General features: G+C 66.8%; 60 protein-coding genes and 1 tRNA gene (1 of these 61 only partly in view). 29 read left to right on the top strand and 32 right to left on the bottom strand.

Translation table 11 applies throughout. From position 1 onward, the window contains the following. Positions 1 to 1,835 carry the 3' portion of a hypothetical protein gene (locus GV161_RS00305; protein WP_152012376.1) on the top strand. It extends 214 nt beyond the left edge of the window, so the window shows 1,835 of its 2,049 coding nt (coding positions 215-2,049); its start codon lies beyond the left edge, outside the window; it ends in the stop codon at positions 1,833 to 1,835. Here the strand turns inward: GV161_RS00305 and GV161_RS00300 are convergent. The 3 genes from GV161_RS00300 to carA form a co-directional block, all read right to left on the bottom strand. Further along, the gene (locus tag GV161_RS00300) at positions 1,823 to 2,662 is read right to left on the bottom strand and encodes a prephenate dehydrogenase (RefSeq protein WP_152012377.1); all 840 of its coding nucleotides are present in this window, start codon (positions 2,660 to 2,662) and stop codon (positions 1,823 to 1,825) included. The genes GV161_RS00305 and GV161_RS00300 overlap by 13 nt on opposite strands. Before the next feature lie 189 nt (positions 2,663 to 2,851). Continuing rightward, the gene (locus GV161_RS00295) at positions 2,852 to 3,178 is read right to left on the bottom strand and encodes an NIPSNAP family protein (RefSeq protein WP_152012378.1); all 327 of its coding nucleotides are present in this window, start codon (positions 3,176 to 3,178) and stop codon (positions 2,852 to 2,854) included. A gap of 14 nt (positions 3,179 to 3,192) precedes the next feature. Then, on the bottom strand, positions 3,193 to 4,413 hold the full coding sequence (gene carA, locus GV161_RS00290) for a glutamine-hydrolyzing carbamoyl-phosphate synthase small subunit (RefSeq protein ID WP_152012379.1): 1,221 nt from the start codon (positions 4,411 to 4,413) through the stop codon (positions 3,193 to 3,195). Positions 4,414 to 4,546: 133 nt separating this feature from the next. Between carA and GV161_RS00285 the strand changes: the two genes are divergently transcribed. Both GV161_RS00285 and GV161_RS00280 read left to right on the top strand, forming a co-directional pair. Beyond that, the gene (locus GV161_RS00285; RefSeq protein ID WP_152012380.1) at positions 4,547 to 5,008 is read left to right on the top strand and encodes a GatB/YqeY domain-containing protein; all 462 of its coding nucleotides are present in this window, start codon (positions 4,547 to 4,549) and stop codon (positions 5,006 to 5,008) included. Between the two features lie 58 nt (positions 5,009 to 5,066). Continuing rightward, positions 5,067 to 5,564, top strand: a complete 498-nt coding sequence (locus tag GV161_RS00280; protein ID WP_152012381.1) for a hypothetical protein — start codon at positions 5,067 to 5,069, stop codon at positions 5,562 to 5,564. A 66-nt stretch (positions 5,565 to 5,630) separates the two neighbouring features. Here GV161_RS00280 and GV161_RS00275 read toward each other — a convergent pair whose 3' ends face one another. The 4 genes from GV161_RS00275 to GV161_RS00260 all read right to left on the bottom strand — a co-directional run bounded on the left by GV161_RS00275 (position 5,631) and on the right by GV161_RS00260 (position 7,711). Continuing rightward, complete coding sequence (locus GV161_RS00275) at positions 5,631 to 6,047, bottom strand: NIPSNAP family protein (RefSeq protein ID WP_244623900.1); 417 nt, start codon at positions 6,045 to 6,047, stop codon at positions 5,631 to 5,633. Between the two features lie 76 nt (positions 6,048 to 6,123). Further along, entirely contained in the window at positions 6,124 to 7,050 is a 927-nt protein-coding gene (locus GV161_RS00270) for a LysR substrate-binding domain-containing protein (protein ID WP_152012382.1), read from the bottom strand. Beyond that, the gene (locus GV161_RS00265) at positions 7,050 to 7,436 is read right to left on the bottom strand and encodes a type II toxin-antitoxin system VapC family toxin (RefSeq protein WP_348521254.1); all 387 of its coding nucleotides are present in this window, start codon (positions 7,434 to 7,436) and stop codon (positions 7,050 to 7,052) included. The genes GV161_RS00270 and GV161_RS00265 overlap by 1 nt, the downstream gene beginning before the upstream one ends. Beyond that, positions 7,433 to 7,711, bottom strand: coding sequence for a type II toxin-antitoxin system VapB family antitoxin (locus tag GV161_RS00260; protein ID WP_152012383.1), 279 nt, complete (start codon positions 7,709 to 7,711; stop codon positions 7,433 to 7,435). Before GV161_RS00260 ends, GV161_RS00265 begins: the two co-directional genes overlap by 4 nt. 123 nt (positions 7,712 to 7,834) lie before the next feature. Here GV161_RS00260 and dnaG point away from each other — a divergent pair, with 123 nt between their 5' ends. Next, positions 7,835 to 9,730, top strand: a complete 1,896-nt coding sequence (gene dnaG, locus GV161_RS00255) for a DNA primase (RefSeq protein WP_152012384.1) — start codon at positions 7,835 to 7,837, stop codon at positions 9,728 to 9,730. 190 nt (positions 9,731 to 9,920) lie between these two features. Further along, the gene (gene rpoD, locus GV161_RS00250; RefSeq protein WP_152012385.1) at positions 9,921 to 11,933 is read left to right on the top strand and encodes an RNA polymerase sigma factor RpoD; all 2,013 of its coding nucleotides are present in this window, start codon (positions 9,921 to 9,923) and stop codon (positions 11,931 to 11,933) included. 35 nt (positions 11,934 to 11,968) lie between these two features. Here rpoD and gcvA read toward each other — a convergent pair whose 3' ends face one another. After that, complete coding sequence (gcvA, locus tag GV161_RS00245; RefSeq protein ID WP_152012386.1) at positions 11,969 to 12,892, bottom strand: transcriptional regulator GcvA; 924 nt, start codon at positions 12,890 to 12,892, stop codon at positions 11,969 to 11,971. Between the two features lie 212 nt (positions 12,893 to 13,104). On the opposite strand from gcvA, the gene GV161_RS00240 reads away from it, so the two are divergent. After that, a complete protein-coding gene (locus GV161_RS00240) occupies positions 13,105 to 14,292 on the top strand; it encodes an aminotransferase class V-fold PLP-dependent enzyme (protein WP_152012387.1) in 1,188 nt (395 codons plus the stop codon). Positions 14,293 to 14,307: 15 nt separating this feature from the next. Here GV161_RS00240 and GV161_RS00235 read toward each other — a convergent pair whose 3' ends face one another. Further along, positions 14,308 to 14,553, bottom strand: coding sequence for a DUF2798 domain-containing protein (locus tag GV161_RS00235; RefSeq protein ID WP_152012388.1), 246 nt, complete (start codon positions 14,551 to 14,553; stop codon positions 14,308 to 14,310). Positions 14,554 to 14,778: 225 nt separating this feature from the next. On the opposite strand from GV161_RS00235, the gene GV161_RS00230 reads away from it, so the two are divergent. From GV161_RS00230 to GV161_RS00220, 3 genes are all read left to right on the top strand, one after another. Further along, a complete protein-coding gene (locus GV161_RS00230; protein ID WP_152012389.1) occupies positions 14,779 to 15,054 on the top strand; it encodes a hypothetical protein in 276 nt (91 codons plus the stop codon). 64 nt (positions 15,055 to 15,118) lie between these two features. Continuing rightward, positions 15,119 to 15,730 (top strand): LysE family translocator, encoded by a 612-nt coding sequence (locus GV161_RS00225; protein ID WP_152012390.1) that lies wholly within the window; start codon positions 15,119 to 15,121, stop codon positions 15,728 to 15,730. Then, on the top strand, positions 15,730 to 16,155 hold the full coding sequence (locus GV161_RS00220; protein WP_152012391.1) for a secondary thiamine-phosphate synthase enzyme YjbQ: 426 nt from the start codon (positions 15,730 to 15,732) through the stop codon (positions 16,153 to 16,155). The genes GV161_RS00225 and GV161_RS00220 overlap by 1 nt, the downstream gene beginning before the upstream one ends. Positions 16,156 to 16,159: 4 nt before the next feature. Here GV161_RS00220 and GV161_RS00215 read toward each other — a convergent pair whose 3' ends face one another. From GV161_RS00215 to GV161_RS00205, 3 genes are all read right to left on the bottom strand, one after another. Beyond that, a complete protein-coding gene (locus GV161_RS00215; RefSeq protein WP_159650081.1) occupies positions 16,160 to 16,729 on the bottom strand; it encodes a TetR/AcrR family transcriptional regulator in 570 nt (189 codons plus the stop codon). After that, the gene (locus tag GV161_RS00210; RefSeq protein ID WP_152012393.1) at positions 16,720 to 17,091 is read right to left on the bottom strand and encodes a hypothetical protein; all 372 of its coding nucleotides are present in this window, start codon (positions 17,089 to 17,091) and stop codon (positions 16,720 to 16,722) included. The genes GV161_RS00215 and GV161_RS00210 overlap by 10 nt, the downstream gene beginning before the upstream one ends. A gap of 142 nt (positions 17,092 to 17,233) precedes the next feature. Beyond that, a complete protein-coding gene (locus GV161_RS00205; RefSeq protein WP_152012394.1) occupies positions 17,234 to 17,548 on the bottom strand; it encodes a hypothetical protein in 315 nt (104 codons plus the stop codon). 227 nt (positions 17,549 to 17,775) lie between these two features. Here GV161_RS00205 and GV161_RS00200 point away from each other — a divergent pair, with 227 nt between their 5' ends. Together GV161_RS00200 and GV161_RS00195 are read left to right on the top strand one after the other, a co-directional pair. Further along, entirely contained in the window at positions 17,776 to 18,063 is a 288-nt protein-coding gene (locus GV161_RS00200) for an HlyU family transcriptional regulator (protein ID WP_152012395.1), read from the top strand. A gap of 272 nt (positions 18,064 to 18,335) precedes the next feature. Next, the gene (locus GV161_RS00195) at positions 18,336 to 19,550 is read left to right on the top strand and encodes an EAL domain-containing protein (protein WP_152012396.1); all 1,215 of its coding nucleotides are present in this window, start codon (positions 18,336 to 18,338) and stop codon (positions 19,548 to 19,550) included. 5 nt (positions 19,551 to 19,555) lie between these two features. On the opposite strand, the gene GV161_RS00190 is transcribed toward GV161_RS00195, so the two are convergent. Continuing rightward, positions 19,556 to 20,572 carry a 2-dehydropantoate 2-reductase gene (locus GV161_RS00190; RefSeq protein ID WP_152012397.1) on the bottom strand — a complete coding sequence of 339 codons (1,017 nt, stop codon included), beginning with the start codon at positions 20,570 to 20,572 and terminating at the stop codon, positions 19,556 to 19,558. Between the two features lie 245 nt (positions 20,573 to 20,817). Between GV161_RS00190 and GV161_RS00185 the strand changes: the two genes are divergently transcribed. Then, complete coding sequence (locus GV161_RS00185; protein ID WP_152012398.1) at positions 20,818 to 22,041, top strand: MFS transporter; 1,224 nt, start codon at positions 20,818 to 20,820, stop codon at positions 22,039 to 22,041. 363 nt (positions 22,042 to 22,404) lie between these two features. On the opposite strand, the gene GV161_RS00180 is transcribed toward GV161_RS00185, so the two are convergent. Next, positions 22,405 to 22,824, bottom strand: a complete 420-nt coding sequence (locus GV161_RS00180; RefSeq protein ID WP_152012399.1) for a VOC family protein — start codon at positions 22,822 to 22,824, stop codon at positions 22,405 to 22,407. Between the two features lie 80 nt (positions 22,825 to 22,904). On the opposite strand from GV161_RS00180, the gene GV161_RS00175 reads away from it, so the two are divergent. The 4 genes from GV161_RS00175 (at position 22,905) to mbfA (ending at position 27,551) form a co-directional block, all read left to right on the top strand. Beyond that, positions 22,905 to 23,267, top strand: a complete 363-nt coding sequence (locus GV161_RS00175) for a hypothetical protein (protein WP_152012400.1) — start codon at positions 22,905 to 22,907, stop codon at positions 23,265 to 23,267. Then, a complete protein-coding gene (locus tag GV161_RS00170) occupies positions 23,260 to 23,664 on the top strand; it encodes an acyl-CoA thioesterase (protein WP_152012401.1) in 405 nt (134 codons plus the stop codon). The genes GV161_RS00175 and GV161_RS00170 overlap by 8 nt, the downstream gene beginning before the upstream one ends. Before the next feature lie 359 nt (positions 23,665 to 24,023). Then, the gene (locus GV161_RS00165; protein WP_152012402.1) at positions 24,024 to 26,426 is read left to right on the top strand and encodes a methyl-accepting chemotaxis protein; all 2,403 of its coding nucleotides are present in this window, start codon (positions 24,024 to 24,026) and stop codon (positions 26,424 to 26,426) included. Between the two features lie 132 nt (positions 26,427 to 26,558). Next, complete coding sequence (gene mbfA, locus GV161_RS00160) at positions 26,559 to 27,551, top strand: iron exporter MbfA (protein WP_152012403.1); 993 nt, start codon at positions 26,559 to 26,561, stop codon at positions 27,549 to 27,551. A 20-nt stretch (positions 27,552 to 27,571) separates the two neighbouring features. Here the strand turns inward: mbfA and GV161_RS00155 are convergent. From GV161_RS00155 to GV161_RS00125, 7 genes are all read right to left on the bottom strand, one after another. Next, positions 27,572 to 27,647, bottom strand: a tRNA-Ile gene (locus GV161_RS00155). A gap of 123 nt (positions 27,648 to 27,770) precedes the next feature. Beyond that, the gene (locus tag GV161_RS00150; protein ID WP_152012508.1) at positions 27,771 to 28,145 is read right to left on the bottom strand and encodes a helix-turn-helix domain-containing protein; all 375 of its coding nucleotides are present in this window, start codon (positions 28,143 to 28,145) and stop codon (positions 27,771 to 27,773) included. A gap of 5 nt (positions 28,146 to 28,150) precedes the next feature. Beyond that, positions 28,151 to 28,447, bottom strand: coding sequence for a type II toxin-antitoxin system HigB family toxin (locus GV161_RS00145; RefSeq protein WP_152012404.1), 297 nt, complete (start codon positions 28,445 to 28,447; stop codon positions 28,151 to 28,153). A gap of 91 nt (positions 28,448 to 28,538) precedes the next feature. Beyond that, entirely contained in the window at positions 28,539 to 28,817 is a 279-nt protein-coding gene (locus tag GV161_RS00140; RefSeq protein ID WP_152012405.1) for a GNAT family N-acetyltransferase, read from the bottom strand. 136 nt (positions 28,818 to 28,953) lie between these two features. Then, positions 28,954 to 29,553, bottom strand: coding sequence for an NAD(P)H:quinone oxidoreductase (wrbA, locus tag GV161_RS00135; RefSeq protein ID WP_152012406.1), 600 nt, complete (start codon positions 29,551 to 29,553; stop codon positions 28,954 to 28,956). Positions 29,554 to 29,651: 98 nt separating this feature from the next. Further along, a complete protein-coding gene (gene ycaC / locus GV161_RS00130) occupies positions 29,652 to 30,278 on the bottom strand; it encodes an isochorismate family cysteine hydrolase YcaC (RefSeq protein WP_152012407.1) in 627 nt (208 codons plus the stop codon). Positions 30,279 to 30,339: 61 nt separating this feature from the next. Beyond that, a complete protein-coding gene (locus GV161_RS00125) occupies positions 30,340 to 31,221 on the bottom strand; it encodes a pirin family protein (RefSeq protein ID WP_152012408.1) in 882 nt (293 codons plus the stop codon). Between the two features lie 124 nt (positions 31,222 to 31,345). Here GV161_RS00125 and GV161_RS00120 point away from each other — a divergent pair, with 124 nt between their 5' ends. Next, positions 31,346 to 32,257 (top strand): LysR family transcriptional regulator, encoded by a 912-nt coding sequence (locus GV161_RS00120; protein WP_152012409.1) that lies wholly within the window; start codon positions 31,346 to 31,348, stop codon positions 32,255 to 32,257. Positions 32,258 to 32,317: 60 nt separating this feature from the next. Here the strand turns inward: GV161_RS00120 and GV161_RS00115 are convergent, their stop codons facing one another. From GV161_RS00115 to GV161_RS00100, 4 genes are all read right to left on the bottom strand, one after another. Beyond that, on the bottom strand, positions 32,318 to 32,764 hold the full coding sequence (locus tag GV161_RS00115) for a hypothetical protein (RefSeq protein ID WP_152012410.1): 447 nt from the start codon (positions 32,762 to 32,764) through the stop codon (positions 32,318 to 32,320). Between the two features lie 189 nt (positions 32,765 to 32,953). Then, positions 32,954 to 33,973: an amino acid ABC transporter substrate-binding protein gene (locus tag GV161_RS00110; protein ID WP_152012411.1), complete on the bottom strand. Its 1,020-nt coding sequence runs from the start codon at positions 33,971 to 33,973 to the stop codon at positions 32,954 to 32,956. 91 nt (positions 33,974 to 34,064) lie between these two features. Further along, entirely contained in the window at positions 34,065 to 35,249 is a 1,185-nt protein-coding gene (gene metC, locus GV161_RS00105; protein ID WP_152012412.1) for a cystathionine beta-lyase, read from the bottom strand. A 101-nt stretch (positions 35,250 to 35,350) separates the two neighbouring features. Further along, positions 35,351 to 36,226: a LysR substrate-binding domain-containing protein gene (locus tag GV161_RS00100; RefSeq protein ID WP_152012413.1), complete on the bottom strand. Its 876-nt coding sequence runs from the start codon at positions 36,224 to 36,226 to the stop codon at positions 35,351 to 35,353. 378 nt (positions 36,227 to 36,604) lie between these two features. Here GV161_RS00100 and GV161_RS00095 point away from each other — a divergent pair, with 378 nt between their 5' ends. From GV161_RS00095 to GV161_RS00040, 12 genes are all read left to right on the top strand, one after another. Further along, positions 36,605 to 38,059 (top strand): methyl-accepting chemotaxis protein, encoded by a 1,455-nt coding sequence (locus tag GV161_RS00095; RefSeq protein ID WP_152012414.1) that lies wholly within the window; start codon positions 36,605 to 36,607, stop codon positions 38,057 to 38,059. 69 nt (positions 38,060 to 38,128) lie between these two features. After that, positions 38,129 to 38,596 (top strand): response regulator, encoded by a 468-nt coding sequence (locus tag GV161_RS00090; protein ID WP_152012415.1) that lies wholly within the window; start codon positions 38,129 to 38,131, stop codon positions 38,594 to 38,596. Further along, positions 38,596 to 38,994, top strand: a complete 399-nt coding sequence (locus tag GV161_RS00085) for an STAS domain-containing protein (RefSeq protein ID WP_152012416.1) — start codon at positions 38,596 to 38,598, stop codon at positions 38,992 to 38,994. Before GV161_RS00090 ends, GV161_RS00085 begins: the two co-directional genes overlap by 1 nt. A gap of 7 nt (positions 38,995 to 39,001) precedes the next feature. Continuing rightward, positions 39,002 to 39,361: a response regulator gene (locus GV161_RS00080; protein ID WP_152012417.1), complete on the top strand. Its 360-nt coding sequence runs from the start codon at positions 39,002 to 39,004 to the stop codon at positions 39,359 to 39,361. An 8-nt stretch (positions 39,362 to 39,369) separates the two neighbouring features. Further along, positions 39,370 to 41,679, top strand: coding sequence for a chemotaxis protein CheA (locus GV161_RS00075; RefSeq protein WP_152012418.1), 2,310 nt, complete (start codon positions 39,370 to 39,372; stop codon positions 41,677 to 41,679). Positions 41,680 to 41,682: 3 nt separating this feature from the next. Then, positions 41,683 to 42,186: a chemotaxis protein CheW gene (locus GV161_RS00070; RefSeq protein WP_057190852.1), complete on the top strand. Its 504-nt coding sequence runs from the start codon at positions 41,683 to 41,685 to the stop codon at positions 42,184 to 42,186. 79 nt (positions 42,187 to 42,265) lie between these two features. Continuing rightward, positions 42,266 to 44,188: a methyl-accepting chemotaxis protein gene (locus GV161_RS00065; protein ID WP_152012419.1), complete on the top strand. Its 1,923-nt coding sequence runs from the start codon at positions 42,266 to 42,268 to the stop codon at positions 44,186 to 44,188. A gap of 21 nt (positions 44,189 to 44,209) precedes the next feature. Then, positions 44,210 to 45,061, top strand: a complete 852-nt coding sequence (locus tag GV161_RS00060; protein ID WP_244623901.1) for a protein-glutamate O-methyltransferase CheR — start codon at positions 44,210 to 44,212, stop codon at positions 45,059 to 45,061. Beyond that, on the top strand, positions 45,058 to 45,651 hold the full coding sequence (locus GV161_RS00055; RefSeq protein WP_152012420.1) for a chemoreceptor glutamine deamidase CheD: 594 nt from the start codon (positions 45,058 to 45,060) through the stop codon (positions 45,649 to 45,651). The genes GV161_RS00060 and GV161_RS00055 overlap by 4 nt, the downstream gene beginning before the upstream one ends. Beyond that, positions 45,651 to 46,766: a chemotaxis-specific protein-glutamate methyltransferase CheB gene (gene cheB, locus GV161_RS00050; RefSeq protein WP_152012421.1), complete on the top strand. Its 1,116-nt coding sequence runs from the start codon at positions 45,651 to 45,653 to the stop codon at positions 46,764 to 46,766. Before GV161_RS00055 ends, cheB begins: the two co-directional genes overlap by 1 nt. A 113-nt stretch (positions 46,767 to 46,879) precedes the next feature. After that, a complete protein-coding gene (locus GV161_RS00045) occupies positions 46,880 to 47,266 on the top strand; it encodes a response regulator (protein ID WP_057190857.1) in 387 nt (128 codons plus the stop codon). A gap of 131 nt (positions 47,267 to 47,397) precedes the next feature. Beyond that, positions 47,398 to 47,955 carry a glutathione peroxidase gene (locus tag GV161_RS00040; RefSeq protein ID WP_152012422.1) on the top strand — a complete coding sequence of 186 codons (558 nt, stop codon included), beginning with the start codon at positions 47,398 to 47,400 and terminating at the stop codon, positions 47,953 to 47,955. A 165-nt stretch (positions 47,956 to 48,120) separates the two neighbouring features. Here the strand turns inward: GV161_RS00040 and GV161_RS00035 are convergent, their stop codons facing one another. The 7 genes from GV161_RS00035 to GV161_RS00005 form a co-directional block, all read right to left on the bottom strand. Continuing rightward, a complete protein-coding gene (locus tag GV161_RS00035) occupies positions 48,121 to 48,384 on the bottom strand; it encodes a hypothetical protein (RefSeq protein WP_152012423.1) in 264 nt (87 codons plus the stop codon). A gap of 121 nt (positions 48,385 to 48,505) precedes the next feature. Then, positions 48,506 to 49,921 carry a mannose-1-phosphate guanylyltransferase/mannose-6-phosphate isomerase gene (locus GV161_RS00030; RefSeq protein WP_152012424.1) on the bottom strand — a complete coding sequence of 472 codons (1,416 nt, stop codon included), beginning with the start codon at positions 49,919 to 49,921 and terminating at the stop codon, positions 48,506 to 48,508. A gap of 104 nt (positions 49,922 to 50,025) precedes the next feature. Continuing rightward, positions 50,026 to 50,571 (bottom strand): molybdopterin adenylyltransferase, encoded by a 546-nt coding sequence (mog, locus tag GV161_RS00025; protein WP_152012425.1) that lies wholly within the window; start codon positions 50,569 to 50,571, stop codon positions 50,026 to 50,028. Positions 50,572 to 50,740: 169 nt separating this feature from the next. Continuing rightward, positions 50,741 to 51,748, bottom strand: a complete 1,008-nt coding sequence (locus GV161_RS00020) for an NAD-dependent epimerase (RefSeq protein WP_152012426.1) — start codon at positions 51,746 to 51,748, stop codon at positions 50,741 to 50,743. Positions 51,749 to 51,810: 62 nt separating this feature from the next. Further along, entirely contained in the window at positions 51,811 to 52,938 is a 1,128-nt protein-coding gene (locus GV161_RS00015) for a GNAT family N-acetyltransferase (RefSeq protein ID WP_152012427.1), read from the bottom strand. Then, positions 52,935 to 53,213 (bottom strand): EscU/YscU/HrcU family type III secretion system export apparatus switch protein, encoded by a 279-nt coding sequence (locus tag GV161_RS00010; protein ID WP_152012428.1) that lies wholly within the window; start codon positions 53,211 to 53,213, stop codon positions 52,935 to 52,937. Before GV161_RS00010 ends, GV161_RS00015 begins: the two co-directional genes overlap by 4 nt. Continuing rightward, a partial coding sequence (locus tag GV161_RS00005) for a flagellar hook-length control protein FliK (protein ID WP_201304691.1) occupies positions 53,210 to 53,766 on the bottom strand: 557 nt, incomplete at its 5' end. The genes GV161_RS00010 and GV161_RS00005, both read right to left, overlap by 4 nt.

Here is a 53,766-nt window from a genome sequence, read left to right as displayed (position 1 = left end):
CGTTCTTTGACGGGGTGACCTGGGGTAGCGACCAGAAAATCAGTGATCTTTCAAGAGAGGTCGACCCTAAGACAGACCAGGCGCCGACTCTGGTCGTCTACAATGACCTTCTGTACATGTTCTATGTCGGAGCCGGAAGCACGACCATCTACGGCTCCTGGTTCGACGGCTGGCAGTGGCATGGCGATATCCCGATCGGCACGAAGTCCGGCAGCACGGTGAAGTCGGACCAGCCTCCCACGGCCGTTGTCTTCAACAATAAGCTCTACCTGATCTACAAGGGCGCCGGTGTCGTGAAACTCTACGCAGCCTGGTTCGACGGCGGCGATTGGGACGGCGACAAACCGATCAGCGAATTGCCGGGCGGGATCGACCCCTGGTCGGATCGAGGGCCTGCCGCGGCTGTCTTCAACGACAGGCTCGTCCTGATCTACAAGGGCGCCCAGAAGGACGGTCTCTTCATCTCCTGGCTCGACGGGAGCACCTGGTCGGGCGACCAGAAGCTTTCCGACCAGGCCGGGCATCTTGATGCCCGCACCGATAATGCTCCCAATCTTCTGGTCTTCGACAACAAGCTCTGGCTGGCCTATCGCGGGCGCGGCAACCCTGCGATCTTCATATCCTGGTTCGACGGCAGCAGCTGGTCGGGCGACGTGTCGATCGCGAGCCGGTCCGGCATGATCAATCCCGAATCCAGCTTCGGCCCGGGTCTGAGTCTGATGCCGTTCCCGGATCCGGTCGTGACGACCGGCTACCGGGTCCAGCAGACCATGGACATGCACACCAAGCCGATGCCCGCCCCAGCAGGAGGAGGCGCGGTCAAGGGTGGGATGGTGGCCAAGGTCGGCCCCGGGGCAGTGGCGGCCGTCCCCGCCAGAAGCGGCGGCGATCAGCCTTCGCCGATCCTCGACCCCTTGATCTGCGACATCAGCCTGATGGGGACGCATGACAGCGCGGCGATCAACACCTGGCTGCCGACGACGGCCTATGCCTGCCACAACATGTCGATCACGCAGCAGCTCGAGGCCGGTGTTCGCGTTCTCGATGTCAGGCTGAAGGTGCAGAAATCGGACTCGACCTTCACATTCGTGACCTGCCACGGGCCACACAGCGGCGGCACCCCGATCAACGAGTATCAGTCCTTCGTGTCACTGCTGGACGAGTGCCGTGCTTTCCTGTCCTCGCGGACCTGGGAGTTTCTGGTGATGTCGTTGAAGATCGACGACTGGAACAGCGTCGATCCGGGTCGATACGGAGCTGCCGTCTATGACGCGCTGCGTGCAGTGCTGCAGGCCTATCCTGTGATCGTCAACAAGTCCGATATCCCTCATCTCAGCGAGGCGATGGGGAAGATCTACCTGATCAATCGCATCAATGAGGACCTTTCCCTCGGCGTGCCGATGAACTTCGGCGATAATCGGGACGGGTTTTGGCTGGAGCCAACCGACAAGCGCCAGTTTCGTGTCTACATTCAGGATCGCTACAAGGGCTTGCCGCTGATCGATCCGTGGAGCACGAAGTTCCAGCTCTTCATCGACGCGGTGAAGCAGCCGCGCCAGCGCGGCGAAATGCTGATCAATTTCGGGAGCTCGACCTATCTGGGCGTCGGCAAGCTCAACATCCAGGGCAGGCTGCTGGAATATCTCGGCGTGCTCGCGAACCGGCCTACATCGTTCGGCTGGTCACTGTTCGATTACATCAACGTGACCTATCCGACCAACGCCTATCCCGCTCTCACCGTCACCCAGATGGTCAACGCCGCGACGTCCAACTACCGGGACTTTCCAAGCGCCTACTTCATGCGCGGGAACGGTCGAGACTGCTACGACGGATAGGGCAGCCCGCCAGCCAGTTCCGTGACAGGTGCCGACGGCCGAGCCGCCGATGGTTCTTCTGTCCTCGCGAGAGATTGCCGGGCCCCGTCCAGATGCGCCCGCATCTCCTCGGCGAGCGCGAAGAAGCGATCGCGCACCGGCCGCGCATGCGGGTTGGCCTGCTCGATGGCAAGGAAGACCGCCGGGCTGTCATGGCGCACCATTTCGGTCGCGCGCATCAGCAGGTCGAAGCTCGCCGTGGTCATGCGGCGCGGCAGCGGCTCCATCCGGACCAGGATCTTGGCGATCAGATGGGTCAGGCCCTGGACCATTGCCGCTTCGCGATCGTGAGCTTCCGGCGTGGTCATGATGACCTTGAGGCGCAGCACTTGGCGCAGGAAGGCGGCGATGCGCCAGGCACTGCGGCCTCGGATCGGGCAGATCGCGATCTTGAGGCCGGCAATGCCGTCGCGCCCGCTCTGCGGCCCGAAGAGCGGATGCGTGCCGACGATCTCGACGTCCTCGGGCAGCTCGGCAAGCATGGTCATGGCCGGGCCGATCTTGACCGAGCCGACATCGACGACGATCGCGCCGGCGCGCAGATGCGGGCGCAAGGTCGCGATCGCCTCGGAGAGGGCGGCGACGGGTACGGCGAGGATGATGATGTCGCAGGCGGCGATCTCGGCCGGATCGGCGGCGATGATGCCGCCGGCGGCTGCATCGGCCGGCAGCGCCGGATCGAAGGCGAGCAGGCGGCAATGCGGCTTGAGGTGACGGGCGACCAGGCGGCCGAAGGCGCCAAAGCCCATCAGGCCGACGGAAGGATTGGTGGTGTTCGGGATAAGCATCGCGTTGTCCTTGGGGAGGGCCGCGATGCCGGGTGACTGCCTGAATTCAACCGCCAGCGCGGCGGTTGAGCATGGGAGTGCGACCGCCTTCTATGAGGACGGCGCGTAATAGTTGCGGGCGAGCAGGCAGGCAAAGGTCATGGCGCGCATAAAGCGCGGGCGCGTCGCCCTGTCAATCACAGCGGCCAACTACAGCGGCGGGGAATAGTCGGTCGGCAGCAGCACGCGGTCCTCGATCGCGCCGACGAGGTCGCCGTGCTCGATGACGCTGATGCGCCTGATCTCGATCCATTCGGCGTCGGCCATGAAGCTCGCCCAGCGCGCCGCCTTGGTCTCGAGGTCGGGCCAGGCGAGGAGATAGGCGAACTCGGTACGATCAGCGCTGCGCGTCTCCCACATCGACAGGATGCGGAAGCCGTGGCGAGCCATGATCCGGCTGGCATGATCACGGAAGCGGGCGTGGAATGCCGCCTTGTTGCGCTCGAAGATCTCATTGATGCGCAACTGGTGGATCATGGCACCCTCCGTGATCAGGCGGCCTTCTTCGCCTTCTCCGCCTCCATCAGCTCGACGAAGCGAGTGAAGAGGTAGTGGCTGTCCTGCGGCCCCGGCGAAGCCTCCGGATGGTGCTGGACACTGAAGGCCGGCCGGTCGTTCAGGGCAATGCCGCAGTTCGAGCCGTCGAAGAGCGAAACATGGGTCTCGGTCGCGTTGGCCGGCAGCGTCGCCGGGTCGACGGCGAAGCCGTGGTTCATCGAAACGATCTCGACCTTGCCGGTGGTCTTGTCCTGGACCGGATGATTGGCGCCGTGATGGCCCTGCTTCATCTTCATGGTCTGGCCACCGATGGCCAGCGCCATCATCTGGTGGCCGAGGCAGATGCCGAAGGTCGGGATCTTGCGGTCGAGCAGTTCCCTGATCACCGGCACGGCGTATTCGCCGGTCGCGGCCGGGTCGCCCGGGCCGTTCGACAGGAAGACGCCATCGGGATTGAGGGCGAGGATATCCTTGGCCGAGGCTGTCGAGGGCACGACCTCGACCTCGCAGCCGGCCTTGGCCAGCAGGCGCAGGATGTTGCGCTTGACGCCGTAGTCGATCGCGACAACGCGGTGCGCCGCGCTCTCGCGCTTGCCGTAGCCGCGCGGCCACTGCCAGGGCGTCTCCTCCCAGTCATAGCGCTGGGTCGCGGCGACGAGCGGTACGAGGTCGAGCCCGGCCATGTCGGGCAGGGCCGCGGCCTCCTTCTTCAGGGCCTCGATGTCGAAATTGCCGGCCGGATCATGGGCGATGACGGCGTTGGGCATGCCGTTCTCGCGGATCAGCGCGGTCAGGGCGCGGGTATCGACGCCGCAGATGCCGACGATGTTGCGGGCCTTGAGCCAGGCGTCGAGATGCTTCGCCGAGCGCCAGTTCGAGGGCTGCGTCACCTCGGCATGCAGCACGATGCCGCGCACGCCGGAGGAGGCGGCGGCATTGACCGTCTCGGTGTCCTCTTCGTTGACGCCGACATTGCCGATATGCGGGAAGGTGAAGGTGATGATCTGCCCGGCATAGGACGGGTCGGTCAGGATTTCCTGATAGCCGGTCATCGCCGTGTTGAAGCAGACCTCGCCGGGAGCCTGCGCGGTCGCGCCGAGGCCGAAGCCTTCGAGCACCGTGCCGTCGGCCAGCACCAGCACGGCAGTCGCGCGCGGCTCGACCCAGCCCTCTTGCCAGCCCTGGGTGGCGGGGTTTCCTTCGTGAGCGGTCATGTCTATGTCTCGTCCAGGCCGCTGGAAGCTGCGGCAAGCGTGAAGGCTGCGCGAAACGGCGCTGCCGGTCTGGAGCGCGAGCCTTAATCAGGCGGCCGCGCCCCGTCAATGAATGAAGAAGGTTCGTAACATCATGTCCACTCTGCGCGAGCAGTTCACTGCCGACCTCAAGACCGCGATGAAGGCCGGCGAGAAGGGCAAGGTCGCCGCCATCCGCCTGGTCCAGGCCGCGCTGAAGGACAAGGACATCGAGGCACGCGGGGCCGGCAAGGGCGAGGCCACGGCCGACGAGATCCTCGCCTTGCTGCAGAAGATGATCAAGCAGCGCCAGGAATCGATCGCGATCTACGACGCCAATGGCCGCCCCGAGCTCGCCGACGGCGAGCGCGCCGAGGTCGCGGTGATCTCCTCCTATCTGCCCAAGCAGATGAGCGACGAGGAGATCAGGGGAGCGATCGAGGAGGTCATCGCCGAGACCGGCGCATCCGCCGTCAAGGACATGGGCAAGGTCATCGGCGCGCTGCGCGCCGCCTATGCCGGCCAGATGGACTTCGCCAAGGTCTCCCCTATGGTGAAGCAGTTGCTGGGCGGCTGATCCGCGGGCGGCATTTTCGCCAGATCGACGGGCAGCCTTTCGGCAAAGGAGGCTTCCGATGTCGAAACGGTCGATCGTTGTCGTCGCGCTCGGTCTCGCCTTGCAAGGCCCGGCTGCGCTTGCTCAATCAGAGGGCTGGGGCACCGGCTACCAGATGGGCACCTCCTATGCCGGGGTGAGCGGCGCCGACGGGACGCGGCTCACCTTCTATTGCGGCGATGCGGCGGCGGCCCGGGCCAATCCGGCGATTGCGAGCGGCCCCTATCTGATGGCCGTCCTGCCCAAGACGCAGCTCAAGGACGCCTTGCCGTCGGCGGTCGAGATCGTGGCTGACGGCAAGGTGACGCGCGTGCCGGTCACGGCCCAGGCGGGTATCGACGAGGTCGAGCTGACCTGGAAACCCGACGGCAGTTTCGGCGCCGCGCAGATGAAGCCGGTTGTGGCAGCCTTACGCGATGCGAAGCGGATCGAATTGCGGGCCGGCGACGCCGCCGTCCTGCTGCCGACCGAAGGTGTGGCGAAGGCCCTGGCGGACGATCCGCTGCAGTGCCCTTAGATCACCGCGCGTCCAATCGGACGCGATAAAGGTGATCGATCTTCGATGCTGTGGGGCGCTGGCTGCTCAAGGCGAATAGCTCGTGCGCTGCATCACCCGCTCCTCGATCCCGCCGACCAGGCGGCCGTGCTCGGCGGAGGTGCGGTCCTTGATCGCAGACCACTCTGCGTCCTGCATGAAGCGGGCCCAGCTCTGGCGCATGGTCGCCTCGTCGGGCCAGCGCAGGACGTAGATGAATTCGGTACGGTCCTTGGTCCTGGCCTCCCACATCGCCGCGATGTCGAAGCCATAGGTCTTCATGATGCGGGCGGCGTGGTCGCGGAAGCGGGCGTGAAAGGCCTCCTTGTTGCTCTCGAAGATCTCGTAGATGCGCAATTGCTCGATCATGGTCGCTCGTTCGGTTGCCGAGGTCGGGATGGTGAAGAGGGCGGCCGCGGTCAGGGCCGCGGCGATCAGGCCCCATCGTCGCAAGCGGTGTGGCATGGCGAAGACACTCCTGCTGTTGCTGTCGAGGAGAGGTTGCCAGCCGGGATCTCTGCGGTAAAATATATTGTTCGTACTAGTTTGATATCTGCTGCATATCGCGAGCCACCTGCCTGAGCACGGCGAGGAAGTTGTCGCGCGCCAGCGAATGACGCGTCGCGTCCCAGGCGGCGATCAGCTCGATATGGGTCATCTGCAGTGGCGCCTCGACGGTGATCGGCCGGAAGGCGACCCCGGCGCGCGGCATCAGCGCCAAGGACCCTGGGATCAGCGCGACGCCGAGCCCGCTCGCGACCAGGCTGGCGATGGTCTGCATCTGCCGGGCTTCCTGGACGATGCGCGGCGAGAAGCCGGCGAGCCGGCAGAGCCCGATGATCTGGTCGTGGAAGCCGATGCCGAGCTGGCGTGGCGTGCCGATGAAATCGGTGCCGGCGAGGGCGGCGAGGGGAATACTCTCCTTTGCGGCGAGGGGGTGGTCATCCGGCAGCGCGGCCAGGATCGGCTCGCGCAGCAGGGTTTCGCTGGCAAGCTGGGCTACCATGATGCCGGGCTGGCGCATCAGGCCGATATCGGCCTCGCCCGCGGTGATCGCCGCGATCTGCTCGCCCGTGGTCGCCTCGCGCAGGACGAGCTCGATGCCGGGGAATTCGGCGCGAAAGCGGCGCAGCGCCAGAGGCAGCAGCTCATGGGCGGTGCCGACGAAGCTGATCGCGAGCCTGCCGGCCTGGCCCGCGGCGACGGCCTGTGCTTCGCGGATGCCATCCTCGAGCTGAGCGAGGACGCGCCGGGCGCTGACGAGGAAGGTCGCGCCGGCGAGCGTCAGCGCCACGCTGCGGTTGCTGCGCTCGAACAGAGACAAGCCGAGCACATCCTCGAGCTTGCGGATCGCCTGGCTGAGCGGCGGCTGTGCCATGTGCAGGCGCTCGGCCGCGCGATGGAAGTTCAATTCCTCAGCGACGGCGATGAACTGGCGCAGCAGCCGTGTCTCGACCGCGGGCGCCATCAGGCCCGCTCGATATCGGTCTGCGCGAAATCCTCGCCCTTATAGAGCAAAGGCCAGCCGCGCGACTTGGCCAAGGCGTAGGCCGCGCAGTCGCCCATGTTCAGCTTGGCGGGATGGCGGCCTTTGCCGTAGCGCCGGTAGGCCTCGAAGGCGAACTCGACGTCTTCTGCCTCGAACGGCATGATCTCGATCTGCCACCGAGACAGGAGATTGTTCAGCAGAATCGATTCGAGACCACGGCCGAGTTCGAGGACGAGCCGTGCTTCCAGCAGATTGGTGGCCGAGATACAACGATGCGAGGCGAGAGCGATGCGTTCGAGCAGGGCTTGAGCATCATGTTCGCCGGTTATGATCGCGACGACTGCCGAAGCGTCGATGACGATCATCCCCACATTCCATTCTCGTCATAACCGACGATATCGTCCATCTCTTCCTTGGTCATGGAACGCTCAGCCGGCTTGATGCCGTACTTCTGGTAGAATTCCTTCATCCAGGCGTGAGCAGCAGCGACCCTCCGCGCCTTCTCTTCCTCGGACAATTCGTCCTTGTCGAGCTCGCTCCTGACGGCCATGCGCACGGCCTCTGTAAGACTGAGTCCGCGCCGGCGCGCCAGTTGACGTACCGCTTTCTCCGTTTCCGGGTCCTTGATGTTGAGCGCCACAGCTTTCTTCCTTTTTCGAGATTTTCTTTATCATGTGAGCCTTGCTGTGGATATGGACCATAAGCCCGGCATCGGCGGTTTCCGTGGTTGGCAAGCAGGTCCGCAGCAGCCAGATAGGAAGCCATGAAGTTCCCGCCCTCCGTCCTTGAGGAGATCAAGGCGCGGCTGCCAGTCTCGGCGGTCGTGGGTAAGCGCGTGCGCCTCTCCAAGGCCGGCCGCGAATGGAAGGGGCTTTCGCCCTTCAACGCCGAGAAGACGCCGTCCTTCTTCGTCAACGACCAGAAGGGCTCGTTCTTCGATTTCTCGTCCGGCAAGAACGGCGACATCTTCAAATTCGTGATGGAGACCGAAGGGCTCTCCTTCCCGGAGGCGGTCGAGAAGCTCGCTTCCGAGGCTGGCGTCATCTTGCCGAAGGTCTCCGTCGAGGCGCAGGTACAGGAGGAGAAGCGCAAGGGGCTGCACGAGGTCGTCGAGCTGGCGGCGCGCTTCTTCGAGGCTGAGCTGCAATCGGAGCGTGGCGGGCTGGCGCGGCGCTACCTGTCGGGCCGTGGGCTGGAAGGCCAGGCGCGCCAGCTCTTCCGCATGGGTTATGCCCCTCCGGACCGCTTCGCGCTGCGCGACCATCTCGCCGGCAAGGGCGTCGGCGCCGATGCGATGATGGAGACGGGGCTCCTGGTGCATGGCGAGGAGATCGCCGTGCCCTATGACCGCTTCCGCGACCGAGTCATGTTCCCGATCCACGATGCGCGCGGCCGGGTGATCGCCTTCGGTGGTCGGGCGATGAGCGCCGATGTTCCCGCGAAATATCTGAATTCGCCGGAGACGCCGCTCTTCCACAAGGGCGGACTGTTGTTCAACCACCACAATGCCCGAAAGGCTGCGCACGACACTGGCCAGGTGATCGTGGTCGAAGGCTATGTCGACGTCATCGCCATGACGCTTGCCGGCTTCCCGCAGGTAGTGGCGCCGCTCGGCACAGCGCTGACCGAGGACCAGTTGGCGCTACTCTGGCGTATGGCGGGCGAACCGGTGATCTGCCTCGATGGCGACAAGGCCGGCCGCAAGGCGGCGGGCCGGGCGATCGACCTCGCACTGCCGATGCTGGAGCCGGGGCGCTCGCTTTCCTTCGCGCTGCTGCCGGAAGGGCAGGACCCGGACGATCTTGCGCGCTCGGGCGGCAAGCCCGCGGTCGCCGAGGTGATCGGTTCGGCCAAGCCGCTTGTCGACATGCTCTGGGCCCGCGAGTTCGAGGCGAGCCAGCTCGACACGCCCGAGCGGCGCGCCGCCTTCGAGCGCAGGCTGAAGGAGCCGCTCGGCCTAATTCGCGACGAGGCGACGCGCCGGCATTATCGCCGCGAGATCGACGAGCGGCTCGGCCAGCTCTTCGCGCCGCCGCAGCAGGAGCGGTTCGAGAGCCGACGCCAGAACGGATTCGGCGGCGGCAATGCGCGCGGTGGTGGGCGCGGCTTTCCGCGTGGCCCCGAACGGCCGCCGCTGTCGCTGGTGCGGCCGAGCCCGCAACTCGCCAGTTCGCAGATGATGCAGCGCCGGCACGGCGAGAACACGCGTGAGGCGTTCATCCTGCTGGCTCTTGCGAGCCATCCGGACCTCGTCATGCGCTGCGTCGACGAGATCGCCGAGCTTGCGCTCGATGGGACTGCGGCCGAGCGTTTCCGCCAGGCGCTCGTCGAAGCGGCCTTTGATGGCAGCTTCGACCAGGAGGCGTTCGAGCGCAGGCTGGAGCAGACCCGCGTCGCGGAAGCGAGGGCGGCGCTGCTCGCCGTCACCCAGCCGGCCGAGCGGCTGAAACTCGCGCAAACGGCTGATCCTGAATCGGTTTTTGATTCGATTCGTCAGGCTCTCGTCTTGCATCATCGCGCACGCACGCTACATAGCGAGCTGAAGGCAGCCGAACGCGCATTGGCTGACGAACCAACGGAAGCCAATTTCGCCTGGATGAAGGACGTCAAGGCTCGCCTCGAGACGATCGAGGGGACCGAGGCGAATCCGGAGAAGTGACCAGGCCGGCCCGTTGCTTTCGTCGGCAGATTCGAGGACGGCTTTGAGGATGGTGCACGATTCATCAACGATGGTCGGTGCTATCTACGGCGGATGAGTTGGGTGGGTGCGCGGCAGCGATGGCTGCCGCGGCGCCCTTTTATGCGTCGGAGCCAGAGCACCGGCGCGCAAGATGGTGGAGCGCTGATTGATGGCGACCAAAGTGAGCGAGCGCGACAAGTCCGAAGCCGGTTCCCCGGAAGCGCCCCCGAGCACGGACAGCCCGCTCCTCGATCTCACCGATCAGGCCGTCAAGCGGATGATCAAGCTCGCCAAGAAGCGCGGCTATGTCACCTATGACGAACTGAACGAGGTCCTGCCTTCGGAAGAGTTCTCCTCCGAGCAGATCGAGGACGTGCTCGGCCAGCTCAGCGAGCAGGGCATCAACGTCGTCGACAACGAGGATCCGGAATCGGCCGGCGAAGAGCGTGCGGCCCGCGGCAAGGACGGCGAAGAGGACGAGGCCGAGGGCGGCGACATGGTCGAGGCGCAGCGCTCGGCGCTGCCGGTCGAGACCAAGCGCAATCTCGAGCCGACCGAGCGCACCGACGACCCGGTCCGCATGTATCTGCGTGAGATGGGCTCGGTCGAGCTGCTCTCGCGCGAGGGCGAGATCGCGATCGCCAAGCGCATCGAGGCCGGCCGCGAGGCGATGATCGCCGGGCTCTGCGAGAGCCCGCTGACCTTCCAGGCGATCATCATCTGGCGCGACGAGCTGATGGAGGGCAAGGTCCTCCTGCGCGACATCATCGACCTCGAAGCGACCTATGCCGGTCCCGACGGCAAGAACCCGGACCAGTTGCCGGGCGAGGGCGAGGAGGCGGCTGAGGCCGAAGAGGCTGCGCCGGAGGGCGAGACCCCGCCCGAAGGCATGGACGACGACGACATGGAGAACAACGTGTCGCTCTCGGCCATGGAAGCCGAGCTGAAGCCGCGCGTGCTCGAAACCTTCGACTCGATCGCCAGCAACTACACCAAGCTGCGCCGCCTGCAGGACCAGGATATCGCCGGCCGGCTGGAGAACGCCAAGCTCTCGCCGTCGCAGGACCGCAAGTACAAGAAGTTGAAGGACGACATCATCGTTGCGGTGAAGTCGCTCTCGCTCAACAACAACCGCATCGAGGCGCTGGTCGAGCAGCTCTACGACATCAACAAGCGGTTGATCTCGCACGAGACCCGGCTGCTGCGCCTGGCCGAGAGCTATGGCGTCGCCCGCGAGGACTTCCTGAAGCAGCATATCGGCGGCGAGCTCGATCCGAAGTGGCTGCTGCGGGTCTCCAAGCTCGGCTCGCGCGGCTGGAAGGAGTTCGTCGCGCAGGAGAAGGACCGGATCAAGGATCTGCGCGAGGACATCCATACGATGGCTTCGGAGACCGGCCTGGAGATCCAGGAGTTCCGCAAGATCGTGCTGATGGTCCAGAAGGGCGAGCGCGAGGCCCGGCAGGCGAAGAAGGAGATGATCGAGGCGAACCTGCGTCTCGTGATCTCGATCGCCAAGAAGTACACCAACCGCGGCCTGCAGTTCCTCGACCTGATCCAGGAGGGGAACATCGGCCTGATGAAGGCGGTCGACAAGTTCGAGTACCGCCGGGGTTACAAGTTCTCGACCTACGCGACCTGGTGGATCCGGCAGGCGATCACCCGTTCGATCGCCGACCAGGCCCGCACCATCCGCATTCCGGTGCACATGATCGAGACGATCAACAAGATCGTCCGGACCTCGCGCCAGATGCTGCACGAGATCGGCCGCGAGCCGACCCCGGAGGAGCTGGCCGAGAAGCTGGCCATGCCGCTGGAGAAGGTGCGCAAGGTCCTGAAGATCGCCAAGGAGCCGATCTCGCTCGAAACGCCGATCGGCGACGAGGAAGACAGCCATCTCGGCGACTTCATCGAGGACAAGAACGCGATCCTGCCGATCGACGCGGCGATCCAGAGCAATCTGCGCGAGACCACTACGCGCGTGCTGGCCTCGCTCACCCCGCGCGAGGAGCGCGTGCTGCGCATGCGCTTCGGCATCGGTATGAACACCGACCACACCCTCGAAGAGGTCGGCCAGCAGTTCAGCGTCACCCGCGAGCGCATCCGCCAGATCGAGGCGAAGGCGCTGCGCAAGCTCAAGCATCCGAGCCGCAGCCGCAAGCTCCGGAGCTTCCTGGACAATTGAGGCGGAGTTCTAACGGGGCGCTTTAGCGCCCCGTTTCATTTTGGCGGGAGCGATTGCCTTCCCGCGGATCCGGCCTCAGCGATTTCACGCCTGAGCCAGTTCACGAACATCGTCGCAGCCGGTTTGCCTGCGCCGCTGCCGGGCAGCACTGCCCAGTAGCCAAGCCCCGTCGCGGTCGCAAAGCCCGGCAATGGCGCGACCAGCGCGCCGCGACGCAGGTAGTCGGCGACCAGAAGGCTCCGGCCCATAGCGACGCCCTGACCATTGAGCGCGGCCTGCAGGACGATGTTGTAGTCCGTCAGCTGCAGCCGGCGGCCTGAGGCGAGGTCGACGGCTGCGTACCGGGACCAGGCCTCCCATTCGGTGGGGCGGTGGCTGGTCAACAGGGTATGGGCGAGAATGTCGTCAGTCCGGGCGAGCGGCTGGCGCACCGCCAGCTCCGGGCTCATGACGGGCATGAGCCGTTCGGTGGCAAGCAACTCGCAGCGCAAGCCTGGCCACTCGCCGACGCCGTAGCGAATGGCGACATCCGCCTCTCCGGCCGCGAGGTTGGCCTGGTTCAGCGTCGGGTCGAGGACGAGGTCGATCTGCGGATAGGCGGTGCGGAAATCGTCGAGACGAGACACCAGCCAGTTGGCGGCGAAGGATGGCAGCAGGCTCACCGTCAACAGCTGGCGAGTGGCGTGCGAGCGGACCTCGCGGGTTCCGTCGGCGACCATGGCGAAGGCCTGCGATATGCAGTCGAGATAGCGTGCGCCTGCCGTGGTCAAGGCGATGCTGCGCCCCCTGCGCTCGAACAGCATGGTTCCCAGCGCCTCTTCCAGGGTCCGGACGTGATGGCTGACGGCACTTTGCGTGATCAGCAATTCCTCGCCGGCACGACGGAAGCTGAGGAGACGGCCGACCGCTTCGAAGGCGCGCAGTGCATGGAGCGGCGGCAGGACGAGCGAGGAGCGCATGTCGTGGGTGTCCGATCATCAGGTGCAAAGCCTTAGAGCAGGCTCCACCCATGAGCCAGATCGATCGCAGCGCGGAGCGTTTCGAATTGGTCAGACATCAGCCGCGCTGTCATCGTCGGGAGCGAAAGGATTTCGACGATGATGATCGCTGACCGCCTGTGGATATTCGGACATGCCCTGCCTGCCGTGGCCCAGCCGGTGCAGGTTCGGTAATGGGGCGCCTCGATATCGAAGCTCTCCGCGCCGCAACGCCGGGCTGCGCGACCTGCATCCACTTCAATCATGCCGGCGCCTCGCTGATGTCCGCCGCCACGCTCGCCGCTGTGACCGAGCAGCTCAAGAGCGAGGCTCTTTATGGCCCGCATGAGGCCAGCGTCGCGGTCCAGGGCAGGCTGGATCAGGCGCGCGCCGATGCCGCGCGCCTTCTCAATGCAACGCCCGCGGAGATCGCCTTCACGTCCAGCGGCTCCGCCGGCTGGGGGCTCGCTTTCGCCGCCCTGCCGCCGTTGCGCGCCGGCGACCGCATTCTGGTCGGGCGCCAGGAATGGGGCGGCAACCTCGCGACGATGCAGCGCGCGGCGGCGCGGTCCGGCGCGCGGATCGAGATGATCCCCTGCCGCGAGGACGGCTCGGTCGATCCCGATGCGCTCGCAGGCATGATCGACGGGCGCGTCCGTCTCGTCGCCCTGACCTGGCTGCCGGCTAATGGCGGCCTGATCAACGACGCTGTGGCAGTCGGCCGGGTGACGCGTGCGGCTGGCATCCCCTATTTCGTCGATGCTGGGCAGGCGCTCGGCCAGATACCCGTCGATGTCGAGGCGGTCGGCTGCGACGTGCTCAAGGGCGCCGGACGAAAGCATCTGCGCGGCCCGCGCGGAACCGCGATCCTCTATGTCCGGGCTTCACTCCGGCAGCGGCTCGACCCGGTGTTCTCGGATGTCCTGTCCGCGCCATGGACGGAACAGGGACCCGCACCGCGCGGCGATGCGCGGATCTTCGAGACGAGCGAGCACGCGGTCGCCCTGCTGCTGGGGCTCGGCGTCGCGCTCCATGAGGCGCTGGCGCTCGGCGTGCCTGCGATCCGGGACCAGATCGACCTGACCGCAAAGCAGTTGCGGGGCGAGCTCGCGGCCATCGACGGCGTCGCCATCCACGATCTCGGGCAGCAGCGGTCCGGGCTGGTGTCCTTCACCGTCGGTGACCTCGACGTCAACGCAGTCAAGAACCGGCTTGCGAGCGCCGGGATTTCGGTCGGGGCGAACGGGCCCGCCTACACGCCGTTCGACATGGAGGCACGCGGGCTCGCCGGCATAGTGCGCGCCTCCATCAGCTATCTCACGAGCGAGCAGGACATCGAGCGCCTGCTCGCCGCGGTCCACGACATCGCGCGGACGCGCTGAGCACATCGCCCGGGCTCAGCCCGCCGGCGCGACCAGCATCGCCGTGAGCCGGCGCGCCACCGGCAGCGCCAGCAGCAGCACCGGGAAGGCGATCAGCCAGGACAGGCCCCAGGCAACGGGCCAACCCTGCAGGAAGGCCGGCGTCGGGCCGAGCACGCGCAGGGTCGAGATCCCCGAGACGATCAGTGTCATCAGGCCCGACAGGATCAACGGGGTGACGAGCGCGCCATAGCGCGCCGGTAGTCTGCGGAAAGGATTCATGGGAACATCCGTAAGGACAGGCTCAGCCGGCGTGGCCTTCTGGCATCCTGGCGGCGCTGAGCCGGGGGGATGCGTTGCCTGACGTGAGACGCTTACGGCCGTCCCTTAGGGACGCAGCGCCGCCCTTACGGCGCGTTTGTGTCCGAGGCAAGCAGAATCGGCCCTGGCCGCCACAGTTCTGCTAAGGTGAGCCTCATGATCGGGGCTTCCCTTGGAGGAGCAGAGATGGCCGGTATCCCGAGCGCCGACGAGATCGAGGCCGCCAAAGCGGCACTGCAGGCCAATCTTCCGCCCCAGGCGAAGAAGCAGGAAGAGGAAGGTTCGGCTGCTGGCGATATCGTCGATGGCGTCCTCGATATCGCCAGCAATGTCTCGATCGAGGCAGTCGGCGTTGCGGTCAAGGCCGTCGGAACCGTGATCGAAGGCGCCGGGACCGCTGTGGTCGCGACCGGCGAGGTCGTCGTCACTGTCATCGGCGGCATCTTCGAGGGGCTGGGCTAGCAAGGCGTCCGCGACCGGGATATCGATGCGGCTCCGGCAGCGTCGCTGGAGCTGGAGTGAAGCTGTGTCCCTCGAATTCCTGCTGACCTCGCTGATCATCGTCGCTTCGCCCGGGACGGGCGCGATCTACACCATCGCCGCCGGGCTGACGCGCGGGGCCAAGGCCAGCCTGCTCGCCTCCTTCGCCTGCACGCTCGGCATCGTGCCGCATCTGATCGCCGCGATGATGGGCCTTGCTGCACTGCTGCATGCCAGCGCGCTCGCCTTCTCGATCGTCAAATACGCCGGCGTCGCCTATCTGCTCTGGATGGCGTGGCAGACGCTGAAGGAGCAGGGCGCGCTCAGCGTCGAAGCTGCGGCCGACGAGCGCTCGGCCTGGCGCGTGCTGGTCGACGGCCTTGCGCTCAACGTGCTCAATCCGAAGCTGTCGATCTTCTTCGTCGCCTTCCTGCCGCAGTTCATCGCCGCGGGCGAGGCGAGCCCGATGGCGCGCATGCTCGAACTCTCGGGCGTGTTCATGGCGATGACCTTCGTCGTCTTCGCGCTCTACGGCCTGTTCGCGGCGGCGATGCGCGACAAGGTGGTGAGCCGGCCGGCGGTGATGGCCTGGCTGCGGCGCACCTTCGCGGCGGCCTTCGTCGCGCTCGGCGCCAAGCTGGCGCTGACCGAGCGGTAATGGCTGGCAAGCAAAGCCGCCTCGCGATCGAGACGCGCGGAGCGGGGCTCTACGAATTCACCGACGCGGTCGCCCGCTTCGTGCGCGAGGCGGCGGTCGATGTCGGTCTGCTGACGCTGTTCGTGCGCCATACCTCCTGCTCGCTCCTGATCCAGGAGAATGCCGATCCGGATGTGCAGCGTGACTTGTCCGCCTTCTTCGCCCGGTTGGTGCCACCGGCAGACGATCGGACGATGGCCTATCTCACGCACCGCGCCGAAGGTCCGGACGATATGCCGGCCCATATCAAGGCGGCGATGCTGCCAGTGTCGCTGTCGATCCCGGTGAGCGGTGGCCGGCTCGCGCTCGGCACCTGGCAAGGGATCTACCTGTTCGAGCACCGGACCAGCCCGCACCGGCGCGAGGTCGTGCTGCACCTGGCCTAAGCCGTCAGCCGTTCTTGGGCCGGACGAGCAGCCGCATGAAAGTGCTGTAGCAATCGTGCAACTCCTGCGGCGACAGGCCGAGATCGAGCTGCTGGAAGCCGATATAGGCGGCGTATTCGACGCGGGCGAGCGCGAGAGCTTCCTCCGGCGTGAAGCGTCCGCTCTCGCCGTGGAGCTTCTCCAGATAGGCGATGCGCTCGCGGTCGACCTCGGCACAGGTCGCGCCGACGCCGGCGTCGAGCTGGGCGAGCCGGCGCATGCCCTGCTCGATGCGGACATCGAGGGCGAGCGCCATTCGGTCGAGCGCGATCAGGCGGTCCTGTGCCGCTTCGACCCCGTCGGCCTCCTGCATCAGGCGAAGGGTATGACTCTCGCGCCAATGCGCGGCGAGGGCGGCGAGATAAGCCTCGATCGCCGGGAAATGCGCATAGAACGAGCCCTTGGTCTTGCCGGCGCGGCGGCAGAGCGCCTCGATGGTCAGCCCTGCCGGTCCCTGCTCGGCGAGGGCGTCGAGGCCGAGCGCGAGCCAGTCGTTCAGGCGGAAGCGGCGCGGGGCAGGGGAGGTCACTGCCACAGGCCGATCGTGCCGCTCACCGTGATCGCGGCGAACAGCGCCCATTGCGGGAAATGCGCGATGCGCAGGCGGAACAGGCCGATCATGCCGAGGCTCCAGAGACAGAACAGCGCGGCGCCGACCGTGGCGAAGAGCGCGAGGTCGCGGCTGCCCTGGCCGGTCGCGACGAGGCCGAAGGCCAAGGCCAGTGCGGCGAGCACGATCGTCACCAGATGCCAGCAATAATACATGGTGAATTTCGGTACCGCGTGCAGCCGCTCTGTCGCCAGCAGCGGCGCTGCGATCTCCCGGCCGCCGATAATGGCGTGGATCAGGGTGGTAACCGCCGCGAGCGCGGCGGCAAGGGCGAGCCAGATGTTCATGTCGGCCTCCATAATAGTACCATACCGTATGGTATTATTATGGAGAGAAGCAAGCCTCGCAAGGTGAGCTGTGACGAAAATCGGGGAAGGGGGGCGACGCGCCAGGACGAGCTCCGGGACCAGGCTGCCCGAAGCGGGCCAGTCACCGCCCGGCGTAGTACTCCGGCTCCGGCGGCGGCTCCCAGGACTGGCCGGTGGCGATCAGGCAGCTGATGCCGTCGGGCAAGGTGGCGAACAGGGTGAAGGAACCGTTCGGAGCGGCGAAGAGCTCGATCACGCTGCCATTCGAGGCGAGGCCGTAGCCGATCAGGCGCTCGCCATAAAGTTCATGCAGCTGGCTCGTCGCCATGCTGCGCTCGGCGCAAGGAATGCCCGGACGTGCCTGAGCCTGAACTGCGCCGGGCGACAATGGCAATGCCAGCAGGATCGGCAGGCAGAATTTGAGGAAGCGCGTCATGGCTGCTCCTGCGACAGAGCGGGCCAAGGCGGGCACGAAGGGTGGACGGGCTCGGCTTTTCCGCCCTGTCTCACTAGGACATGGTGACGCAGGCGCCGCTGCGCCAGAGGCGAGGAGCGCGATGGAGGATTCCTCAGGTACGGAGGTCCGTCGCCCTTCACATGCCGAGGCTCTTGGCCAAGCAGGCCGCATCTGCGCTATACAGCGCCGGTCACACGGAGCGCGCCATGTCTTTCCTCAAATCCCTGTTCGGCCGCAAGGAGGCCAAGCCGGCTACGCCCGCCGGGCCGCTGAAGACCATCGAGTACAAGGGCTTCACCATCCATGCGACGCCGTTCGCGGAGGGCGGGCAGCAGCAATTGTCCGGGGTGATCGAGAAGGAGATCGACGGCGAGGTGAAGAGCCATCGCTTCATCCGGGCTGACCGCTTCCCGGGCGCCGACGAGGCGGCCGAGTTCGCCATCGTCAAGGCCCGGCAGCTGATCGACGAACAGGGCGAACGCCTGTTCAAATAGGAATTCGGGTAATCCCTGTTTTAATCATGGAGCTTGTTTCAAAATTCATTGGATCAGTATTGATTCAAAATTTTAAATCTGCGCATCCATTACGTTTTCCTTGGGACATTGCGCAAATTTGAATCAATTAATACGGCGGCTTCCGCTGCTTTCCGCCTTCGTGGGAGCAGCTATTGCGCTGCGGTATTGGATTCGCCTTCGCCATTTAAAACTTTATTCGGTTTTTCCGGCTTTGATGCCATTACGTTGTTCGCCGTATCGAGATCCCTTGCATGCCTCCCAATCCCCCCGGCAGCCAGAAGCCGGACGAGCCTGCGAGTGTGCAGGGCGCCGCCGCTGATGACAGTTGGTTCCGGGAGGTCGTGGCGCAATTGCCGCTCGCGCTCTACGCGACGGATGCCGACGGACACGTGACCTATTTCAATCAGGCGGCTGCCCGGCTCGTCGGGCGGCAACCCCAGCTCGGGCAAGACCGTTGGTGCATCGCCCATCGGCTCTTCCAGATCGACGGTTCGCCGCTGGCGCATGAGGACTGCCCGCTGGCCGTGGCGCTGCGCGAGAGGCGCGTGGTCCGTGGCATCGAGGCGCTGGCCGAGCGGCCCGATGGCAGCCGCGTGCGCTTCATGCCGCTGCCGACGCCGCTCTACGATGCGCAAGGCAAGCTCACCGGCGCGGTCAACGTGATGGTCGACGTCAGCAGCGGGCCGCAAACCGGCGTCGATGCGGCTGCGTCTGCTCATCACCTTGCCGAAGATCTTGCAGCCGCGATCGCGCAGAAGCAACTGCATCTGCACTACCAGCCGGTCTTTTCGGCGGCTGGCAACCTGACAGGCTTCGAGGCGCTGGCGCGCTGGGTTCATCCCGAGCGCGGCGTGATCCCGCCATCCGAGTTCATCCCGGCGGCAGAGGCGAGCGGGCTGATCCTGCCGCTGGCGCGCGAGCTGCTGTGCCAGGCCTGCACCGAGGCGGCGAGCTGGGCAAAGCCGCTGCGCATCGCCGTCAACGTCTCGCCGCTGCAGTTCCGCCATGGTGACCTGCCGGCGCTGATCGACGAGGTGCTGGTCGAGACCGGGCTGGAGCCGGAGCGGCTCGAGCTCGAGATCACCGAAGGGGTGATGATCACCGATTTTGATCGCACCATGCTGGTGCTGCACCGGATCAAGGCGCTCGGCGTGCGCATCGCGCTCGACGATTTCGGCACAGGCTATTCCTCGCTCTCCTATCTCCACATGTTCCCGCTCTCGACGCTGAAGATCGACCGCAGCTTCGTCGCCAATCTCGGCGTCGCCTCGGAGGCCGCGGCGATCACGCGCGCCGTCATCGCGCTTGGCCATGCGCTCGACATCGAGGTGGTGGCCGAGGGTGTCGAGACGCGCGAGCAGCTCGACTTCCTGATCGACGAAGGCTGCAACTACATGCAGGGCTATATGCTCGGCCGCCCGCTGCCGGCCGAGCAATATGCCGACCTGACCGGCCGCAAGGGCTGAGCTAGCTAGTTCCGCTTGGCGTTCGCCTGCAGTTCGACAAGCAGGGCCTCGCCGCTCCAGCGCGCACTGTCGGATTCCGCCGCCTTGATCAGCGATATCAGGCGCGCATTGACCGGCGCCCGCCGCCCGAGCCGGTCGGCCAGCCTGACCACCTCGCCATTGATCCAGTCGACCTCGGTCCTGCGTCCGGCGGCGAGATCGTCGGCCATGGAGGAGCGGGCTGACGGATCGATCGCCAGCATCTTGCGGGCTAACCGCGCGAAGAGCGCATCAGGCAGGCGCAGCAGCGCCGGGATCCAGGCGGCCGGCAGTGGCGTCAGCCGCGCGGGCTGTATCCCCGCCTGCTTCAGCAAGGCTAGGGCTTCGGCCTGCGCCAACGCCAGGCAGCGACGATAGGCGCGCTGCGCCAGTTCCTGCTGCAAGGGCAGGGCGGAGAGGGCGTTGACGGCGTTGTTGAGGTTGAGGAGCAGCTTGGCCCATTGCACCGGCGGCATGTCGCGGTGCCGGCGCAAGGCGAAACCGGCGCGGGTGAAATCGGCGAGGAAAGGCGCGAGCGCGGCTGCGTCCTCGACCTCGGGCTCGCCTTCAGACGCCTGATGGAAGGCGCCGGGACCGCGCCTGATGACATTGAACGGCACCATGCCGGCGAGCACGCTGCGGCCGGGCAGGGCGGCGCGCAGCGTATCGGCATTGCCAATGCCGTTCTGGAAGCTGATCACGACGGCGTTCGGTGCAGCCAGGGTGGCAAGCTCGCCCGCGGCTTGCGCGGTCGCGCCCGACTTCACGGTGACGAGGATGAGGTCGGCCGCCGCGGCGGCCCCCGGCTCGGTCGAGAAGGCGATCGTCTCTGGCGGAACGCGCCAGTCGCGGCCGTCATAATGCGTCAGCGCCAGGCCGTGCTGCCCGAGTTCCTCGCCAACGCCCGGGCGGCCGATGAAATCGACGTCAGCGCTGCCGGCAGCGAGCCGCCCGCCGAGATAGCAGCCGATCGCGCCGGCGCCGTAGATGCAGATCCTGGCCATTGCCCCTCCGGTCGGGTGCCGAGCATGCCGGCCTCGCCGTATGATGCAAGCGCGGTCGACGAGAACGCAGGCCGCCCCCACATCTGCGCCGCATCGGCCCGCCGCCGATGCGCTTGTGGCGAACGAGCGTGCTGCCTAATGCTCGGGCGGAGAGAAGATCGTTCTCCAGGCTTAAAGTGAGAGACGGATTCACCGATCGGCTTGAGTCAACCTGATCGGATCCGGCTCTAGCGCGGCGAGGAAACATGAACGCCCAGGATGCGCGCTATGCGCCGGATTCTGCCTATGCCTGGATGAGGCTGGGGCTTGCCCTGCTGGTCGGGACGATCGCCTGCGTCGGTTCCTGGTCGGCGGTCGTGGTGGTGACGGCGGTTCAGCAGGAATTCGGCGTGATGCGCGCCGATGCCTCGCTGCCCTACACCTTTGCGATGATCGGCTTCGGCGTCGGCAACATCGCCATGGGCCGGCTGGCCGACCGTTTCGGGATCGTCTGGCCGATCGTGCTAGGCGCGCTGTTGCTGTGCAGCGGTTATGCCCTCGCGTCGATCGCCGGGTCGCTCTGGCAGTTCGCGCTGGCGCATGGCTTCCTGATCGGGCTCGGCGCCGCGACCGGATTCTCGCCGCTGATCGCGGATCTCTCGCACTGGTTCCGGCGCTATCGTGGCCTTGCCGTCGTCTTCGGCGCGTCGGGCAGCTATCTCGCCGGCATGTTCTGGCCGCAGCTGATCAACTGGGGCGTCGAAACGCACGGGCTGCGGACGACGCATCTTTGGCTGGGCATCGCCTGCCTGGTGGTGATGCTGCCGCTCGCGCCGCTGTTCCGGCGCCGACCGAATGCGGCGAGCATCGCGGCGGCCGAGGCGACGAGCGCCGGCGCGCGCGGCAGCCTCGGGCTGTCGCCGAACCAACTGCAGCTGCTCCTGGTCGTGGCCGGCTTCTGTTGCTGCGTCGCGATGTCGATGCCGCAGGTCCATATCGTCGCCTATTGCAGCGACCTCGGCTACGGCGTCGCCCGCGGCGCCGAGATGCTGACGGTGATGATGGCGCTCGGCATCGTCAGCCGGATCAGCTCGGGCTTCGTCGCCGACAAGATCGGCGGCACGGCGACGCTCGCTTTGTCCTCGGTGATGCAGGGCATGGCGCTCTTCCTCTACCTCTGGTTCGACGGGCTGAGCTCGCTCTTCATCGTCACTGGCATCTTCGGTCTGTTCCAGGGCGGGATCGTGCCGATGTATGCGGTGATCATCCGCGACTACATGCCGCCGCGCGAGGCGGGCGTGCGCATCGGCGTCGTCATGTCGGCGACGGTGTTCGGCATGGCCTTCGGCGGCTGGGTCTCCGGCCTGATCTTCGACGCGACCTCGTCCTACCGGCTCGCCTTCCTCAACGGTCTCGCCTGGAACCTGATCAACCTCTCGATCGTCTGCTGGCTGATGATGAAGGCGCGGCCGAAGCTGGCGGTGGCGTAGACTACATCCTCGGTTCGAGCGACCGCTTTCGCTCATAGATCCAACGTAGGCACCTGCAGAGCTCGATTTGCATCACAATCGGGATCGAGCTGTCTCGCGAGTGTATGAGCTCTCTTAGGCTCTCGTGTAGATGCTCGATCTGACGTAGCTCTTTATCGAATGCGCCTTCAAGTTGGTGTGGTCCTTCATCGATGGGCGGGAGCTTTGAATAAACTGCGTAGAGCTGGGCCAGAATACGGTTCGTGTCATTTTTCGTGATGGAGTTGACGAGGCGGTTGAGCTTCGTCTCAGTCTCCCGTTCAGGGCGCAGTAGTGAAAACGCCTGACAATATTCGGTATAGGGTCTTGCGCGCATTTTGATCCTTAGTGATCAGAAGCAGGCCGATAGGTTCCGAAGCACCAGACATGCCCTTCCGGGTCCTTGCAGATGAAGTCGCGGCTGCCATAGGGCTGGTCGGTCGGCTCCATGCAGATTTCCGCTCCCGCTGCCCGGGCCCGCTCGCAGAGCGTATCGATGTCCGTCGTCGCGATATAGGGCGAAGCGGTGGTGCCGCCGAGCTCGGCCGGACGCGAGACCAGCTTGCCGAACACGTTGTTCTCGGACGAGCCAAGCATGACGAAGCTCTCGCCCATGCGCAGCTCGCCATGCAGCAGGGTCTTGCCGTCGTCGGAATAATAGGCGGCGTGCTTCTCGAAGCCGAAGGCCTCGATCAGCCAGTCATAGATGCGCGGCGCGTTCGCATAGCGCAGCGAGATGCAGATCATCGGCGGTGGTGTGCTCATCGCGCTTCTCCTTGGCTGCAATGGCTTGACGCAGCATGCGGGTAGGCCAAGTTGGGCTCAAGATCGGGCGGGATGAATCCATGCTACAATTCGAGCGTCGTCACGAACGCCTGGTCCCGATCCGGCGCTTCGCCCTGCGTCTGGGGCGAGCGATTCTGCTTTGGCTCGCGCTCACCGTCGTCGGGCTCGCCATTGGCATGATCGGCTATGCCGCCAGCGAAGGCATGAGCGGGATCGATGCCTTCGTCAACGCGGCGATGATCCTCTCCGGCATGGGGCCGGTGGCCGAGCTGAAGACCGATGCCGGCAAGCTCTTCGCCGGCCTCTATGCGATCTTCTCGGGCCTGTTTGTGGTGATCGCCACCGGCTTCGTGCTGGCGCCGATCCTGCATCGTGTGCTCCACTCCTTCCATATCGAAGAGGGGAAGGCCAACGATGACTGAGCCTGGTGTGAAACCCGCCGAAGAGCCCTGCGGCACCTTGACCGTGCGCACCATCGCCATGCCGGCGGACACCAACGCCAATGGCGACATCTTCGGCGGCTGGGTGATGTCGCGCATGGACCAGGCCGGCGGCATCGCCGGGGTCGACCGGGCGCAGGGCCGCGTGGTCACCGTCGCGGTCGAGGCGATGACCTTCATCCGCCCGGTCAAGGTCGGCGACGTGCTCAGCGTCTACACCTCGGTGAAGTCGGTCGGACGGACCTCGATGAAGATCCAGGTCGAGGCCTGGGCCAAGCGCTTCCGCACTACGCTGCACGAGAAGGTCACCGATGCGACCTTCACCTTCGTCGCGATCGACGACGAGGGCAGGCCGCGCCCGGTGCCGTCGGCGGGGTGAGGCCGGAGGCAAAACCCTAACGAGACGTGAACCGGCCCCATCGCCGAGTGATTCAGAAGAATCCGGCAACTTAAGCGTTCTTTAAGCGGACCTCCGCAATTCTGCCGGCGATCGGTCCATCGGGACCGCTCTGCAAGGGGCTGGGAGGTCCTGCATGATCGGCCGCCGTCATCCGTCGGCGCATGAAGCTTGGCTCGCGCCGTCGCCGCAACAGGGCGCCGCGCCGACGAGCCGCTGTCGCTCATCATCAAGATCATTTCCATTCCCCGGCTGACCGTCGTCGGCTGCCTGCCCCCATGTCCGCGTCCGATCCCGGCCAGCGCCGCGCTGCCGGGGATGCCTTCAGGAGTACCGCGTCAATGTCGAAGACTGGAAAGCCTGCGCGCCAGAAGGGCTCGCGCATCGGGATCGCAGCGCGGATCTATGCCGCGCTCGGCGTCCTGACGGTGTTGACGATCGCGGCGTCGCTGGTCGCCTGGTTCTCCTATGGCCGGGTCGGCAGCACCGTCGCCGAGATGGTCGAGCGCAAGATGCCGGTGGTCGAGCTGGCGCTCGAGCTCTCGCAGGCGGCGACGGCCTCGACCGCGCTGGCGCCGCGCTTCATGGAGGTCCAGACCGTACGCGAACGCGCGGCGCTGACCGGCGAGTTCGACAAGGTCGAGGCTCGGCAGTTCGACCTCGTCCGCAAGATCGGCGAGCAGGGCAATGTCGACAACAAGAAGGCGCAGGCCGCGCTCGACGGTCTCTCGCGCCAGATCAACGACATCAACGACCTGACCGGCGAGCGTCTGCGCAACGCCTCCGAAGGCGCTGCCGCACTGGAGAAGCTCGGCACAGCCTATGAGGCCTTCGTCAAGGCCGCCAGCGGCGAGGCCGAGCAGGCCAAATTCGCGGTGACCTTCGGCCTCGACGATCTCGCCGCGCTCTCGGGCGAGGCGTTGACCGGTGCAGTCAAGACGCTGATGGACCGCGACTTCGCGATCTTCGACCTGGCCCGCACCCTGCAGGCCAATGTCAACGAGATGGTCGGCGTTCTCCGCGAGATCGCGCAGATCAACGACAAGGAGAAGCTGAGCCTCGCCCGCGAGCGTTTCAACGGCATCGCCTACCGGCTGCGGACGCTGCTCGCGGACGCCGAGAAGATTACCGCCAACAAGGCGCGGGCCAAGACGGTCGAGGACCTGATCGCGATCGGCGAAGGCAGCGACGGGCTGGTCGACATCCGCAACCGCGACATCACCACCCGCGAGGGCATCAACCGCGGCCTCAAGGAGGTCGACCAGGCTGCGGCGCAGCTGCGCCGCGAGGTCGATGCCCTGGTGCAGGGCGCGCGCGGCGAGGCGCAAGCCGCCGTCGGCTCGACGAAAGAGCTGATCGAGACCAGCAAGCTCTGGCTCGGCATGATCGGCCTCGGTTCGCTTCTCGTCGCGCTGGCGCTGTCGCTGTTCTATGTCCGGCGCCAGATCGTCGGCCGCCTCAACAAGCTCTGGGCCGCGACCAAGGCGATCGCCGACGGTCAGCTCGAGACGGTCGTCGACACGAAAGGCAATGACGAGATCGCCGACATCTCGAAGAGCGTGCTGCTCTTCCGCGACAATGCGGTGGCGTTGCGCGCCGCCGAACTCGCCAAGGTCGAGGATGAGGAGCGCGCCCAGGAGCAGCGCCGCCAGATGATGGCCGAGCTCGGCGAAGCCTTCGGCGTCGTCGTCGCTGCAGCGGCGCAGGGCGATTTCAGCCGCCGGGTCGACGCCACTTTCGCCGATGCCGAGCTCAATGCGCTGGCAGCTTCAGTCAACGAGCTGCTCGAGACCGTCCAGACCGGTCTGTCCGAGACCTGCGAGGTCCTCGGCCACCTCTCGGACGGTCATCTGGTCGCCCGCGTCGAGGGCCGCTACCAGGGCGCCTTCGCCGAACTCAAGAACGGCACCAACAGCCTCGCCGGCGAGTTCGAGAGCACGCTGGCACGCCTTTCGGAGACCGTCTCTGCGGTGCGCAGCGCGACCAGCGAGATCCTCGACGGCGTCACCGACCTCGCCGAGCGCACCAGCGAGGAAAGCAACGCCGTCTCGGTCGCGACCAACCAGCTCGGTGCCTTCGCCAGCAATGTCCAGAAAACCGCCAAGGATGCCGCCGCCGCCGTCGGCATGGCCCAGAGCGCCGAGGAGCGCGCCCAGCAGGGCGAGCAGGTCGTCGCCTCGGCATTGGAGGCGATGCAGCGCATCCGCACCTCCTCCAGCAAGATCTCGGAGGTGATCTCGATGATCGACGAGATCGCCTTCCAGACCAACCTCCTGGCGCTGAATGCGGCTGTGGAAGCGGCCCGCGCCGGTGATGCCGGCAAGGGTTTCGCGGTGGTCGCCAGCGAGGTGCGCAGCCTCGCCAAACGCTCGGCCGACGCCTCGAACGACGTCAAGAAGCTGGTCGAGGCCGCCCATGGCGACGTCAAGGTCGGCGTCGGCCTAGTCGAGCAGAGCTCGGCCGTGTTCGGCAGCATCCTGACCTCGGTCAACGATCTCTCGGCGCTGATGAACGGCATCTCGCAGACCGCCCGCGGCCAGGCCAGCGACGTCTCGACGATCAACAAGGAGATCGACGGCATCGGCACCATGGCGCATCAGAACGCGGCGCTGGTCGAGGAGACCAATGCCGCGCTCGCCCTCACCGACGAGCAGACCCGTTCGCTCACCGAGCACATCTCGCGCTTCAGCTTCCGCGAGGGCGGGGCAGCCGAGCACGGACACGAGCAGGCACGGGCGGCCTGACCGCGCGAAACGCATAAGATATCGCCGGACATTACGACGCCCTCCGCCGCAAGGCGGGGGGCGTTGCGTTTGGCGCGGCTTGCGGGAGCATAGTGCGATCTATATTTTAGAATCATTCTAAAGGAGACTGCGATGCTATCTCGGTTCCTGCCCGCCGGCCTGAGTGGCCGGCGCCGCTTCGACAGCCTGAGCGAGCGCGAGATCCTGGCGCTGGCGATCGCCTCGGAAGAGGAGGACGGCCGCATCTACGCCGTCTATGCCGAAAGGCTGCGTAGGGACTACCCGGCTTCGGCGGCGGTTTTCGACGGCATGGCGGGCGAGGAGGACGAGCACCGCCGCCGCCTGCTCGACGACTACCGCCGCCGCTTCGGCGAAGTGGTGGTGCCGATCCGGCGCGAGCATGTCGCCGATTTCTACCAGCGCCGGCCGGTCTGGCTGGTCGAGACGCTCGGGCTCGATCGCATCCGCGAGGAGGCGGCGGCGATGGAGCGCCAGGCGCGCGACTTCTATGTCGCTGCCGCCGGCCGCAGCACGGATGCTGAGACGCGTGGCCTGCTCGGCGACCTGGCGCGAGCCGAGGCCGGCCATGAGAGCAAGGCGGAAGAACTCGCCGAGGACCATCTCAAGGGCGAGGCCGCTTCGACGGAGGACGCCGCCGCGCACCGGCAATTTCTGCTGACCTGGGTGCAGCCGGGCCTCGCCGGGCTGATGGACGGCTCGGTCTCGACGCTGGCGCCGATCTTCGCCACGGCCTTCGCCACCCAAAACCCGTGGACAACCTTCCTGGTCGGCCTGTCCGCCTCGATCGGCGCCGGCATCTCGATGGGCTTCACCGAGGCGGCGCATGACGACGGCAAGCTTTCCGGCCGCGGTTCGCCCTGGAAACGCGGGCTGGCGTCCGGCGTGATGACCGCGCTCGGCGGTCTTGGCCATGCCTTGCCCTATCTGATCCCGTCCTTCTGGACGGCGACGGCGATCGCACTGGTGGTCGTTTTCATCGAGCTCTGGGCGATCGTCTGGATCCAGAACCGCTACATGGAAACGCCCTTCGCCCGCGCGACATTCCAGGTCGTGCTCGGCGGCGCGCTGGTGCTGGCGGCCGGCATCCTGATCGGCGGGGCGTGAGGGCGTTGCCGCCCGAAAGGTGGTGGGCCGGGCCGGACTCGAACCGGCACCGGCGCTGTTATGAGCAGCGAGCTCTAACCATTGAGCTACCGGCCCGCGGCAGGCCTAGCATCCGCCGGGCGCAGCGGCAACGGCCCGGCGAGCCGGAAATGGGACGACCATGCGAGGGCTGTCTTGCTCCCAGGTCCGATCGCGCCGAGATGCCATCCAGCTCCGTCGTCACGCCGCCAAATGATAGGGGGCGACCAGGATATCGGCCGGAATGTGCCATTCGCGGTTGAGCTTGAAGACCATTTCCATGGTCAGGGCGCGCTTGCGGTTGAGGATTTCGGAGGCGCGGGACTTCGACCCGATGAGCGCTGCAAGGTCTCTTTGCGTCAACTGGCGGAGCTCCATCCACTGCTTGATCATCTCGACCGGATCAGGCGCCTCGATCGGATGGTGCCTGTCCTCGTAGACCTTGAGCAGGTCGGCCAGCACATCGAAGCGGGCAGCCTCGGGGGTGCCGGGCGTGGGCTGGTCGTCGAAATAGCGGGCGATCTCGTCGACCGCCCACGCATAGTCCGCTTCGGTGCGGATCGCACGAATGTCCATCTGCATCACACGGTCTCCGGGTCGATTCTGTCGTAGTCCTTATGGGTTCCCACGAACTTGATGAGAGCCCTTCGATAGGCATAGGCGAAGTGGACGATCAGCCGATATTTGTTGCCGCCGATATCGAAGATGACGCGATTGTCGCCGACGAAGTCGACCGTCGTCCCGAACTGAGCCTTGATGTCGGCCGGGCCTGCCCATGCAGCTTTGTCGGCGATGGCGTACCAGGTTCTCAACGGCATTTCCGCACGCGGCTCACGCTCCCAGAATTCCTTCAGGGTCTTGCGCGAGATCACCTGCATGAGTGCTCTGTAACATTTTCCCAAATTGGGAACAAGTAGAAATTCCCATCCTGGGAAACAGCTTGCAGCCTGCTGCTCTTGCCTGGCCGCCTCACCCCACGACGATGTCGTCATATTCCGGGTGGCGGCTGACCCAGCCGGCCATGAAGGAGCAGCGCGGCACGACCTTGCGGCCCGAGGCGCGGATCTGCTCGAAGACGCCTTTCGCCAGGCGCGAGCCGATGCCCTGGCCGGACAAGGCCTGCGGCACCTCGGTGTGCGTCAGCACGACGCGGTTGCCATCGAGCTTGTAATAGGCGAGGGCGAGCTCGTCGCCGATCGCGAGTTCGAAACGGTTCTGGTCAGGGCGGTCGACGACGCGGGTGTCCATCTGACGATCCTCTCTGGCTGCGTTGCCGCCGTTGCGGTTGCCGGCATATCGGCAGTCTGTTCAGCCGGGCGGTCCAAGACAAGGCGGCCCGGGCTGCAACGCCGGGCCGCGGAGTCGGTTGGGGTGCGTCCGGGCGTCAGCCGGCCAGCTTGGCAGCGATCCCGGCGACGTGCTTGCCCTGATAACGCGCTCCGGCGAGCTCGTTCTCCGAAGGTTTGCGCGAGCCGTCGCCGGCGGCGATGGTGCTGGCGCCATAGGGCGAGCCGCCGGTGATTTCCGCCAGCGTCATCTGGCCCTGGAAGCTGTAGGGCAGGCCGACGATGACCATGCCCTGATGCAGCAGCACGGTATGGGTCGAGAGGATTGTGCTCTCCTGGCCGCCATGCTGGGTCGCGGTCGAGGTGAAGACGCTGCCAACCTTGCCGATGAGCTTGCCCTGGAACCAGAGGCCGCCGGTCTGGTCGAGGAAGTTCTTCATCTGCGCCGGCATGTTGCCGAAGCGGGTGGGGACGCCGAGGATGATCGCGTCGTAATCGGGAAGCTCGTCGACTGTGGCGATCGGCGCGGCCTGATCGAGCTTGAAGCCGGACTTGCGGGCGACCTCCTCGGGGACGAGCTCGGGCACGCGCTTGATCACCGCCTCGGCGCCGGCCTCGCGCACCCCTTCAGCGACGGCCTGCGCCATCGTCTCGATATGGCCGTAGCTCGAATAGTAGAGAACCAGAACCTTCGTCATCGAAATCGTCCTTCTTGGGGGCGAGCTGCCGGAGCGCGAACGTCCGGCAGCCCAGGTTGAGCCTGCTAAGACAGTTGTCCACTCACGAGCGTGACAGTTCAGCCGCGCTGCGAGACGGTGGTGTAGCTGGTGATCAGGTTGCGATAGTCGGGGATGTGGTTCGAGAAGAGCGCCCCTAACCCCTCGACATCGTTGCGCCAGTCGCGGTGCAGTTCGCAGGCGACGCCGAACCAGGTCATCAGCTGGGCGCCTGCATCCGACATGCGCTGCCAGGCCGACTGGCGGGTGATCTCGTTGAAGGTGCCGGACGCGTCGGTGACGACGAAGACGTCGAAGCCGGCCTCGATCGCGGCCAGCGCCGGGAAGGCGACGCAGACCTCGGTGACGACACCGGCGATGATGAGCTGCTTTCGCCCGGTCGCCTTCACCGCCTTAACGAAGTCCTCATTGTCCCAGGCGTTGATCTGGCCGGGGCGCGGGATGAACGGCGCATCCGGGAAGGTCTGCTTGAGCTCGGGGACGAGCGGGCCGTTCGGGCCATCCTCGAAGCTGGTGGTCAGGATCGTCGGCAGCTTGAAGTATTTGGCGAGGTCGGCCAGCGCCAGCACGTCGTTCTTGAACTTGTCCGGGTCGATGTCGCGGACCAGCGAGAGCAGGCCGGCCTGGTGGTCGACCAGCAGGACGGCGGCCTTGTCCTTGTCGAGGCGGGTATAGGGCTTGGTCATGGTCGTTCTCCGTGAACGTGGATGTCCGGCATCGCGGCGGCGGACAGCGCCGGTGCCGGCGTCAGGCCGGAGTCTTGCTGGCCGGGATCTTGCCGAAGCGACCGTTCTGGAAATCGGCCATGGCCTGGCGGATCTCGTCGCGGGTGTTCATGACGAAGGGGCCATGCATCGCGACAGGCTCATCGATCGGCTCGCCGCTGAGGACGAGGACGGTGGCGTCGGTCTCGGCCTCGATCGTCGCTTCGCCGCCAGTGCGATCTAACAGCACGAACTGGGCTTCGCGGGCCTTGTCGGCGCCGTTGATCAGGACGTTGCCACGCAGGACGACGATGCCGAGGGTGCGCCCTTCCGGCAAAGCGAGCGAGGTTTGCCCGTCGCGCTTCAGACGGAGGTCCCAGATGTCTATCGGGGTGAAGGTCCGGGCCGGGCCGGCATGGCCCTGATAGTCGCCGGCGATGACACGCAGCGTGCCGGCGCCATCCGGCAGCGCGACCGCGGGAATGTCCCTGTCGAGCAGGGCCTGGTAGCCGGGGGCGGCGCTCTTGTCCTTCGCCGGCAGGTTGACCCAGAGCTGGACCATGTCGAGCGTGCCGCCCGAGCGGGTGAAGGCCTGCGAGTGGAATTCCTCGTGCAGGATGCCGGAAGCCGCGGTCATCCACTGCACGTCGCCGGGGCCGATCAGGCCGCCCTGGCCGGTGGAATCGCGATGCTCGACCTCGCCCTGGTAGACGATGGTGACGGTCTCGAAGCCGCGATGCGGGTGGACGCCGACGCCGCGAGGCTTCTCCGTCGGAGCGAACTCGGCCGGGCCGGCATGGTCGAGCAGCAGGAAGGGGCTGACATGCTCGCCCTGGGCGGCGTGCGAGAACATCGAGCGGACGGGAAAGCCGTCGCCGACCCAATGGGCGGTGGGGCTGCTGTAGATGCCGCGAACCTGTCGCATGGCCTGATCTCCTCGGATGCGCCGTGCGGCGCTGTGTTGTCGAAGAGATTATTGGTGGGACAGAGAGCGCAGTAGCCGGCATAGTTCAGCCACTCTGTCCTACTGGCAGGACAATGGTGGCGCGATGCAGGACCTGAACGACCTCTATTTCTTCGCCCAGGTGGTCGAGCATCAGGGCTTCGCCGCCGCCGCCCGCGCCATGGGCATGCCGCGCTCGCGCCTGAGCCGACGCCTCGCATTGCTGGAGGAGCGGCTCGGAGTCAGGCTGGTGCAGCGCTCGACCCGGCGCTTTGCGGTCACCGAGATCGGCCGGGAATATCACCGGCATTGCCTCGCCATGCTGGTCGAGGCCGAGGCGGCGCAGGAGGCGATCGACCGGGTCCGAGCCGCGCCGCAGGGCGTGGTGCGCGTCGCTTGTCCCTCGGCCGTGCTCTATTTCCAGGTCGGGGCGATGATCGCCCGCTTCCTCGCTGCCTGCCCGAAGGTCGAGGTGCAGCTGGAAAGCACCAATCGGCGCGTCGACGTGATCCGCGAGGGCTTCGACATCGCGATCAGAGTGCGTTTCCCGCCTTTGGAGGAAAGCGAACTGGTGATGAAGGTGCTGGCCGAGAGCCGGCAATGCCTGGTTGCGGCGCCGCAATTGCTGACACAGCTCGGGCGCGCCCTCGTCCCGGCGGATATCGGCGCTTTGCCGAGCCTGTCATGGGGCGGGACGCAGCAGAGCCATGAATGGCGGCTGCAGGGGCCTGATGGCGCCGAGGCCAGCATCCGCCACCAGCCGCGCTTCGTCACCGAGGACATGGTGGCGCTGCGCCATGCCGCGCTGCAGGGTGTCGGCGTCGTGCAGATGCCGACCATGGTGGTGACCCAGGACATCAAGGCGGGGAAGCTGGTGCATGTCCTGCCGGACTGGGCGCCGCGGGCCGGCATCATCCATGCCGTTTTTCCGTCTCGGCGCGGCTTGCTGCCCTCGGTCAGGGCGCTGCTCGATTTTCTCGCGACGGAGTATGCGCGGCTGGACGCCGAGAGCCGCTAAACGAGAGCGGCCGGGCATTTGCCCGGCCGCCATTAAGTGCCTTGCTGTCGGCGGTCTCGCCTACTTGAACGCGATCACCACGCCGTCGGCGCCGATCGTGGCCTGCAGGCCCTGGCGACGGGTGTCGAGGCTGAGGGTCACGCCCTTGTCGTTCTTGAGCCAGACGCGGCCCTGGCCGGCGCGGCCGACGGCCCAGCCTTCCTTGAGCTGGACATAGGGACCTGCCAGGTCGTTGCGTGTGGTCAGGCCGTAGACGCGTCCGCTGGCGACGACGCGTGCGGCGCCGATGCCGCCGATGCCGAGCCCGCCGACCGAGATCGGATAGGAGCGGCCGCGATAGGTGAAGGTGCCGCCGCCGAGCTCGCCGGAGGCCAGGAAGGCGACCGAGATCTGCTCGATCTTGACCGTACCGGTCTGCGGACCCAGCGTTCGCGGCTGGGCCACGGCCGTGCCGGTAACGAGGGCAAGCGCAGCAGCGCCGGCGAAGAGAGATTTGATGGCGGGCACGGTCAGTACTCCTTGGTGATGCAACGGAGTCTACAACTGCCGGGAAGCCCGGCAGTTCCGTGTGCCCACCGCGCCGCCTAGCGCGCTTTCCGTTCAGCCGGACTCGGCTGAACGAAGAGAATTCGCGCAAAATCAAAAGGTTGAGCATGTTCTTGCCGCAAAAGTGGTGCCCACTTTTGCGGAACATGCTCAGCGGAATGGCGGGCTGTACTGGATGCCGCCCTTGCTCCAGAGCTCGTTCGGGCCGCGCGCCAGCTGCAGGCGCGAGCTCTTGCCGAGATGGCGCTCGAAGCTCTCGCCGTAATTGCCGACGGCCGAGATGATGTGCACGACCCAGTCGTTCGTGACGCCCATCGCCTCGCCCATCTTGCCGTCGAGGCCGAGGAAGCGCTTCACCTCGGGGTTCGAGGATTTCAGCATCTCCTGGACATTGGCCTTTGTGATGCCGAGCTCCTCGGCGTTGATCAGGGCGAGGACGGTCCAGCGCACCAGGTTGAACCAGGTCTCGTCGCCGGTGCGGACCCAGGGGCCGAGAGGCTCCTTCGAGACCACCTCCGGCAGGATGACGTGATCGTCGAGGTCCTGCAGCTTCATCCTGACGGCCGAGAGGGCCGAGATGTCGGTGGTGTAGGCATCGCAGCGGCCGGATTCGTAGGCCTTGAGAGCTTCTTCGGATGTTCCGAAGGCGGCAGCCTCGTATTTCACGCCGAGCTTGCGGAAATAGTCGGCGAGGTTGAGCTCGCTGGTCGTGCCCTGGGCGACGCAGACCGAGGCGCCGCCGAGCTGGGCGGCGGAGGAGACGCCGAGCTTCTTCGAGACCATGAAGCCCTGGCCGTCATAGTAGTTGACGGTGGTGAAGGTGACGCCCTGGCCGGCATTGCGCGACAGCGTCCAGGTCGTCGTGCGCGGCAGCACGTCGATCTCGCCGGCCTGCAGCGCGATCAAGCGGTCTTTCGAGGTCAGCGAGACGAAGCCGGCCTTCTCGGTGTCGTTGAAGATCACCGCGGCGAGCGCCCGGCAGATGTCGATGTCGAAGCCACCCCAGCGGCCGTTGGCGTCCTGCGTCGAGAAGCCGGCGACGCCGGGGCTGGTGCCGCAGATGATCTTGCCGCGCTCGCGGATCATCTGGAGCGTGTCGGCGGAAGCGGGCGCCGAAAAACCGGCAGCGAGCGCCAGCGCGGCAACGAGACTTAGCAAGGTCCGTTTCATCATAGATCCCCTGTTGTTGTTTTCAGGCAAAGCTCTCCCGTCGCGGCAGAGACGCTGCCCCGCCGCGTTCGTCGTCTTTCGTCGTCCTGCCTCAGGCGACCTTGGCGGTCGCCGGCTGTTCCAGCGCGATCAGCAGTGCGTCGAGGTCGTTCCAGAGGTCGTCCGGATCCTCGAGGCCGACACTGATCCGCAGTGACGGGCCCTGATGCGGCCACGGCACGACAGTGCGGTCGCCCTCGGGTGCCAGCGGCGCGATCAGGCTGCGCGTGCCGCCCCAGGACGCGCCGATGGCGAAGACCCGGAGCGCCGAGAGCGCCTTTTCCAGCAGAGCATGCGGCACCGGCTTCAGGACGACGCTGAACACACCTGACGAGCGGCCCATGTCGCGCTTCCAGAATTCATGGCCGGGGCAGGAGGGCAGGGCCGGGTGCAGCACGGTCTCGACTGCGGGTGAGCGGGTCAGGCGCCGGGCGAAGTCCTCGGAGACCTTGCCCATGTGGGCAAGGCGCAGCGCCAGGGTTTCCAGGCCGCGCAGAGCGAGCTGGCATTCGTCGGGCGAGACGCCGACGCCGAGGCCGCGCAGCGTCTCCTTCAGTTTCTCGCGCAAGCCAAGGTCGGCGACGGTGATCGAGCCGAGCAGCAGGTCGGAATGGCCGCCGACATATTTGGTCAGCGCCTCGCAGGCGAAATCGACGCCATGGGCCAGCGGCTTGAAGATCAAGGGCGTCGCCCAGGTGTTGTCGCAGCCGACGAGCACGCCCTTGGCCTTCGCCGCCTTCACGATGGCGGGGATATCCTGCACCTCCATCGTGTTCGAGCCCGGCGACTCGACCCAGACCAGCTTGACCTTGTCGTCGATCAGATCGGCGATGCCGGCGCCGATCAGCGGGTCGTAGACGCCGTAATCGATGCCGCGCGGCTTCAGGTAGTCCTCGCAGAAGCTGCGCACCGGCTGATAGACCTGATCGGGGATCAGCACCTTGTCGCCCGGCAACAGTACCGAGAGCAGGACGATGGTCACCGCCGCCTGGCCGGAGGGGACGAGGACCGTGCGCACGCCGCCATGCAGCGCGGTCAGTTGCGCTTCGAGTGTGCGGTGCGTCGGGGTGCCGTGCAGGCCGTAGGTATAACCGTCGAAGCCGCGATGCTTGCGGGCGAAGAAGCTGGCCGCGTCGGGATAGACGATGGTCGAGGCGCGGTGCGTCGGTACGGTGAGGCTGGCATAGCCCTCTTCGTTGACGACGGGATGGTGAACGCTGCGGGTCGCGTCGTGCATGGGAAGAGGTCCTTTCGTGGGAGAAAGGTTCCCTCTGCGCGGCCTTGCCGGCAATCAGGCAAAACTCATGGCTCGATGCCTGGATGTTATGACCTGGCGGGCTAGCGCACTTCCATCAGGCAGTCGATGAAATCGCGCACCAATTGCGATTTCGGCCGGTCGAGCGGCAGGATCAGCAGGCTGCGGCTCTGCACCTCCGGCTCGAAGGGGCGCAGCACCAGCCGGGTCGGATCGGCGCCGGCGACCGCATAGGGACTGACCAGGCCGACGCCGACGCCTTCCGCGACGAGGGCGCAGACGGTCGCGGCGTAGATGGTCTCGACGACGATGCGCGGCTTGACGCCGGCCTCCGCGAAGATGCGGTCGAGCCGCTGGCGGGCGCGATCCTCCGGCACATAAGCGATGAAGGGCAAGTCGTGCAGGTCGGCCGGGCCGATCAGCTCCTTCTCGGCAAGCGGATGGCCGAGTGGCAGGGCGCAAAGCACGCGCGGCTGGACGAAGAGCTGATGAAGGACGCCGGAGACGTCGATCTCGTCTGCGGCAAGACCGATATCGAAGGCGCCGGAGGCGACGCCGTCGCGGACATCGCGCGAGGGCAGCACCATCAGCGTCACCGCGATCTCCGGGCGCCTGTCACGGAAGCGGCGTACCGCCCGCGGCACCAGCGACGAGCCCAGCGCCGAGAGCGAGCCGACGCGCAATTGGCCGGCGCCGTGGTCGCGGATACGGGCGGCGGTGGCGCGCAGCGTGTCCATGCCGAGGAAGGAGGCCTGGACCTGAGCATAGAACAGTTTGCCCTCGGGCGTCGCGACGATGCGGTTGCGGATGCGGTCGAACAGCAGGAAGCCGAGCGATTTCTCCAGCTCGGCGATGGCGCGGCTGACGCCGGGCTGGGTGACGCCGAGCAGCTCGGCGGCGCGCGAGATCGTGCCGGCCTTCATGACCGCGGCGAAGGTTTCGAGCTGTCGGCTGTTCAAGCGGCGTCCGCCCCAAGGCTGTCGTGCGGCGCCAGCCTAGCCGCGGCGCCGAGCCGAGGGAACCGGGGCGTTGCTTGGCGGGAAGATCGCAGCTTCAAGGCAAGGGAGTGAAAGGTTTGTTCGCGGCTGCGGGAGAGCGCAAGCCCTCCCCCCGCTTGCGGTGGGGAGGGTTGGTGGGGGGCAGTGCCGCTTGGCGCGACATGAAAGAACAGCCGAGCCCCGTTTTCCGTCCCCCCATCCCTAACCCTTCCCCACCGCAAGCGGGGGGAAGGGAATGCGCTCTGCCTTCGCTCGATTGCTCGGATTGCCGCTTAACCGCGGATTTACCCTGTTCCTTTAGGTTCTGCGGGCATAACTCCAAGAAGGAAGCGCCAAGCGATGCTTGCCCAGGCCCTGAAGCTGCCTGATCCTGCCAATGAGGATGCTCCGGGGGCGGAAGCGGCAGCGCGGGCCGTGCGTGAGATCGCCGAACGCTTCGGCAAGCTCAGCGCCGAGATCACCGATATTTCCGGGCGTGTCGGCGACGTCAACGCCGAGCTGGACCGGCAGACCGATGGTTTGCACCGCGTCGTCGCTTCGGTCGAGCAGGTCTCGCGCTCGAACCAGGCGATCCAGCAGGCGGCCGATACCGCCCAGCAGGCGGCCTCCGTGGTCAAGAGCGGGCTGGAGCGGGTCACCGGCGCGGTCCGCCAGGGGCTGAATGCGGCACAGAACGACATCGCCGAATTGTCGGACGGTGCGCAATCGATCTCGCAGGCGCTGAACGAGGCCGTCGGCCGCGCCCACAAGGCGCGCGAGGCCAGCGAGGCGATCCAGACGATCACGCGCGAGATCCAGCTGCTCTCGATCAATGCCGGCGTCGAGGCGGCGCGCAGCGGCGCTGCCGGGCGTGGCTTTGCGGTGATCGCCGCTGCGGTGAAGCAGCTCGCCGAGCAGACACGCGACGCGACGGCCGCCAGCGCCAAGCAGCTCGACGCGCTGGTCGCGACCGTCGATCAGCTGGCGAAGCAGAGCGAGGCGAATGCGCTGGCGGCGCGGCGCGCCAGCGACGAGAGCCAGGGCATCTCGCAGCAGATCGGCGAGCTCGATCATTTCGGCCGTTCGGTGGCCGGGCTGATCTCGGAGATCGACTCGATCTCGGCGCCGGCACGCGAGAATGCGGCGGCGTTCGCGCAGGTCGGCGACGAGATCAAGGGACTGGCCGCCGGGGTCGATCAGTCCGGCCGCAATCTCGAGGTCGCGGCCCGGCGCGGGGCGTCGCTGGTCTCGACCAGCGAGGCGGTGCTCGGCGCGATCGCGAACTCAGGCGTGCGCACGCCGCAATCGGACATGATCGAGATCGCGCTCGAGGCGTCGGCGGCGATCGCCGGCCTGTTCGAGCAGGCGCTGGCGACGGGCCAGGCCAGCCAGGCGGACCTGTTCGACGAGGCCTACAGGCCGATTCCCGGCAGCGACCCCCAGCAATTCATGAGCCGTTTCACCGAGCTGACCGACCGGCTGCTGCCTTCGGTGCAGGAGAAGATGCTGTCCGCGAGCAAGCGGATCGTCTTCTGCGCGGCGGTCGACCGCAACGGCTACCTGCCGACGCACAACCGCAAATATTCGCAGCCGCAGGGACAGGACCCGGTCTGGAACAACGCCAATTGCCGCAACCGGCGCATCTTCAACGATCGCACCGGCCTCGCCGCGGCGCGCAACCAGAAACCGTTCCTGCTGCAGACCTATCGGCGCGACATGGGCGGCGGCAATTTCCTGGTGATGGAGGATCTGTCGGCGCCGATCGTCGTCAGGGGCCGGCACTGGGGCGGGGTCCGGTTCGGGCTCAGCGTCTGAAGGAGTAGGGCGGAGCCTTAACCGTCCTGTGCGAGGTTCCTAGTCGCGTACGAGTTTCGAGTTGCGGACATGCATATCGCGCCATCCTTCCCCAATCTCTCGGTGCTGCTGATCGATCCCAGCCCGCACTATCGGCGCATCATCCGTACCATGCTCTACCAGGCGCAGCTGCAGCGCGTGTTCGAGGCGGCCGATCTCGCTACGGCGGCGACGACCTTCATCCAGAAGCAGCCCAACATCGTCATGCTCGACTGGGACCTGCCGGACGGCGACAGCGTGAAGTGCCTGGCCTCGATCCGCTCCTTCAAGACCTCGCCCTTCGCCAAGGCACCGGTGCTGGTGATGATGGAAAAGCCCGACCGGCGCGCCGTGGTGCAGGCCGCCAAGCTCGGCGCGCACGAGATCATCATCAAGCCGATCTCGCCGAACAATCTCTGGCTGCACCTCTCGGGCATCATCAACATACCCCGCAAGTACAAGGAAGCGAACGGCAGCATCTCGCTGGTGCCGCGCGCGATCAGCAACAGTCTGTTCTGATGCTGAACGAAGCTGCCGCGGAACGGTCACAATCCTTGCCGCGAACCGGGGCGGTTAGCGAAATTTTTACCAATCCCGGAGATGCTTCCCAGTCAATAAACACAGGGCGCGCCGCCGTGGTCATCACCGTCTCCCTTCCGCCTTTCCTCGGCCGATCAGAGGCTGCTGCTTTCCGTAACCAGCTCCTCGTCGCGCTGGAGCAGAAGGAGAGCATCGCGGTCGAATGCGCCGAGGCCGGGCCGTTTCCGAGCGTGTGGATCCAGCTCCTGCATTCGGCTGCCAGCAGCGCCAAGGCGCGCGGCCTCAGCGTCACGCTCAAGGCGGCCTCGGACGAGTGCCGCCAGTCTTTTCAAGCGATCGGGTTCGACCCGGCGCAAAGCGCTCTCGTTCTGGAGTGATCCCGCGATGAAGATCCTCGCGATCGACGATACCAAGACTCTGCTCAGCCTGCTCAGCATGACGCTGCGGAATGCCGGCCACGAGGTGGCGGAGGCGGAGAACGGCGAAGAGGGGCTGGCGCGCTTCGACCAGTTCAAGCCCGATCTCGTCATCACCGACCTCAACATGCCGATCATGGACGGCATCGAGTTCACGCGCGCCTGCCGCGCGCGCCCGGCCGGCCAGAACACCCCGATCATCGTGCTGACCACCGAGAACGGCGCCGAGATCAAGGCGGAAGGCCGCCGGGCCGGCGCCAGCGCCTGGATGGTCAAGCCGTTCGAGCCAAACACCCTGCTCGGCCTCGTCGCGCGCTACCAGAACTGAGGCGGCCTATGGATCCCCTGGCGGAACTCAAGCAGACCTTCTTCCAGGAGTGCGAGGAGCTCCTCGGCGCGCTGGAGCAGAAACTCCAGGCGCTCGACGAGGGCTCGACCGATTCCGAGGACGTCAACGCCGCCTTCCGCGCCATCCACTCGATCAAGGGTGGTGCCGGCGCCTTCGGCTGCACCGAGCTCGTCGGCTTCGCCCATGTCTTCGAGGCGGCGCTCGACCATCTCCGCTCGGGCCGCGTCGCGCTGGCGGATGCGCCCTTCACCCTGTTCCTGCGCTGCTCGGATGCCGTCGCGGATCTGGTCGCCGCTGCCCGCAACGACGAGGTTGCGCCGGTTCGCCCCGACCTTCTCGCTGCGCTCGAACAGGTCGGCCAGGCCAAGGCGGCTGCGCCCGCAGCCCCGGCTGCTCCTGTCGCGCCTCCAGCTGCTCCTGCGGCCGATGCCCCCGTCGGCATCGCTGCGCTCGGCAACCTGCTCGCCATGGTCGATGCCAAGATGGGCGCTCCCGCAGCGCCAGCCGCGGCCAATGACGGCTGGGACGATGACGAGCCCGTCGCCGCCCAGCCCGTTCGCAAGCCCGGTCACGACGTCCGCATCAAGATCACGCCGGAAGCCGATCTGTTCCGCCGCGTGATCGAGCCGCGCGTCGCGATCGGCATCCTGCCGGCGGAGGAGATCGTCTCGGTCTCCTGCGACCTCAGCCATGTGCCGCCGCTCGAGACGCTCGACGTCACCGACTGCCATATGCGCTTCACGGTGATGATGCGCACCGAGCTCAGCGCCGACGAGATCGTCGCGAAGTTCGACTTCACCCTCGCCAACGAGGAGTTCGAGGTCGAGGTTCTGGCGGAGGCGGAAGCTGCGGCGGAGCCCGTGGCCGCACCGGCTCCCATCGCCGCTCCCGAGGTGCCCCAGAATGTCGCCGCCGACCTGTCGGCGATCCTTGCCCGGCTCGGGCCGGCCGCGGACGCCGCGCCGCAGCCCGATATCCAGCCCGCCGCCGCGCCCGCGGTGGCACCGGTCGCTGCTGCGCCTGCAACCGCAACTGCTCCGGCGGCGGCACGTGCGGCTGCGCGGCCCGTCTCCAACGAGGCCGCCGCGCGCCAGCGCCAGGCGGTCAGCGTGCGTGTCGATCTCGATCGCATCGACCGGCTGATGAACCTGGTCGGCGAGATCGTCATCACCCAGTCGATGCTGGTCGAATGCGTGCGCTCGCTGCCCTATGACGTCTATGCCAAGACCGCCGAAGGCATCCTGACCCTGTCGCGCCAGACGCGTGAATTGCAGGACCATGTCATGGCGGTGCGCGCCCAGCCGGTGAAGGCGGTGTTCCAGCGCATGCCGCGCCTGGTGCGCGAGCTCGCCCAGACGCTCGGCAAGGAAGTGAAGCTCGTCCTCGAAGGCGAGAACACCGAGGTCGACAAGACGATCATCGAGGAACTGGCCGATCCGCTCACCCACATGATCCGCAACTCGATGGATCACGGCGTCGAGACACCGGAGGAGCGTATCGCCGCCGGCAAGAACCCGGAAGGCACGATCAGGTTGATCGCCGAGCATCGCGCCGGCCGCATCGTCATCTCGGTCACCGATGACGGGCGCGGCATCGGTCGCGACAGGCTGCTGGCCAAGGCGAAATCCCGCGGTCTCGTCGGTGCCGACGAGAAGCTTGCGCCGGAAGAGATCGACCAGCTGATCTTCGCCGCCGGCCTGTCGACGGCGGACGCGGTCAGCGACATCTCAGGCCGCGGCGTCGGCATGGACGTGGTGCGCCGCAACGTCGAATCGCTCGGCGGCCGCATCAGCGTCGATTCCGAGCCCGGTCGCGGCTGCAAGTTCACGCTCGCTTTGCCGCTGACGCTCGCCGTGCTCGAAGGCATGGTGATCCGCTGCGGCGACGACCGCTACGTCATTCCGATCGCCAGCGTGATCGAGACGCAGCACCTCGCCAACACGCCGATCGAGCACCTGACCTTCGGCCAGGAAGTGCTGCGCTGGCGCGGCGAGATCACGCCGCTCCACCGGCTCGGGGCCGTGATGGGCTCGGCCGGCACGCGCGACGAGAACATCATCATCATCGCGGAGACCGAGCGCGGCGGCAATGTCGGCATCGCCGTCGACGAGATCGTCGGGCAGCAGCAGGTCGTGGTGAAGAGCCTCGAGTCGAATTACGGCACGGTCAACGGCGCCTCCGCCGCGACCATTCTGGGCGACGGCCTCGTCGCGCTCATTCTCGATGTCGACTCGATGTTGCGCCTGGCCGCATCGGGTGTCCGCCAACCCGTTCCCGAACTCAAACTGGCTGGATGAACCATGTCCCTGCAGCTCAGCGAAAAGCATTTCACCTCGGCGCAGCCTGAGTCCGCAGCGCGCCGGATCGTCACCTTCCGGGTCGGCGACCGCACCTTCGGCATCGATGTCGGCATGGTCCGCGAGATCAAGGGCTGGCAGGCGACGACGCCGCTGCCGCATGCGGCCCCGCATGTGCGCGGTGTCCTCAACCTGCGCGGCGTGATCCTGGCGGTCTACGATCTGCGCACCGCGATCGGCCTCGGCTCCACCGAGGCGACCGCGACCCATGTGATCGTCGTCGTCGATGTCGAGGACAAGACCGCCGGCTTGCTGGTCGACTCGGTCTCCGACATCGTCGACGTGCCGGTCAGCGCGGTCCGGCCGGCGCCGGATCTGGAGCGTGACGAGCACGGGCTGATCGAAGGCCTCGTCCTGCTCGACACCGAGATCGTCGCCTTGCTCGACCTCGCCGCGGTGATCCGCGACGGCGGCGACAACCAGGACAAGCAACTGCGCGTCGCCTGAGCGTCGTCGGCCTTGCCCGGTAGCGCCCAGCCGGAATGCCGAATGATGGCCAGGAACGCCTGAGAGACAAAAAGAACCGATGACTCAGCTGGGCGCCTTCTCGAAACTCTCGGTCAAGCTGCCGGCGCTGTTCGCCGGCGGCGCTGCCGTTTCGGGTGGGCTCGTCGCATACGCGGTCCAGCAGAGCGCAACCGCCCGGCTCGGCGCCATCGGCCTGTCCAGCCAGCAGGTCGAGGCGGCCCTGTCGGGTTTCGCAAGCACGGCCTTGCCGTTCGGCGTCGCCGGCGTGGCTGTTGCGGCAGGTCTTGGCTGGCTCGTGGCCCGTTCGCTGGCGCGGCCGATGATGGCGATGCGCGAAGGCATGGAGAAGCTCTCGGAGGGTGCGCCCGGCGCCACGCCGGAGCTCGCCCGCCGCGACGAGATCGGCCAGCTCTCGCGGGCTCTGCGCCAGGTCCAGGAAAGCTCGGTCGAGGCCGGGCGGATCCGGGCGGCCCTCGACGGCTGCCGCACCGCGATCATGGTCTGCGATGCGAACGGGCGGATCGTCTACGTCAACAAGTCGCTGCTCAAGTTCTTCAGCGAGGCGCAGGAGGATTTCCGCGCTGCCTTCCCGGGTGTCTCGGCCAAGGACATGCTCGGCAAGGTGCTGGAGCTGTTCGCCGGCCCGCAAGGCATTCCCGAAGCGCGCGCGATGCGCGTCGCGCTCGGCCGGCGCATGGTCGGGCTGACGCTGACCGTCACGACGCAGCCCGATGGCCAGAGGCTCGGCTCGACGATCGAGTGGCGCGAGCTGACCGAGGAGTTGCGGGCCGCCGACGAGGTCGCGGCCGTCGTCGCCGCCGCGGCGGAGGGCGATTTCTCCCGGCGCGTGCCGCTCGCCGGCAAGCCCGAGGCGCTGCAGCGCATCGCCACGGGCGTCAACGAGATCAACGCGATCGTCGAGGCCGCCACCGACGAGTTCGCCGCCGTGCTGGCCGGCCTCAGCGAAGGGGATCTGACGGGCCGTATCGATGGCGTCTATGACGGGCGGCTCGGCGAGCTGAAGGCCGGGCTCAACCAGACTTTGGCACGGCTGACGCAGACCGTCTCCGGCATCCAGCTGGCAGCCGCGCATGTCGCGGCGACGGCGGTGGAGATCAAGGCGGGCGCGGTCGACCTTGCCGGGCGCACTGAACAATCGGCTGCAGGCCTGGAAGAGACGGCCGATACCACCGGCCAGCTCGCGGCCTCGATCACGCAGAGCGCCGGCCGCTCGCGCGCCGCGACTGAGCTCGCCGGCGAGGCGATGGCGGTCGCCGGCAGCGGGCAGCAGGTCGTCGCCGAGACGATCGCAGCGATCGGGCAGATGGAGCAGTCCTCGGCGCGGATCGCCGAGATCGTCACCGTGATCGACGGCATCGCCTTCCAGACCAACTTGCTGGCGCTGAACGCTGCGGTCGAGGCCGCCCGCGCCGGTGAGGCCGGGAAGGGCTTCGCCGTGGTCGCAAGCGAGGTGCGCACTTTGGCGCAGCGCTCGGCCACGGCCGCCAAGGACATCAAGGGCGTGATCGCCAATTCAAATGCGCAGGTTGCCGAAGGCGTGCGCCTGGTGCGCCGGACCGGCGAGACGCTCGGCAAGATCGTCACGGCGGTCGAGCAGGTCTCGGCGACGGTGTCGGAGATTTCGCAGGCGAGCGCCGGTCAGGCCGGCGACATCGCCGCGATGAGCCGCTCCGTCACAGCGATGGACGAGGCGACGCAGCAGAATGCGGCACTGGCCGAGCAGAGCGCCGGCGCGGCGGCGAGCCTCGCCGAGCAGACACAGGCGCTGCGCGAGCTCGCCGACGTCTTCCGCTTCGAGCGGCCGATGGCTCATGCACGATCGCTGCCGGCCCCTGCACTGAGCGAGCCGCGCCGTGCGCCGGCCCGCCAGGACCATCATCGTTCCACCGAAGCCCGCCCCGCCACTCCGCGCCGCCGCGTCGCCGGTGGCGGCCGGATGGATGAGTGGGTCGAGTCCTAAGCCGCGCCACAGAGTCAGAGCATGCTTGCCCCGCAACCTGTCCAGTCAGACACCACGCTCAGCCGGGACGATATGGCCCTGGTGGCCAAGCTGGTCTACGAGCACGCCGGCATCGTCATCCGCGAGCACAAGGAGGCGATGGCGCGCGGCCGGCTGGCGCGGCGCGTCAAGGTGCTCGGCCTCGGCTCGATCGCGGAATACTGCGCCTATCTGCGCACGCCGTCGGCGAGCGACGAGATTCCCGAGCTGATCAACGCGGTCACCACCAACCACACCGCCTTCTTCCGCGAGCGCCATCATTTCGACCACCTGCGCAAGGACGTGCTGCCGCGCCTGATCCAGGAGCGGGCAGGGCGGCGCGGGCGCATCCGGATCTGGTCGGCGGCCTGCTCCTCGGGCGAGGAGCCCTACAGCGCCGCCGCGATCTCGCGCGACGTGATCGGCCATCGCAGCGATCTCGACTTCAAGATCCTCGCGACCGACATCGACACTGACATCCTCGACCGGGCGGCGGCGGGGCAATACCCGGCCGAGCAGTTCGACCGGCTGCCGGCGGACTTACGCCCGCTGCTCAGGCTGGAGGGCCAGAGTTCCCGCGGCGAAGCCCGCATCGCCGAGGACCTGAAGCGGCTCATCGCCTTCAAGCGGCTGAACCTGATCGAGCGCTGGCCGATGAAGGGGCCGTTCGACGTGATCTTCTGCCGCAACGTCTTCATCTATTTCGATACACCGACCAAGGCCGCGATCCTCGACCGCTATGTCGCCCTGCTGCAGCCCGGCGGCTTCCTCTATCTCGGCCATTCCGAATCCCTGCCGCAGCCGCATCCCCAGCTCAGGCTGATCGGCCGCACCATCTACGAGCGCACGCCATGAGCCTGACCCGATCCTCACGGCGCTATTTCGATCCGCGCTTCGAAGCGACCATCATCACGGTTGCGCCGGGCGAGCACGAGATCACCTCGGCCAAGGACGAGATCGTCGCCACCGTGCTCGGCTCCTGCGTCTCAGTCTGCATGCGCGACCCGCAGATCGGCGTCGGCGGGCTAAACCATTTCCTGCTGCCGAAGAACAATGGCGGCACCGACGCCAGTGCCGGCGAGCGCTATGGCGACACTGCCATGGAAGTGCTGATCAACGGGCTGCTCAAGCGCGGCGCCAGGCGCGGCCAGCTCGAGGCCAAGGTCTTCGGCGGTGCGCGCGTGCTCTCCGGCGCCACCATGCTGGCGATCGGCGAGGGCAACATCATCTTCGTCAACGAGTTCCTCGCCCGCGAGGGCATTCCGGTGGTATCCAGGGATGTCGGCGGCACACGTTCGCGCCGCATCCACTACCAGCCCGCGACCGGGCGCGCCTGGGTCCAGCACGTCCAGCAGGCGGCGCGCGATCCCGAGCGCGAGCAGGAGATGGCCTACCTCAACCGCCTCAAGACCCAGCCGGTGGCTGGTGAAGTGGAGATCTGGTGATGAGCCCGCTGACCTCGTCCGCCGGCCCGGTGAAGGTCCTCGTCGTCGACGATTCCGTGCTGATGCAGAAGTTGATGACGCAGATCATCAACTCGACGCCCGGCTTCCAGGTGATCGGCGTCGCCGGCAGCGCCGAGGAGGGCTGGGACGCGATCCAGGACCTGCGGCCCGACATCCTGACGCTCGATCTCGAGCTGCCCGGCCGGCACGGCCTCAAGCTGCTGGCGCGGGTGCTGAAGCAGGACCCGCTGCCGGTGCTGATCGTCTCTGCCTTCGGCGGGCCGGGCGCCGACAACACCATCCAGGCGCTGGAGCTCGGCGCGATCGACTTCATCGAGAAGCCGGACGGGTCAACGCATACGCTCGAAGGCTTCATGAAGCATGTCGCCGCGGCGCTGCAGCGCGCCTCGGCCAGCCGGCGGATGCTGGCGGCCGCCAAGGGGCTCGTGGCCCAACAGCGGTCGGCCATGGCCGTGCCGGTCAGGCCGACGGTGGCGTCTCATGCGCCAGCCAATCACGGCAAGGTCGCGCTGATCGCGATCGGCGCCTCGACCGGCGGCGTGCCGGCGGTGCAGACCGTGATGCGCGACGCCGCGCATTTGCGCCTGCCGATCGCCGTGGTGCAGCACATGCCGGCGGGCTACACCGCCAAGTTCGCCGCGCGGCTCTCGGCCGCGACCGGGCTCGACGTGCGCGAGGCGGCCGATGGCGAGCGGCTTCGGCCGGGCATGGCGGTCGTGGCGCCGGGCGGCCCAAAGCATCTCGAGATCGAGGAGCGCCGCGGCGAGCTCATCTGTCATCTCAAGGAGGCGCCGCTGGTCAGCGGGCACTGCCCCTCGGTCGACGTGATGTTCCATTCGGTTGCCCGGGCGCTCGGGGCGCATGCGATCGGCGTGCTGCTTACCGGCATGGGCCGCGATGGCGCTGACGGTTTGTTAGCCATGCGCAAAGCCGGCGCTGCGACGTTAATCCAAAGTGGCGAGACCTGTGTGGTAAACGGGATGCCGAAAGCCGCGTTCGAGTTGGGCGCCGCCGAACGGGTCGTGCCGCTCGACCAGATCGGAGGCGCCATCGCGGCACTGCTGGGCGAGCGCCCGCAGCAGCGCACCGCATAGATCATCGCGCGTCCGAACGGACGCGGTCACGATGATCTATCACATTGTTATCGCATCGGATTCCTCCGAAAAGTGGAGTCCATTTTTCGGTCCGATGCTATAGGAGAGTTGCCATGTCCAAGGCGAGAAGCGACTACCGCATCCTCGTGGTCGACGACCAGAAGAGCATGCGTGGCCTTGCCACCTATTTCCTCAAGCAGATCGAGTTCCAGGACATCGACGAGGCGGAGAACGCCCGCGAGGCCCTGATGAAGATGCAGACCAAGCGCTATGATCTGCTGCTGCTCGACTGGAACATGGACGGGATGAGCGGCATCGACCTCCTGCGCGCCATCCGCTCGGTGCCGGAACTCAACCAGATCAAGATCATCATGGCGACCTCGGAACGCTCGGTCGACAAGATGGACGAGGCGACCAGCAACGGCGCCGACCATTATGTCGTGAAGCCCTATGAGCTGCGCGATCTCGAGGTGCGCGTGAAGAAGGTGCTCGCCTGCTGAGCGGCCGGCGGCCCTGGCGAATGATCGACGCCCCGGCCCGCGCCGGGGCGTTTTTCATTTTCGCTCGCGGATATCTTACTTTGCGAGTAGGCTCGATCGGCCTTAGCCTCGCAACATCGCGGAGCTTGCCCATGCGCTTCAGTCGTCGCCAGATTCTCGCCTTGCTCGCGCTCGCACCGGCTACTCCGGCGCTCGCCGCGCAGGGAGAGGGCAATGCCTACGCCTTCAGCTTCGACCGGGCGGAAGGCGGGCGCATCCCGCTCTCGGCTTATCGCCACAAGCCGATCCTGATCGTCAACACGGCGACGCAGTGCGGGCTGGCCGGGCAATTCGCCGGGTTGGAGCAGCTCTGGGAGCGCTATCGCGAGCGCGGCCTCGTCCTGATCGCGGTGCCGAGCAATGACTTCGGCGGGCAGGAGCCGCTCGACGGCGCGGCGATCGCCGAAGCGGTCCGCCAGAGCCATGGCGCGAACTATCCGATCACCCAGAAGAACGTGGTGCGCGGGCCGGATGCCCACCCGTTCTATCGCTGGGCCGCCAACCAGCGCCCGAGCGAGTTGCCGAGCTGGAATTTCCACAAATACCTGATCGGCCGCGACGGCAGCCTGGTCGGCAGTTTCAGCTCGCGGATGGACCCGCTCTCGCCGGAACTGATCCGTGCGATCGGGCAGGAGCTGGCGAAGGACTGAGGGGCAGGCAGCACCCTATCCCCGTCACCTTGCGGGAGAGGGTGCTGGGGTGAGGGGGCTCGCGACGCTGCCAGCCCTTGGACAAGAGCCGCCATCGACGCCGACCTGAGCGCCCTCAACTGCGCGCCGAGATGCCCTCGATGCGAACGCGCTCGATCCGCGCCGTCAGACCGAAATACCGCATTTGCTCATCTGCTCGTTCCTGTAGCCGATGGCCGCCTTGCTGGTACCGGCTGGCGCCCTGAACTTGCTGTGCCTGTTCTGCGTGGCGTAGGTCGCGAAGACCGATGCGTAGCATTTGCGGTTGGAAAACCCACGCTTCTTGGCGCTTGCGATCCCGGTTTTATAGGCGGACCTGGCCGCCTCGGCCGGTACGATGGCCATCAGGAAGACCGCGATTGCGGCCAGCAGAGCAGCGGGCTTGAGCATCGGGAATCTCCTCGAGGCCAGAGCGGGGTAAGATCGCCCACTCGGCGTGGCTATGGAGTCCTGTTCTCGCCGTATCCCCCCAAATGGGGAACAATCACGTCAATCGGGGCCGCACACGGTCTCAACTGCGCGCGTAGATGTCCTCGATGCGGACGATGTCGTCCTCGCCGGTGTAGCTGCCGACCTGGACCTCGATCAGCTCGAGCCCGATCTTGCCGGGGTTCTTCAGCCGGTGCGTGCAGCCGATCGGCAGATAGACGGACTCATTCTCGTGAACGAAGCGGACGGTGTCATCGAGCGTGACCTCGGCCGTGCCGCGCACCACGACCCAGTGCTCGGCGCGGTGGAAATGCTTCTGCAGGCTGAGCTGGCCGCCCTCCTTGACGTGGATGTGCTTGACCTGGAAGCGGGCGCCGATGTCGATGCGCTGATACCAGCCCCAGGGCCGGTAGATGCGTAAATGCTCGCTGGCTTCCGGGCGCCCATCCGCCTTCATCTGCTCGACCAGGGTCTTGACCTTGCCGGCCGCCGCCATCGAGGCGACGAGCACGGCATCGCGGGTCGAGACCACGACGACGTCGTCGAGCCCGACCACGGTGGTCAATACCTCCTCGCTGCGGATCAGCGAGCGGCGGGTATCGAGCGCGACCGCCGGACCCTCCAGCACGTTGCCGTCGCCGTCCTGCGGCTTGATCGCATGGATCGAATCCCAGGAGCCGACATCGGACCAGTCGAAAGAAGCAGCGAGCATGCCTGCATGGGCGGTGCGCTCCATCACGGCATAGTCGATCGAGATCTTGGTGGCCCTGCCGAAGCTGTCGGGGTCGAGCCGCAGGAAGTCGAGGTCCCGGCTCGCCTTGTCGACCGCGGCCTCGGCCGCCGAGAGCACGTCAGGGGCATGGCGCGAGAGCTCCTCGCGCATGGTCTTGGCCGAGAACAGGAAGTTGCCGCTGTTCCAGAGATAGCCTTCGGCGACGTATTTCTCGGCGACATCGAACTTCGGCTTCTCGACGAAGCGGGAGAGGCGATTGGCACCGGGCTCCGACAAGGCCTCGCCGGGGGCGAGATAGCCATAGGCGGTCGACGGATGCGTCGGCTTGATGCCGAGCGTCATGATCAGGCCGGTTGCGGCCAGGCGGGCGGCGCGCTTGCAGTCCTGGCGGAAGGCTTCGGTATCGCCCACGACATGGTCGGAGGCGAGCGCGACGCAGACGGCCTCGGGGTCGCGCTTGCCGGCCATGACCGTGCCGACCGCGATGGCCGCGGCGGAATCGCGCCGCTCGGGTTCGAGCACGATCTCGCCCTTGATGCCGAGCGCCAGCATCTGCTCGGCGACGATGAAGCGGAAATCATTGTTGGTGATGACGATCGGCGCGCCGAAGGCTGGATCGACCAGGCGCTGCAGCGTCGCCTGGAAGGTCGAGAGGCCATCATCCAGCAGTGCGATGAACTGCTTCGGCATGGTGTCGCGCGAGAGCGGCCAGAGCCGGGTGCCGGAGCCGCCGGCCATGACGAGGGGAACGATCTTTGCAGTCATATCGAACTTCCGGCGGGAACTGGTCCGTTTAGTCCTACAGCAGTGAAGCTACCATCCGATAAACGCTCATAAGGAGAGGCGGGTGGTATCGGTCGAGGTATTGTTCACCCTTTCGGCTTCTGCCCCGGCCGGAACGCGACGACGACCGCCGGGTCGGTTTCGATATAAGGGCCCTCGATCAGGTCGATGCAGTAGGGGATCGCCGGCATCACCGCGTCGAGGCATTCGGCGATGGCGCGCGGGCGGCCGGGCAGGTTGACGATCAGCGACTTGCCGCGAATGCCGGCAAGCTGGCGCGAGAGGATCGCGGTCGGCACCTTGGCGAGGCTGACCTGGCGCATCAGTTCGCCGAAGCCCGGCATCAGCTTGTCGATCACGTCCTCGGTCGCTTCCGGCGTGACGTCACGCGGGGCCGGGCCGGTGCCGCCCGTCGTGACGATCAGGCAGCAACCTTCCTTGTCGGCGAGCTCGGTCAGCGTCTGCGCGATGCCGGCGCGCTCGTCGGGGATGACACGCGTCACCGCCTGCCAAGGGCTGGCCAATGCCTTGCTGAAATAGTCGAGGATGGCCGGCCCGCCCTCGTCGGCATAGACGCCGGCCGAAGCGCGGTCGGAGACGGTGACGATGCCGATCTTCGCAGGCGATGCCATGGTTCGTCCTTTGTGCCTGTTCGGAACTTTTCTCAGCCCTCATCCTGAGGAGCGATCGCAGATCGCGTCTCGAAGGATGCTCTAGCGGATTCCGGAGCCTCCTGAAGCATCCTTCGAGACGCCGCTTCGCGGCTCCTTAGGATGAGGGCTCGTTTGGTCCAATCGAGTTTCAAACCCGGTAGAAATCGCGATACCAGCGCACCATCCGACCGATGCCGTCGGCGAGCGGCGTGTGCGGGCGGAAGCCGACGGCCGCCTCCAGCGCCGAGACGTCGGCGGCGGTACGCAGCACGTCGCCGGGCTGGCGCGGCCTCATCTCCATCACCGCCTTTTTGCCGAGCGCCTGCTCGATCGTGGCAATGAAGTCCATCAGCGGCACGGGATCGGAATTGCCGATATTGTAGAGCCGCCAGGGGGCAGAGGAGGTGGCGGGGCCGGGCTCGTCGCTCGACCAGGCGGAGTCGGGCGCAGCGACCTGGTCGAGCACGCGCACCACGCCCTCGACGATATCGTCGACATAGGTGAAGTCGCGCTCGTGCTTGCCCTCGTTGAAGACCTCGATCGGCTCGCCGGCCAAGATCTTCCGGGTGAAGATCATCGGCGCCATGTCGGGCCGGCCCCAGGGGCCATAGACCGTGAAGAAGCGCAGGCCCGTGGTCGGCAGCCCATAGAGATGGCTGTAGGCATGAGCCATGCCCTCGTTCGCCTTCTTGGTCGCGGCGTAGAGGCTGACCGGATGGTCGACATTGTCCTCGACGCGGAAGGGTGTGCGGGTGTTGGCGCCGTAGACCGAGCTCGACGAGGCGTAGACGAGGTGCCCGACGCCATTGCGGCGGCAGCCCTCCAGCACATGGCCGAAGCCGGTGAGATTGGAATCGAGATAGGCCTGCGGGTTCTCGATCGAGAAGCGCACGCCCGCCTGGGCGCCGAGATGGACGACGCGCTCGAAGCGCCCTTCGGCAAAGAGCCTGGCCATGCCGTCGCGATCGGCGAGGTCGAGCTTTTCGAAGCTGAAGCGGTTGCGGCCGTCGAGGCGGGCGAGCCGCGCCTGTTTCAGGGCCGGATCGTAATAGTCGTTGAGATTGTCGGTGCCGACGACCTCGTCGCCGCGTTCGAGCAGAACCCGGGCTGTCTCGTTGCCGATGAAGCCGGCCGCCCCCGTCACCAGAACGCGCATGATCCTCCTAGCGCCAGTCGCGGCGTTTCGTCCATCGTCTATCGAGCAGCTTGCTGCCCCGGTCAACGCGGGCTGCGGTCGCGCCAGTGTCTCAGCCGCATGCGCGCTGCCGCGGCCAGCTTGGGCAGGGCGGCGGAGTGGCCGGCGAGCGCGACGATCGCATTCGCCATCTCCTGCCGTTCGCCCCAGGGATAGGCAGACGGATCGACCCGGTCGCCGGCGCCGCTGTCGAGCAGGAAGGGGCGGCCCGCGGCGAAATCGGCACGCAGCATCGCGATGGCGAGCGCCCGCCCGGGCGAGAGCCGGGCCTTGCCCTCGTCATAGGCGATCTTGAGGAAATGCGACTGGCCGGCGAGGTCGAGCAGCAGGCCGCCGGCGATGGGCTGGTCGTCCAGCCGGAGCAGGTCGACGCGGATGGCGTCGGCGGCGGCGAAATTCCCGATGATCTCGCGGATATAGGCGCCGTCGCGCGCCAGGCTGGTAAGAGCGGTGCCGCCACGGCCTTTCCAGCCGGCCGCCTCAAGCGCGAGAAAATCCTCCAGCGTGGCGATGGCTTCGGCGCCACGATGGCGCTGATAGGCGAGCGTGCCGGCCTTCTCCAGCTGGCGATGCTGCTGCATGCGCTTCTTGTAGCCCTGGCCGAGGGCGCGGCGCAGATAGCGCTCAGCGTCGTCGCCGGGTTCCGGGACCAGCATCGGCCGCTGCCAGCGCTCGAAGGTCGCGATGGAGCTGCCGGTTGCCGCCAGCGCGGATTCGAGCGCGGCGAAGACGTTGCCCTGCATGGGCAGCAGCGGCAGCTTCAGGATCTTCGGCAGATCGGGTGCCTCGGCGATGGTCAGGATCAGGGCCGCGGCGGCGTCATGCGCACGCCCGCGATCGAGCACCGGGGCCGAGGACACCTCGTAGAGCGACACCAGCGGCGCTTCGAGGACCGGGACGAGACCGCTGTGGAGGCTGCGCGTTCGACGCAGGGCCCAAAGGCCGAGGAGGTCTTCGCCGTCGGACGCATGGGCAGCCAGCACGACGATGTCGTCGTTTGCGATGCCGAAGCTCAGGGCCGCCGCGACGGCTGCCGGAGCCATATGCAGATTGGGCGCCTCGGCGCGCCGGCAGAGATCGGCGAAGGCTTCGGCGTAAACAGCGCCATAGGTCCCGGCCGGCAGGCGGCGGACCGCGATCGAAGCGGTCATGGGCGCGATGGGCCACCACGGCGGCGCAGGCCGAGCACGAAGGCGATCACCTGCGCGGTGGCGAGATAAAGCTCCTCGGGGATGCTGTCTTCGAGCTCGACCGCCGAGAGCGCCTGCGCGAGCGCTGCGTTCTGCTCGATGGCGATGTCATGTTCGCGCGCAGTCTCGATGATCTTTTCAGCGACGACGCCATGGCCCTTGGCGGTGACGCGCGGCGCGCCCTGACCGTCATATTCGAGCGCGACGGCGAGCGGCAGCGGTTGCGATTGGCTCATGAGCGGCGGTCCAGGAACTGGCCGGCGGCCGCCTTGGCCTGCTGCGGGTGGCCGGTGAAGACCTCGAACTCGGCGCTGTCGAAGCGCGACCTGAGCAGCGAGGTCTCCAGATCGGGAGTCGCCTGACGCAGCAGGCGGCTGGTGTCCTCGCGCTCGGCCCAGAAGGAGACGCCGATGGCGCGGCCTTGCAGCGTGACCACGCCCTGCAAGGCCCCGAGCGGCTCGACATCGAGCGCGAAGCGCACGCGCCAGAGCGGCGCCTCGGGCGTGGCGGAGCCGGATTGCGGGGGATCGCGCTCGATCTCCAGCGGCAGCACGGCGGTGCCATTCGGCAAGGCGAGCGGGATCTCGGTCAGCCAGCGCGCTGGTGGCTGCTGGTCGAGGCGCGCGGCCTCCGGCGGCAGCGAGGCGTACTGGGCGAGCGCGATGCGATCGAGCGCGGCCTCGGCCTGGCCGAACAGGGTCTGCGCGATCGCGGCCGGGCGGGCGGCGCTGGTCAGGCTCGGCTCGGCCGCCGGCTGCGGGGTCAGCAGGCCGTCGCGGGGCGGGGCGG

Origin of the sequence: Bosea sp. 29B (assembly GCF_902506165.1) — a bacterium.
Lineage (GTDB): Bacteria > Pseudomonadota > Alphaproteobacteria > Rhizobiales > Beijerinckiaceae > Allobosea.
The sequence above is the reverse complement of the archived record's forward strand: the minus strand, read 5'-3'. Positions and strand labels throughout refer to the sequence as shown.

Excerpts from the sequence above, each read along its gene's own strand:
- GV161_RS00220 (WP_152012391.1), top strand. The coding sequence starts at position 15,730 with ATGGCTGGCAAGCAAAGCCGCCTCGCGATCGAGACGCGCGGAGCGGGG.
- GV161_RS00200 (WP_152012395.1), top strand. The coding sequence starts at position 17,776 with ATGTCTTTCCTCAAATCCCTGTTCGGCCGCAAGGAGGCCAAGCCGGCT.
- GV161_RS00140 (WP_152012405.1), bottom strand. The coding sequence starts at position 28,817 with ATGGACACCCGCGTCGTCGACCGCCCTGACCAGAACCGTTTCGAACTC.
- GV161_RS00265 (WP_348521254.1), bottom strand. The coding sequence starts at position 7,436 with ATGATCGTCATCGACGCTTCGGCAGTCGTCGCGATCATAACCGGCGAA.
- GV161_RS00235 (WP_152012388.1), bottom strand. The coding sequence starts at position 14,553 with ATGAATCCTTTCCGCAGACTACCGGCGCGCTATGGCGCGCTCGTCACC.
- mog (WP_152012425.1), bottom strand. The coding sequence starts at position 50,571 with ATGGCATCGCCTGCGAAGATCGGCATCGTCACCGTCTCCGACCGCGCT.
- GV161_RS00165 (WP_152012402.1), top strand. The coding sequence starts at position 24,024 with ATGTCGAAGACTGGAAAGCCTGCGCGCCAGAAGGGCTCGCGCATCGGG.
- GV161_RS00295 (WP_152012378.1), bottom strand. The coding sequence starts at position 3,178 with ATGATCCACCAGTTGCGCATCAATGAGATCTTCGAGCGCAACAAGGCG.
- GV161_RS00045 (WP_057190857.1), top strand. The coding sequence starts at position 46,880 with ATGTCCAAGGCGAGAAGCGACTACCGCATCCTCGTGGTCGACGACCAG.
- metC (WP_152012412.1), bottom strand. The coding sequence starts at position 35,249 with ATGCACGACGCGACCCGCAGCGTTCACCATCCCGTCGTCAACGAAGAG.
- GV161_RS00110 (WP_152012411.1), bottom strand. The coding sequence starts at position 33,973 with ATGAAACGGACCTTGCTAAGTCTCGTTGCCGCGCTGGCGCTCGCTGCC.
- GV161_RS00010 (WP_152012428.1), bottom strand. The coding sequence starts at position 53,213 with ATGAGCCAATCGCAACCGCTGCCGCTCGCCGTCGCGCTCGAATATGAC.
- GV161_RS00300 (WP_152012377.1), bottom strand. The coding sequence starts at position 2,662 with ATGCTTATCCCGAACACCACCAATCCTTCCGTCGGCCTGATGGGCTTT.
- GV161_RS00210 (WP_152012393.1), bottom strand. The coding sequence starts at position 17,091 with ATGAACATCTGGCTCGCCCTTGCCGCCGCGCTCGCGGCGGTTACCACC.
- GV161_RS00120 (WP_152012409.1), top strand. The coding sequence starts at position 31,346 with ATGCAGGACCTGAACGACCTCTATTTCTTCGCCCAGGTGGTCGAGCAT.
- GV161_RS00275 (WP_244623900.1), bottom strand. The coding sequence starts at position 6,047 with ATGCCACACCGCTTGCGACGATGGGGCCTGATCGCCGCGGCCCTGACC.
- GV161_RS00040 (WP_152012422.1), top strand. The coding sequence starts at position 47,398 with ATGCGCTTCAGTCGTCGCCAGATTCTCGCCTTGCTCGCGCTCGCACCG.
- GV161_RS00070 (WP_057190852.1), top strand. The coding sequence starts at position 41,683 with ATGTCCCTGCAGCTCAGCGAAAAGCATTTCACCTCGGCGCAGCCTGAG.
- GV161_RS00065 (WP_152012419.1), top strand. The coding sequence starts at position 42,266 with ATGACTCAGCTGGGCGCCTTCTCGAAACTCTCGGTCAAGCTGCCGGCG.
- rpoD (WP_152012385.1), top strand. The coding sequence starts at position 9,921 with ATGGCGACCAAAGTGAGCGAGCGCGACAAGTCCGAAGCCGGTTCCCCG.
- GV161_RS00030 (WP_152012424.1), bottom strand. The coding sequence starts at position 49,921 with ATGACTGCAAAGATCGTTCCCCTCGTCATGGCCGGCGGCTCCGGCACC.
- GV161_RS00285 (WP_152012380.1), top strand. The coding sequence starts at position 4,547 with ATGTCCACTCTGCGCGAGCAGTTCACTGCCGACCTCAAGACCGCGATG.
- wrbA (WP_152012406.1), bottom strand. The coding sequence starts at position 29,553 with ATGACGAAGGTTCTGGTTCTCTACTATTCGAGCTACGGCCATATCGAG.
- GV161_RS00035 (WP_152012423.1), bottom strand. The coding sequence starts at position 48,384 with ATGCTCAAGCCCGCTGCTCTGCTGGCCGCAATCGCGGTCTTCCTGATG.
- carA (WP_152012379.1), bottom strand. The coding sequence starts at position 4,413 with ATGACCGCTCACGAAGGAAACCCCGCCACCCAGGGCTGGCAAGAGGGC.
- cheB (WP_152012421.1), top strand. The coding sequence starts at position 45,651 with ATGAGCCCGCTGACCTCGTCCGCCGGCCCGGTGAAGGTCCTCGTCGTC.
- GV161_RS00090 (WP_152012415.1), top strand. The coding sequence starts at position 38,129 with ATGCATATCGCGCCATCCTTCCCCAATCTCTCGGTGCTGCTGATCGAT.
- GV161_RS00190 (WP_152012397.1), bottom strand. The coding sequence starts at position 20,572 with ATGGCCAGGATCTGCATCTACGGCGCCGGCGCGATCGGCTGCTATCTC.
- ycaC (WP_152012407.1), bottom strand. The coding sequence starts at position 30,278 with ATGACCAAGCCCTATACCCGCCTCGACAAGGACAAGGCCGCCGTCCTG.
- GV161_RS00150 (WP_152012508.1), bottom strand. The coding sequence starts at position 28,145 with ATGGACATTCGTGCGATCCGCACCGAAGCGGACTATGCGTGGGCGGTC.
- dnaG (WP_152012384.1), top strand. The coding sequence starts at position 7,835 with ATGAAGTTCCCGCCCTCCGTCCTTGAGGAGATCAAGGCGCGGCTGCCA.
- GV161_RS00180 (WP_152012399.1), bottom strand. The coding sequence starts at position 22,824 with ATGAGCACACCACCGCCGATGATCTGCATCTCGCTGCGCTATGCGAAC.
- GV161_RS00270 (WP_152012382.1), bottom strand. The coding sequence starts at position 7,050 with ATGGCGCCCGCGGTCGAGACACGGCTGCTGCGCCAGTTCATCGCCGTC.
- GV161_RS00020 (WP_152012426.1), bottom strand. The coding sequence starts at position 51,748 with ATGCGCGTTCTGGTGACGGGGGCGGCCGGCTTCATCGGCAACGAGACA.
- GV161_RS00280 (WP_152012381.1), top strand. The coding sequence starts at position 5,067 with ATGTCGAAACGGTCGATCGTTGTCGTCGCGCTCGGTCTCGCCTTGCAA.
- GV161_RS00185 (WP_152012398.1), top strand. The coding sequence starts at position 20,818 with ATGAACGCCCAGGATGCGCGCTATGCGCCGGATTCTGCCTATGCCTGG.
- mbfA (WP_152012403.1), top strand. The coding sequence starts at position 26,559 with ATGCTATCTCGGTTCCTGCCCGCCGGCCTGAGTGGCCGGCGCCGCTTC.
- GV161_RS00080 (WP_152012417.1), top strand. The coding sequence starts at position 39,002 with ATGAAGATCCTCGCGATCGACGATACCAAGACTCTGCTCAGCCTGCTC.
- GV161_RS00075 (WP_152012418.1), top strand. The coding sequence starts at position 39,370 with ATGGATCCCCTGGCGGAACTCAAGCAGACCTTCTTCCAGGAGTGCGAG.
- GV161_RS00085 (WP_152012416.1), top strand. The coding sequence starts at position 38,596 with ATGCTGAACGAAGCTGCCGCGGAACGGTCACAATCCTTGCCGCGAACC.
- GV161_RS00060 (WP_244623901.1), top strand. The coding sequence starts at position 44,210 with ATGCTTGCCCCGCAACCTGTCCAGTCAGACACCACGCTCAGCCGGGAC.
- GV161_RS00125 (WP_152012408.1), bottom strand. The coding sequence starts at position 31,221 with ATGCGACAGGTTCGCGGCATCTACAGCAGCCCCACCGCCCATTGGGTC.
- GV161_RS00195 (WP_152012396.1), top strand. The coding sequence starts at position 18,336 with ATGCCTCCCAATCCCCCCGGCAGCCAGAAGCCGGACGAGCCTGCGAGT.
- GV161_RS00055 (WP_152012420.1), top strand. The coding sequence starts at position 45,058 with ATGAGCCTGACCCGATCCTCACGGCGCTATTTCGATCCGCGCTTCGAA.
- GV161_RS00170 (WP_152012401.1), top strand. The coding sequence starts at position 23,260 with ATGACTGAGCCTGGTGTGAAACCCGCCGAAGAGCCCTGCGGCACCTTG.
- GV161_RS00015 (WP_152012427.1), bottom strand. The coding sequence starts at position 52,938 with ATGACCGCTTCGATCGCGGTCCGCCGCCTGCCGGCCGGGACCTATGGC.
- GV161_RS00175 (WP_152012400.1), top strand. The coding sequence starts at position 22,905 with ATGCTACAATTCGAGCGTCGTCACGAACGCCTGGTCCCGATCCGGCGC.
- GV161_RS00145 (WP_152012404.1), bottom strand. The coding sequence starts at position 28,447 with ATGCAGGTGATCTCGCGCAAGACCCTGAAGGAATTCTGGGAGCGTGAG.
- GV161_RS00205 (WP_152012394.1), bottom strand. The coding sequence starts at position 17,548 with ATGACGCGCTTCCTCAAATTCTGCCTGCCGATCCTGCTGGCATTGCCA.
- GV161_RS00095 (WP_152012414.1), top strand. The coding sequence starts at position 36,605 with ATGCTTGCCCAGGCCCTGAAGCTGCCTGATCCTGCCAATGAGGATGCT.
- GV161_RS00230 (WP_152012389.1), top strand. The coding sequence starts at position 14,779 with ATGGCCGGTATCCCGAGCGCCGACGAGATCGAGGCCGCCAAAGCGGCA.
- GV161_RS00240 (WP_152012387.1), top strand. The coding sequence starts at position 13,105 with ATGGGGCGCCTCGATATCGAAGCTCTCCGCGCCGCAACGCCGGGCTGC.
- gcvA (WP_152012386.1), bottom strand. The coding sequence starts at position 12,892 with ATGCGCTCCTCGCTCGTCCTGCCGCCGCTCCATGCACTGCGCGCCTTC.